Origin of the sequence: Rhodococcus sp. 4CII (genome assembly GCF_014256275.1) — a bacterium.
Classification (GTDB): domain Bacteria; phylum Actinomycetota; class Actinomycetes; order Mycobacteriales; family Mycobacteriaceae; genus Rhodococcus_F; species Rhodococcus_F wratislaviensis_A.
In genome coordinates this window covers 6,150,001-6,207,671 of sequence record NZ_JACCFE010000002.1, presented here as the reverse complement: position 1 = coordinate 6,207,671, position 57,671 = coordinate 6,150,001, and the positions used below count along the sequence as shown (strand labels likewise).

The following is a 57,671-nucleotide window of genomic DNA, read 5'->3' as shown; positions in this document are numbered from 1 at the left end:
GGTACGTTCGTACCGTTTTGGCCAGCGCCTTCTGATCGTCCGGCGTGAATGCTCTCAGCGCGTGCTGGATTCGGGCGCCGAGTTGCGACAGCACCGCGTTCGGGACGTCCGTCGGCAACTGCGTGCAGAAGAAGACACCGACCCCCTTCGACCGAATCAGTTTGACCGTCTGCTCGACCTGCTGCAGAAACGCCTTGGACGCGTCCGCGAACAACAGGTGGGCCTCGTCGAAGATGAAGACGAGTTTGGGTTTGTCGAGATCACCTTCCTCCGGCAAGGTCTGGAACAGGTCTGCCAGCACCCACATCAGAAAGGTGGAGAACAGCGCCGGGCGTGCCGCCTGAGCGCCCAACTCGAACAACGTGATCACCCCCGCGCCGTCGATCACCCGGAGCAGGTCCTCGGTCTCGAGTTCGGGCTCCCCGAAGAACGTGTCGCCGCCGTCCGCTTCGAGATTGACCAGGGCCCTGAGGATCACCCCCGCGGTGGCCGGGGACACACCGCCGATACCCTTCAGATCAGCCTTGCCCGCGTCGCTGGTGAGATGGGCGATGACCGATCTCAGATCTTTCAGATCGAGCAGGGCAAGGCCCTGGGTGTCGGCCCAGTGGAAGATCAGCCCCAGGGTGGATTCCTGAGTCTCGTTGAGCCCGAGAATCTTCGCGAGCAGGATGGGCCCGAACGCGGTGATGGTCGCGCGGACGGGGATGCCGAGGCCGTCCGTCCCGAGTGACAGAAACTGGACCGGGGATCCCGCCGGTCGCCACTCGCCGTCGCCCGTCTCCGACGCTCGTGCCGCGATCTTCTCGCCGGTCTCGCCGGGCCGCGACAGTCCCGACAGATCGCCCTTCACATCCGCCATGACGACGGGAACCCCTGCCGCCGACAACTGCTCGGCGATCACCTGCAGCGTCTTGGTCTTTCCGGTCCCGGTGGCACCGGCCACCAGACCATGCCGGTTGAGCGTCGCAAGCGGAATGCGCACCCGGGCCGACAGATTCACCACACCGCCGAGAACCACGGTGCCCAACTCCAGCGCCGCGCCGTCCGACGAGTATCCGGCCGCGATACCCGCTGCGGCACCGGACGGGACGGCAGCACCTGTGGGAGCGTGGTTCTCCGCAGCCTCCGCCTCCCGGGCCTCCCGCTCCGCCGCCTCAGCCGCGGCCGCTGCCTCCGCCGCGATCCGGGCCGCGTCGGCCGCCGCCGCTCTCGCTGCAGCCGCCCTCTCCGCCGGGGTCGAGGTCGCGCCGCCGTCCTGCGATTGCTGGGTCATCCAAGCCCTCCTCGGATCACACACATCGGGAGAAAGTGTCCACCGCAGACCTTATCCCGTCGGCCACGTGACTACTGTGTTCCTGGTGCAGGACAAACTTGTGTGGATCGACTGTGAAATGACCGGCCTTCGGCTCGGTACCGACAAGCTGATCGAGATCGCGGCTCTGGTCACGGACAGCGAGCTCAACGTGCTCGGCGAGGGTGTCGACATCGTCATTCACGCCGACGACGAGGCTCTCGCGGCGATGCCCGACGTGGTGACCAAGATGCATGAGAACTCGGGGCTGACCGACGAGGTCCGGAAATCCACGGTCACCCTCGCCGAGGCCGAGCAGCAGGTACTCGCGTACATCCGTGAACACGTGCCGGTCGCCGGGACGGCGCCGCTCGCCGGGAACTCGATCGCCACCGACCGCGGTTTCATCGCCCGCGACATGCCCGACCTCGACACCTACCTGCATTACCGGATGATCGACGTCAGCTCCATCAAGGAACTGTGCAGGCGCTGGTACCCGCGGATCTACTTCGGTCAGCCCGAAAAAGGTCTCGCCCACCGCGCCCTCGCCGACATCAAGGAGTCGATCCGCGAACTCCGGTATTACCGGAAGACGGCGTTCGTGGCCGAACCCGGTCCCTCTACCAGCGACATCGCCGCAGTTGTCGAGGAACTCGGGCCCGCCTGAGATACCGATTGGCTTCTCGGGCACCGGACGCGCTAGTATCTTCCTCGCCGAAGTAACCGCCTCCGGACGGTGCCTGAAGCACATGGTGAGTGTAGTTCAGTTGGTAGAGCACCAGGTTGTGATCCTGGCTGTCGCGGGTTCGAGTCCCGTCACTCACCCCATACGGAAAGCCCCCGGCCTCGGCCGGGGGCTTTCTTCTTTGCGATTGGCCTGACGCCCGCCGGTCAGGCGTTCGAGTTGCCGGCCTTCCAGACATCCCACGGGATGTTCCAGTCGCCGAGACCGTCCGTGCCCGACAGCGTGCCGCCCACCGTGTTCTTCACGATCACGATGTCGCCGCGCTTGGTGTTGTCGTACACCCACTTCGCGTTGGACGGGCTGAGGTTCAGGCAGCCGTGACTCGCGTTCGAGTAGCCCTGCTGGCCCACCGACCACGGCGCCGAATGGAAGAAGATGCCGCTGTACGACATTCGGGTGGCCCAGTCGACGGGAGTCTTGTATCCCTGCGGGGAGTTGACCGGAACGCCGTACGTGGACGAGTCCATGACGAGGTTCGCGAACCGGTCGCCGATGATGTACACACCGTTGTCGGTGGGGGTGTCGTCCTTGCCCATCGACGTGGGCATCGTCATGATCACTTCGCCGTTGCGCTCGAATGTCACCTGCTTGGTGTTGTCGTCCGCGGTCGCGACGAGGGCGTCGCCGATGGTGAAGGCGGTGTGGACGTCCTCCTGGCCGTACAGGCCGTCACCGAGATCGCGTCCGTACACGGCAACCTTGACGTCGACGGCGGTGCCGGGCGCCCAGTAGTTCTGCGGACGCCACCGCACCTCGCGGTTGTTGACCCAGTAGAACGCACCCTCGACGGGCGGATTCGTCGTCACCGTGACGGCGGCCTCGGCGGCCTTGCGGTCCGGAATGTTCTCGTCGAACTGGACCGCGATCGGCTGACCGATGCCCACCACGTCACCCTCGGACGGCATCACGTACGGCTTGGTGACGTTGCCGGGCGCGCTGGTGGTGAACGCGGACGTCGAGGTGGTGCCGCCGCCGAGGCCGTTCGCCTTCACCTCGAGCCGGTATTTCTTGTCGTAACCCAGCGGCTCGGTGTTGACCCAGGACAATCCGTCGGGAGCGATTGCACCGTCGACCGGCACGCCCTCGGGGTTGAACATGGTGACCGCGGCCAGGGTGCCGTCGGCCACCGTCACCGTCACCGGCTGTCCCGGTGAGAATCCCACCGCACCGTCGACGGCCGACGCCGTCAGCTTCGGCTTGATGAGCTCGGTGACCGGATTGGAATCGATCGGCGCCTCGCCTTCCGACGTGACGTCGGCACCGGAGACCGTGCACCCCGCGATCGACACTGCGAATACGAGTGATGCCGCCACGATCGTCGCCGTCCTCGAGACGGATCTCACCGATCGCGCACGCATGCGCCCGCCACGCCCCACACCCATGGATAACCCCACTTCACGTCCTCGCTCCGAATTCACGTTCAAGCCGGCACGTCCCTCGCCTTCGCAAGACGAATCGGCACGTCGAGACCGTGTGGTTTCCAATGATGCCAGCCACTGGAGACCGGTTCCAACCAAGCGCCGGGCCGCTCAATAACGTTCGAATATCAATCGTGACCAGGGGCGCTCTTGTTACGCGCCACCCCCGGGAGTGGGTCGCGACGGGGAGTCGCCACCAGGCGATTTGCATTCCCGAGAAGCGACCCGCTAATGTTCTGTCTCGCAAGAGCGAGCGCCTATAGCTCAGTTGGTAGAGCAAGTGACTCTTAATCACTGGGTCCGGGGTTCGAGTCCCTGTGGGCGCACTTGCACGAAGGCCCCCATCCTCTCACCAGGATGGGGGCCTTTCTCGTGTCACCACATCCCACCGTGAGCGCGGGGCGGCCGGATGACGAACGGGCCGCCGGAACGTGAAGTCACTGCGAACTTCACATCCGACGGCCCGTTCGATCGTGAGGGTCGTTCAGCGCAACGCTTTGCGGAGCACCAGGAGCCCTGCCACCGCACCCACGGCGATCAGTCCGTACTTGACCGCCGGCTCGTTCAGCTTGGCGATCAGCGTCCGCTTCGTGTTCTCCACGAGACGCTTCGGGTTGGTGCGGACCGTCAATTCGTCGAGAGTGCTCGCGAGCTGATTACGCGCGTTCTCGATCTCACGCTCGATGCTCTCGGTGTCCCTGGGCACGTGTCCTCCAACTTGTTCGACTTGTTCGATCAGCGAGAGCGACGCTACCGCGGCGATCCCACACTTGCGTCAACCGTAGACGAGAACACGCGACCTGCGACTCCGTCTCCCCCGATCGCGCTTCGGCCCCCATCGCGCTTCGGCTCACGGTCGCCCCTGCCCGGTAGCCTGACTTCTCGTGACCGACAACAACAGACTCGCCCCCGGAGACACCGCCCCCACCTTCACGCTGCCCGACGCAGACGGCAACGACGTGTCGCTCGCCGACTACCGCGGCCGCAAGGTCGTCGTGTACTTCTACCCGGCGGCGAGCACGCCGGGCTGCACCAAACAGGCCTGCGATTTCCGCGACAGTCTCGCCGACCTGAACGGCGCCGGCCTGGACGTGGTCGGCATCTCCCCCGACAAGCCGGCGAAGCTCGCCAAGTTCCGCGACGCCGAGGAACTGACCTTCCCGCTCCTCTCCGATCCCGAGAAGACCACGCTCGAGGCGTGGGGCGCGTTCGGCGAGAAGAAGATGTACGGCAAGACGGTGCAGGGCGTCATCCGCTCCACGTTCCTCGTCGACGAGGACGGCAAGATCGAGGTGGCCCAGTACAACGTCCGCGCCACCGGCCACGTCGCGAAGCTGCGGCGGGACCTGTCCGTCTGACCGGCGCACGGGCGGCTGCGACTCGTCAGCCGTCCGTGAGCCGCCACTGTGGCGGGTCGGAATCGCCCGCACCGCCCGTTGTGGGCCGTCACCATGTTCCCCCGGAGAACGGTGCGACGAGTCGCCACCTCCCGGTGAAACCTGACGCGTCACCGGGAGGGATCTTCGGAATCCGGACGAAAGACGGATAGCCTGGGGCGGTGGAGTCTTCAGTCAGCAAGCAAGCGCCGCGCCGTGTGGACCCGGCGTTGGAGCTGCAGTCGGACCCGCAGGAGCTGTTGCCCCGCAGACGTCCGACCCAGGAACGTAGTCGCCGCAAGTTCGACGCGCTGCTCACCGCGTCGCGGGAGTTGCTGGTGGACGTGGGATTCGAATCGTTCACCTGCGAGGAGGTCGCCGCACGCGCCGACGTCCCGATCGGCACGCTCTACCAGTTCTTCGCGAACAAGTACGTGATCGTCTGCGAGCTCAACCGGCAGGACCTCGTCGGGGTGCAGCACGAGATCGCCCAGTTCAACGGCGAGGTCCCGTCCCTCGACTGGCTGCGGTTCCTCAATTCCTTCGTCGATCACATGGCGGGGTTGTGGACGTCCGATCCGTCCCGGCGGGAGGTGTGGCTGGCGATGCAGTCGACCCCGTCGACGCGCGCCACCGGCGCCATCCACGAGAAGGCGTTCGCGGAACAGGTCTCGCGAATGCTCGCGCCGCTGACCCCGCAGACGTCGCGGGAGCGGCGCACGATGATGGCCGAGGTGCTCGTCCACGTCGTGTATTCGATGCTCAACTTCTCGGTGCAGGACAACCAGAGCCACGCGGACGCCGTCGCCGAACTCAAACGGCTGATGGTGGCGTACCTGCTGGTCGCCGAAAAGGAATCGCGCACCACCTAGGCGCTACGCGCTCGTGCGCCCTTCTGGTTGCCGGAGCTACCAGAAGGGCGCACGAGCGCCGGAGGCGCCTACAGGGACTCGATGACGGCGAACGCGCCGGCCATGTCCCCGTCGTGGGTGAGGGAGATGTGAATCCTCACATCCGTCAGATGCGCGGCGACGTCTCCGCGTAAGCGGATACTCGGTCGTCCCCACGCATCGGTCACCACCTCGATGAGGTGGTGGATCATCTCGGGCAGCACCGGCGGGCTGGCGAAGAGAGACGTCGACCAAGCCTTGATCACTGCCTCCTTCGCAGCCCACCGGGCGGCGAAATGTCTAGCCGGATCGGAGCTCCGGGTCACGGCGTCCCGACGCTCGCCCGGTGTGAAGTTGTCGAGCATTGCCGTCCCTGGCCGGTCCAGCTGCTCGGCGAACTCCGACACCGTCACGAGATCGAAGCCGATCCCCAGAACTCCCATCCGTCGTTCCTACTTGCAGCCGGGCAGACCGGAGCTGTACACGTCGTCCGCTCCCAGGCGCGCGGCCTCGGTGAGCAGGACGTCCGCCTCCAGCTGACGGGACGCTGCGGCCGGGACACTGTCGCCACCGAAGCGGCGATCCGCGGGACGCTCGTACAGGCTGCCGCCACCGACCATGGCCTTGGCCAGGCGACGCTGACCCTCGACGGTGCGCTTGCGTGCCTGCTCGAGGTACGCCTCACGCCTGTCGGCCGGGACGGCCTCGACGAACGCCTGCGGGTGCACGACCGCGACCATGCCCGACACGTGCCCGAAGCCGAGGCTGGTCAGCAGACCGGCCTTCAGCGGGAACTGCTCGCCGAAGCGGAGCGGCTCCCGGGCCCACACGAGGTGTTCGAACTCGGCCATCTTCTCGTCGACGCAGTCCAGGCTGCGGTTCGGAGGCACGATGCCCTGGTCCAGCACCTGGCAGAGACCGATCAGCTGGAACGCTGCGGCACCACCCTTGGCGTGTCCGGTGAGGCTCTTCTGCGAGACGACGAACAGCGGTGCACCGTCGCTGCGGCCGAGTGCCCCGGCGAGGCGCTCGTGCAGCTCCGCCTCGTTGGGATCGTTGGCCGCGGTGGAGGTGTCGTGCTTGGAGATCACCGAGATGTCGTCGGCACTCACACCGAGCTTGCCGAGGGACTGGGCGAGCTGCGAATCCGCTCCCCCACGACCCGCGCCGAGCGCACCGATTCCGGGAGCCGGGATCGAGGTGTGGACACCGTCCGCGAACGAGCCGGCGTAGGCAACCACACCGAGAACGGGCAGTCCCATCTCGAGTGCCAGGTCACCGCGAGCCAGCAGGATGGTGCCACCACCCTGCGACTCGACGAACCCGCCGCGACGACGGTCGTTGGCCCGCGAGAATCGACGGTCGTCGATGCCCTTGGCCCGCATGTCGTCGGTCTTGGCCGTGGCGGACATGTCACCGAATCCGATGATGCCCTCCGCGCTGAGGTCGTCGAACCCGCCGGCGACCACGAGCTGGGCCTTGCCGAGCTTGATCTTGTCGACGCCCTCTTCGACGGACACCGCGGCCGTGGCGCACGCCGCAACCGGGTGGACCATGGCGCCGTAACCGCCGACGTAGGACTGGACCACGTGTGCCGCAATCACATTCGGCAGGGCTTCCTGCAGGATGTCGTTCGGCCGGTTCTCGCCGAGCAGCGTGTCGATGTACAGCGACCTCATGGAGGTCATGCCACCCATGCCGGTGCCCTGGGTGTTGGCGACCAGCGAGGGGTGCACCCACCGCAGCAGTTCGCTGGGCGTGAACCCACCGGTGAGGAACGCGTCCACCGTGGCGACGATGTTCCACAGGCCCACGCGGTCGACGGAGTCGGCCATGTCGGCGGGGATGCCCCACTTGGTGACGTCGAATCCGGTCGGGATCTGACCACCCACGCTGCGCGTGAGCTTCATCTTGCGGGGCACGCGGATCTCGGTGCCGGCGCGGCGCGTGACCTGCCAGTCACCGCTGTCCGGAACCGGCGTCGCGACTGTGTTCTCCGGGTCCGACTCGACGAAGGTCAGTGCCTCCGCCTCGGTGCTGACGACGAAGCTCAGGTCCTTGTCGAGGAAGACCGACGTGAGCAGCGGTGCCGTGTTCTCGATCATTGAGCCGTCGTCCGCGTAGCGGCGGATGCCGCAGTTCTCGACGACCCGATCGTGGTACCGGTCCGCGATCTCGGCCTCCGGAACCAGTTCCCCGGTCTCGGCGTCGTACCAGCCCGCGGACGGCGTGGTCTCCCACACGACGAGTCCGGTGTTCCAGGCGAGTTCGAGAACGCCTGCCGCCGAGAGCTCTTCGTCGACCTCCATCTCGAAGCGGGTGCGCGAGGAACCGAACGGTCCGAGTTCACCGGCACCGACGATGACGACGAGGTCCTCGGGAGCCGCAGTGACGCCGGACCAGGCCGGTGCCACCGACGCGGAGGCCCGCGGCGGGGCCGGCAGTGCGGCGATCGTGTCGAGCGCGTCCGCGTCCTCGTCCGCCTCGGCGGCGGCAGCGGCAGCTTCCTGAGCCTGCTTCGCCAGGGCGGGCAGGTCCAGGTTCGCCTGGGCGAGCCCACCGGTCAGGTCGGCCGCGAGCGGCTCGGTGGAGGCGAGGCGACGGGCCTCGGGCTCGCACCACTGCAGCAGTTCGGTCGCCATTTCCTGGGTGGACCAGGTACGGACACCGGCGCCTTCGACGGCCTCGACCAGCGGGTCGTTGCCACCCATGAGTCCGGTTCCGCGGACCCAGCCGATGAGAGCGTGCACCAGGGTGACGCGCTCGGCCCAGTTGCGCTCGGCCTTCCAGCGGCCGACCACTGCGTCCAGCGCGGCCTTGGCCTCGCCGTACGCACCGTCGCCACCGAACAGACCACGGTTCGGGGAACCGGGCAGGACCACGTGCAGGTGGGTGTCGACGTCACGGTCGTAACCGATCTTCGACAGCCCGCCGATGAGGCGCTCCACCGACCACAGGAGAACACGCATCTCCATTTCGGCGCGGGCGCCGGCGTCGGCGAGGTCGCCTGCCACGCGAGGCGCGGCGAACGGGAACAGCAGCGTCGGGGTGACCGCTTCCTTGACGAGCTTCTTCGATCCACCGGCCGTCTCGTACTGGGCTTCACCGATCCACTCGATGAGCGAGTCGATGTCCGTGTAGGACGCCATGTTCGCGGGAACCACCCACAGGGCGGCGCCGGCGCGAGCCGTGCGGCGGTAGAGGTCGCGGTAGAAGCCGAGACGCTTGTCGTCGAGACGCGAGGTGGTCACGAAGACCGTCGCGCCGCCGGCGAGGAGCTTGCCCGCGACCGAGGCCGCGATGGAGCCCTTGCTGGCACCGGTGACGACGGCGACCTGGTCTGCCCATTCCGGGGTCTCGTCGGTGACGACGACTGCCGCCTCCGCGATGCGCCCGTACTTCTCCGCCAGGGCCGTACGACCCTCGTCGGTTGCGCGGGCCTGCCACCAAGCGGCCTGCGCCGCAACGGACTTGCCTGCACCGGCGAAGCCTTCGATCTCGAGAGACTCGGAGCCGGCCGCGTCGACCCACAGACGAGCCAGGTCTTCGCGGGCGCTGGCCCAGCGGTCGTCGAGCAGCACCGCACGCTTGGCGTCGAACGCCGGAGCGACGAGTCGCGGCCAGTCGGAACCGAGTTCCGCCGACACGAGGTCGACGAGTTCGGTGTCGGACGGCTGCGCTGCCGCCGCCGTGTCGCCGGCGAACCCGAGCTGCTCGAGCACGAGGCGGGCGGCCGAGGCCAGCACGCCGTCGCGACCGGTGATGTGCTCGGTGAACTCACCCAGCGCTGCCGCGTCGACGGTGCCACCGGCGCCGCCACCCGAGGACGGGAGGGAGACGCTGATCCCGCGGCGCGAGGCCACTGCGGCCACCGCGCTGTCGATGACGGCGTCCACTGCGGCACCGTCGGCGAGTCCGCCGCCGGCCAGGCCACCGAGGTCACCGCCACGGATGCTGGAGCCGTCGCGGGTTCCGAGGGCCACCTCGGCGGTGACGTGGTACGCCCAGCCGTCGCCGAGGTCCCAGACCTTCTTCACGCGGTCCGCGATCGCCGCCGGACGACGACCCGAGGGGCCGAAGACCTTGCGGAGGTGATCGTTGATCGAGTCGGACAGCACCGGGCCGAACGGCTTGTACGTGCGGGCCAGCGAGTCGACCGTGCCGGCGAGCGAGCCCATGTCGGCGTCGGCGGCACCGTCGATCGCGCCGAGCGAGAGCTCGGAGCCGAGGTCGACGAGCAGCTGGTTACGCCGCGAGGACACGCCGTCGCACAGCGCCTCGATCGTGTCGACGGGGCCGACCTGATCGGGACGGAGCTTGGTCCACAGGCTGATCAGGACCTTGGTCGCGTCAGCGGCCTTGAATGCGATGTCGTCGGGACGCGGTCCACCGGACGGTGCGGCCGCCGGAGCGGGCGCAGCCGCGGGAGCAGCAGCGGCAGCGGCGGGAGCCGCAGCAGCGGGAGCTTCCGGCTCGTCGTCCTCGACCGGCGCCGGATCGACGTCGGTGGAGTAGACGATGGCGGCTTCACGCTCGATGTTGAGGACCTCGACCGGGTAGCCGAAGCGGCCCGGCAGCTTCAGGGTCTGCGATGCGAGGTTCGCGACGGTCGGGACGGAGCCCAGGCCGATCTCCACGAACCGCTCGACACCCAGTCCACCCTCGGACTCGTCGGCGAACAGCAGATCCTGCGTCTCGATCCACCGCACCGGGCTGGCGAACTGCCAGGCCAGGAGCTCGGTGAGGACCACGCGGGTGAGCTCGACCGGCTTCTTCGCCCAGGAGTCGAAGTCCTTCAGCACCTTGTCGAGGGGCTTCGACGGGACCAGGTCGGCGATCTCCTGCACGAACTCCTTCTTCAGGGAGAACGGCTTGGGAACCAGGTTCGGGATGTACCGCCCGATCAGGATGGCCGGGTCGATGTCCTTGGGGAGCAGTTCCTCGAGACGGCCGCGGAAGTCGTCGACACCGCCACGCAGCACCGTGGAGTGGAACGGAACGTCGATGCCCGGAACCATGATGTAGGCGCGCTTGCCACCGAAAGCCTCACGGCGGATGTCGATTTCGACCTCCAGCGCGTTGAGTCCGGCGACCGTACCGGCGATAGCGTACTGCGAGCCACGCAGGTTCAGGTTCACGATCTGCAGGAACTCACCGGTCGCCTCGGCGACACCGGCGACGAAGGCCTCGACGTCGTCGTCGGCCAGACCGATCTGCGACGGGCGGATGGCGGCCATCCGGTAGTCGGAACGGCCCGCCTCGTCGCGGGGAACGAGTGCGTGCATCGCGGAACCACGCTGGAACACGACCTCGAGAACCGCTTCGAGCGGCAGCACACCGGCGACCGCGGCGAGAGCGTTGTACTCACCGACCGAGTGGCCTGCGAGCAGCGCACCCTCGACGAAGGCACCGGACTCACGGAGCTCGGCGACCTGCGCCACACCGAGGGTCGCCATCGCGACCTGGGTGAACTGGGTCAGGTGCAGGACACCGTCCGGGTGCTTGTGCTCGACACCGCGGGCCTTGACGACCGTCGGGTTGTCGCGGACCACGGCGAGGATCGAGAAGCCGAGGGCCTTACGGGTGTGCTTGTCGGCGCGGTCCCAGATCTCGCGGGCGGCCTTGGAGCGGGCGCGGGCGTCGAGGCCCATGCCGGGACGCTGGATGCCCTGTCCGGGGAACGCGTAGACGGTCTTCGGAGCCGCGGTGCGACCCGTCGCGACCATCACCAGTTCACCGTCGATGCGGCATCCGACCTCGACGATCTCGGCGCCACGGTCCACGGCGACGCGGTCGACACGGACGTCGATCTCGGCGCCCGGACGAACCATGCCCAGGAAGCGTGCGGTCCAGGCGGTGAGACGACGCGGCGGCGTCTTGGTCTCGGCCGGGTCCACGGCAGTGACGACCTGCTGGGCGGCGGCGGAGAGCCACATCCCGTGCACGATCGGGCTGCCGAGTCCGGCGAGCAGTGCCGCGTTGTCGGAGGTGTGGATCGGGTTGTGGTCGCCCGACACCTGGGCGAAGGAGCCCATGTTGCGGGGAGCGACGATCGTGGTGTCGCGGCGACGGCGACGCGGGGTGTCGACGGCCTCGTCACTGAGCGAGCCACCGGCGCGGGCCGGGTCGGACAGTTCGCCCTTGCCGGTGCGGCCACGGATCGCGAAGCGCTCCGACAGGGTCACGACGGCAGGCGCGTCCAGGCCCTCTCCGAGCATGGCGCCGACCTCGACCTTGACCTCGACCACGCGGCCCAGGTCGGTGTCGAGAACCGAGGCGACCTCGGCCTTGACCACGAGAATGCTGGTCTCCGACGGCAGTCCGCCGACGAAGTCGACGCTGTGGTCGAGGTGGACCAGGTCCAGCATGCCTTCGATGACGGAGAGCGAGTCCTCGGTCTTCGCGGCACCGAGCACGGCGAACACGGCGGGCCAGCAGGCACCGACGACGACGTCCGGGACAGCCTTGCCGCTGACGCTCAGCGTGGTGGGCAGACCCGAGCCGGTGACACCGGCGTGGTCGGCGATCAGGTCGGGCGTCCACGCCAGGTTGAGCCGCGCGACACCGTTCTTGACGGCGGGCAGTTCCTGACCGGCGGCGACCGCGAGGAGCGCCGTCATCGACTTCTCCGCGTCGGCCTCGGTGACCACGGGGGCGCCACCGTCGGCGACGGATGCGGGAACGGTGATGGTGATCTCGACGGACTTGCCGGCCACCAGCGGAACGGTGAGGAGCACCTGACGGTCCTCGATCACGGACAGCTCGGCACCGGTGGTCTCGTGGACCGCGCGGGTGTCGGACTCGACCGACCACTTGTCGAGGTCACCGAGCCGGCGAACCGGGTTCAGGGTCAGGCGCGAGGCCCACTGGATGTCGGGAGCCGACAGGACGGTGTCCAGGAGACCGCGGGCGATGTCCGCATGACGGCGCGCGAGCAGCGACTGCGGCGCGGCACCGGCGGTGACCAGCTCGTCGTAGGTGGCCTTCTCGAAGCGGTCCAGCAGTTCTCCGACGGGCTCGTCGGCGCGGGTGATGCCCGCGACGGCGACGGTGCCGGGGATGATGCAGACCTGGTCGGCCGTGTAGCGGGGATCGTGCGCCTGCCACAGCGAGTCGGAACGCCACCAGCGGCGGACGTCACCGTCGACGACGGGCACGAAGTTGACCGGCTTGCCGGGGGTCTTGCAGAGCGAGACGAAGAACGAGACGTCCGCGGGGTGCAGAACCGTGGTCGCGTAGTCGGGGAACTGTGCCTGCAGGGCGCAAATGGCGGCCTCGGGACGCTCGAGGATCGCGTCGTCGGCGAACAGGGTGGGGATGGGACCCCGGTCGACCGGGTGCAGACGCGACTCGGTGCGCTGCAGCATCTCCCCGAAACGCGCACGCCAGGTGATGTCGATCCACGGGCTCTCGGAGGCCTCGGTGATGGCGTCCTGGAGGTCGGAGCCGCAGTCGAATGCCTTCGCCGCGTCGATTCCGACGGCCAGCTCGAGGTAGCGGCGCAGCCACTGCTCGTACGTCATCGTCGCGACGTCGCCGAAGTACGGCTTGGCCGTGACGTTCAGTGCCTCGATGATCTCGTCGCGGCGCTCGGCCACGGCGTCGGAATCACCGGCGACCTCGTCGAGCAGGCGACCCGTGCGGGACGCGGCGTTGTCGATCTCGTGGATGTCGGCGCCGAGCTGGCTACGGCCGGAGGCCATGCCGCCCTCGGCGGTGCCCGCACCGACCCAGTCCGGGGTACCGGGGGTGTCGACGAGGAGCTGCTTCACCTCGGGAGAGGTGGTCGCCTCGAGGGTGGCCATGGCGGCCGTGCCGACCAGGATGCCGTCCAACGGCATGGCCGGGAAACCGTGCGCGACGGACCAGCGACCGGTCAGGTAGTCGGCAGCCTGCGCGGGCGTGCCGATGCCGCCACCGACGCAGAGGACCAGGTTCGGCCGGGTACGCAGCTCGGCGTAGGTGTCGAGGAGAAGGTCGTCCAGGTCTTCCCACGAGTGGTGGCCACCGGCGCGGCCGCCCTCGATGTGGGCGATGACGGGGAACGAGGGAACCTCGTTGGCGATGCGGATGACCGAGCGGATCTGCGCGACCGTGCCCGGCTTGAACGCGACGTAGCTGAAGCCGGCCTCGGTGAGGTCCGCGATGATCGAGACGGCGTCCTCGAGCTCGGGGATGCCGGCGGTGACGACGACGCCGTCGAACGGTGCACCCGCGGCGCGGGCCTTCGGGACGAGGCGCTTGCCACCGACGTGGAGCTTCCACAGGTAGGGGTCGAGGAACATCGAGTTGAACTGCACGGCGCGGCCCGGCTCGAGCAGCCCGGTGAGCTTCTCGACGTTGTCGGCGAAGATCTGCTCGGTGACCTGGCCACCGCCGGCGAGCTCGGCCCAGTGGCCTGCGTTGGCGGCTGCGGCGACGATCTTCGGGTCGACCGTGGTCGGGGTCATGCCGGCGAGCAGGATCGGCGAACGACCGGTCAGCTTCGTGAAGGCGGTCTCGACTCCGATGCGACCGCCCGGCAGCGACACCGGCTTCGGGAGGAATTCGGTCCATGCGGCGGGAACCTCGGGGGTTGCGCCCGGGGTGAGGAGGTTGCGGTTGCCGCCACGGGTCGCGGCGGCGACGATGCCGACGCCCTGGCCGCGGACGCCGGCCGAGGTCATGCGGGTGAGGAGGTCACCGGGTCCGAGGTCGAGGATCCACGCGGCACCGGCTTCGATGGTGCCGTCGACGGCGTCGACCCAGTCGACGGGATCGACGAGGCAGGCGCTCGTGAGGGCGCGGGCCTTCTCCTCGTCGAGACCGCAGCGCACGGCCCACTGGCCGACGATGTCGATCGTCTCCGCGAGCGCGGGGTGGTGGAAGCCGATCTCGACGGTGAGGGGCTCGAAGACGGGCGCGAAGATGGAGCCGCCACGCTTCTTGGCGTCGCGCTCACGGGCCTCGTCGGCCTCGATCTGCTCGCAACGCTGCTGGACGCGTGCCAGCTGTGCCGGCGGGCCGGACAGCACGACGCGACGACGGGCGTTCCGGATGCCGAGGACGGCAGCGCGCTCGGGCTCGAGACCTTCCGCGAGCTCCGCGACGATCTGACGGAGCCGTTCCGGGTCGACGTTGGAGACAGCCAGCATCGGGGTGGAGTCGGCGGCCGCGATCACTCCGCGACGACGGCCGACCAGACCGGCGGCTGCACCGATCAGCTGAGCGAGAGCGAGGAGTTCGCCGTCCTTCTGACCGGAGGCGGCAACGGCCTCGGCGGCGAGGAGCCCCTGGGAGTGGCCGATCACCGACACGGGAGCCGTCACCGCGGGATCGAGACCCTGAGCTGCCAGCGCACGCAGCGCTGCGATCTGGGTGAGGAAGACGCCGGGGAGAGACACCGCCGCCGAGGTGAGTGCGGCCGCCGAGGGTCCGGCCGCCTGAGCGCCGTCCTCTTCGTCGGCAAGTTCCTGCTCGAGGATCCATGCGATGGGGTCGAAACCGACCGGGCGCACGACGAGGAGTTCCTGCGCCACGGGGGCGAGGTAGTCAGCCGCGTCGTTGACGATCGTGGTAAGTGCCGGCTCGAGTCCGTTGTCGCGGCTCAGTTCCTCGAGCGAGCTCAGCCAAGGCGCACCCTGACCGCCGAAGGCGAGCGCGTAGGGCTCACCTCCGAGCAGACGATCCACGAGGGTGCCCTTGCTCGACGACCGAGTGTCGTCCCGGTCTACGCCGATGCGCCGCGAACCCTTCGAGTTGCTTCCGTTTCCTGCGGGTGTCGTGTCGTCAATCGTCACGCGTATGTCCTCTCCTGGTCCCCTCTGGGGGGAGGTGGGGATAGTGTCTGCCGCCCTCGGCGTCGTGTGCCTGCTGTATCGGCTCTGATCAGCTGTTCCGGGCTGCTCAAGGTTGACACAGAATCATGAGGATTTCCTCACGTTCAAAAGCCGCAGGGGTGTCACGGCCACGCATCGGAGAAATATCGCGTGATGTCGCTCACAGACCTTCCGCGAAGTGACCGACGGGTAGATCGCGTCGTCGCTGGACGTGGCGGTGCAAGGACGTCCAAGAACCTGAGGAAAGCCTCACGTTAATCGTTATCAATTCGTTACCGCCTTGACGAAGTGCCTGGTTCATGCACGTCTGCGCCCCAGGAGGCGGGCCCCGACGGCAGCAAATGCGAACATGTCGGAACCTCGCACTAGTGTTCGAACAACGTTCGACCGACAGCCATTCTCCGGGGGAAGAAATGAGCACTGCACACGTCCGCGCCCTACTCGACCACATCGACGCCGAGCTGCCGAGGGACTCGTGGCCGCACTGGACGGAGGGATGGCCGCAGGAGATCGAAGCCGGTCTCCTCGATGCGGCGTTCACGGCCCGCGCCACGTACGGCACGCCCACCTCGGGCGTCCGCGCCGTCATCACCCGCTGGCGCGATCACCGCACCGTGCCTCTCGACGACCTGACCGCACTCGCCGCGCACGCCGACGACCCCGAGGGCCTTCTCGAGATCCTGGGCAACAGACAGCGAGTCTCCGGGAACTACACCACCAAGGCGGAGGCCGTCGCGACGGCAGCACGCGCGCTCACCGAGCTGGGTTGCATCACCTCGGCCGACCTCCGCGACGACGACGCACAGCGGAACGCGCTCGTCGGGGTGCCCGGGTTCGGCATCGCCACCTGGGAGTGCTTCGCCATGCAACTCGGCATACACACACCCGAATCTCGAGAATTGTTGTGCGACTTCGTCAATGAGGCACTCGAACTCGAGTCCCCCGCCTCCGCGACACAGGCCGAAGACCTCGTCGCCGCCGCAGCAGCACGGCTGGAGATCACCTCTGCCGCCTTCGCCCACGCCGTCTGGCGATACCAGCGCGCGCAGCGGCGAGTGGCGGGTGCGCGATGAAGTACACGCGAGAGGCGCTCGAGAACGCGGTTGCAGAATCGACGAGTTTCGCCGGCGTCATGCGACACGTCGCACTTCACGGGTCAGGCGCACACCAGGGGGTTACCTGTCCGAAACCGAATGACGTGGCAGGAGATACTGATCCGCCGCCCAGCGAACAGCCGTCGCGCTGCAGCTCACCTGCTGCGACGGGCCCCAACTGCCACAGCCAGACCGGCAACGTGGGCGGGGCGCAAGAGCGGCGACGGCGACGAGCGCGCCGGTTGACTGTGCGTGCGGGGGTGCCTCGGTCATGGCGTAGTCTGTGCTTCGCGCGCGAGTGGCGTAATTTGGCAGCCGCGTCAGGTTTAGGTCCTGGTGTCCGAAAGGACGTGGGGGTTCGAGTCCCCCCTCGCGCACTTTGTCGGTCTTTGCCGAGTCAGTGACCGTGTTCCGACCAGGTTCGGGGCGGCCCGCAATACATCCCCTGCGATCCGCCTTTCCGCACGCCTTCTCGTCAAAGGAGTATTTCCGCCATGTCGTCGAAGTCCGTGACAATCGCGCTTCTCCCCAGCGAGCCTTCCCAGGCACGCGCCGAGGTCTCGTGGGGTGGTAAGAAGCTCGAGGTCGAAACCTCGGCCAACATCTCGCTTGCGCACGGCATCGAACCGTGGGTGTATCCCGCAGCACTGGTGGGGATGAAGCGGGGCATGCCGGTGTCGACCGACGAGCCGGTTGACTCCGCAGTCCTGACGGGCGTCGAGAAGGCCCAGTCGCTACTCGACTCCTGGTACGGCGACATGCGGGCGGTCGAAGTCCACGCCGAGCTGTCGACGGTTGCCGAGTGCCCGGACGGGCGCGGAGTCGGCTGCTTCTTCAGCGGCGGACTCGACTCGTTCTACTCGGCGATCAAGCACAGCGACACGATCACGCACGTCATCTTCGTGCACGGGTTCGACATCATGCTCGATAACGAGAAGCTGTTCCTCGAGACGGTGACCGCTATGCGTCGTGCGGCCGCCGACCTCGGCAAACCGCTGATCGAGGTGCGCACGAACCTCCGTCATCTCCACTTCCTGAACGGTGTGGACTGGGGCAGGGCATCGCACGGCGCGGTCCTCGCGCATGTCGGACTGCTGCTGTCCGAGCACCTTCACACCGTGATCGTTCCGTCGAGCTACGCCGAGTCCAACCAGGAGCCGTGGGGCAGCCACCCCGACCTGGATCACCTGTGGGCCAGCAGTGCGGTGCGCTTCGAGCACGACGGAGTCGAGGCCACCCGGCCGCAGAAGGCTGCCGGGATCGCGCAGTCACCGGCCGCCCTCGACAATCTGCACGTCTGCTGGACGAATTACGGAACCGACTACAACTGTGGAAAGTGCGAGAAGTGCGTGCGCACGATGATCAACCTGCGTGTCGCCGGCGCGCTGGACCGCTGCCCATCCTTGCCGGACGAGATCCCGCTCGACGTCATCGGTCGCACCCGTCTCGATCACGGCGCGAAGCAGTTCGCGCAGGAGAACCTGGACGCCCTGCGGGCATCGGACATCGATGATCCCGCGCTCGAAGAGGCACTGGAGAAGGCGATGAACCCGAGCGCCGTGAAGCAGGTCGAACTGTCGATTCATACCGCGCTCCGCAACGCGGAGCTTGTCGCGACGGCACTGGTGGCGAAAAGTTCACGCAAGGTCCGGCAACTCGTCGGGCGCGGGTGACGAATGTGACCGCCGCCATAGCGGCAACCTCTCCTAGCAGCGCATTCGGCGATTCAGGTACCGTCGTTACGTGTCCGGAAACCGTAGGCAACGCCGCCCCGCGCTGATTCTGTTCGTGGCCGTCGGGGCTGCGGGGTGCCTTGCACTCGGCTGGTGGCAGTGGACACGTTTCGAGGCGGTGGGCGGCACCGGTCAGAATCTCGGCTACGCATTCCAGTGGCCCCTGTTCGCGGCGTTTCTCGTCTACGCCTACCGCCGGTTCGTCCAACTCGAAGATGCCGAACCGGCCGACAGGGCCGACGTCCCGGATGCTCCCGCCGAGCTGCGGGAGATCCCGGCAGACATCCTGCCCGCTCGCCCCTCGATCGCCGAGGACGAGGATCCGGACGACCTCGAGAGCCTGCAGATTTCGCAGTACAACCAGTACCTCGCCGAGCTGTCCGCTCGCGAGACCGATAGGAGCACCACGTGAGCACGGGCCAAGACGAGACGATTGCCGGTTCGGTCGCAGACACCGCGAAGCAGAAGAAGATCGCTGCCGCACTCCTGCGCTACCGCGTCCTCGCCTACGCCACCGGCGTGTGGCTGCTGGTCCTGACCGCAGAGGTGGTCGCCAAGTACATCTTCAAAGTCGACAACCTGCCCACCTGGATCGCCGTGGTCCACGGCTGGGTGTACTTCGTCTATCTGCTGGTGACGCTCGACCTGGCAGTCAAGGTGCGCTGGCCCGCGGGCCGAACGGTCGGGACGCTCCTCGCCGGCACCATTCCGTTCCTGTCGTTCTACGTCGAGCACCAGCGGACCAAACAGGTCCGCCACGACTTCGGTCTCTGACTGCGCTCAGCGTCCGCTGAGCGCGGCCAGGGCGGGGACCAGCTGAATCAGGGCGCGTCCTCGGTGCGAGGACGCGTCCTTCTCCTCGGGTGACAGCTGCGCGGCCGACCGGGTGTCTCCCTCGGGCACGAACACGGGGTCGTACCCGAATCCGCCGTCGCCGACGGGTTCACGGGCGATGCTCCCCCGCCATTCGCCCCGGACGACCGATTCTTCGCCGCCGGGCACCACGAGCGCGCACGCCGAGACGAATGCCGCTCCCCTGCGCTCGTCGGGCACATCGCCGAGCTGCGCCAGGACGAGCGCCGTGTTCGCGGGATCGTTTCCGTGCGTACCCGACCACCGCGCGGACAGGATGCCCGGCATGCCGTTGAGGGCATCCACCTCGATCCCGGAATCGTCTGCTACACAGGGCAATCCGGTTGCCGACGCGCCGTCCCGCGCTTTCGCGAGGGCATTCTCCTCGAACGTCGCACCGGTTTCGGGGGCCTCGGGGTACTCGGGCACGGCGTCGAGCCCGACCAGTTCGATTCCGTCGACACCCGCCGCCGCGAGCACGCGATGCAGTTCCCGGAGTTTCTTCGCGTTGCGGCTGGCGACCAACACCCGTGTGGTTTCCGGCACCGGTCTAACTCCCGAACTTCTTCTTCGACGTCTCCGGGACCTTCGGCTCCGGCAGCACACCGGGGTAGGGCAGTTCGAGCGCGGCCTTCTGGATCTCGAAGAGTTGCTCGCACCCGGCCAACGCCGAGTCCAGGAGTTTGTCGAGCGTGCTTCGCGGGAAGGTCGCGCCTTCACCGGTGCCCTGGATCTCGACGAGGGTGCCGGTGTCGGTGGCCACCACGTTCATGTCGACCTCGGCGCGCGAATCCTCCTCGTACGGCAGGTCGAGGCGCACCCGGCCGTCGACGACACCGACGCTCACCGCGGCGATACCGCACGAGATCGGCTGAGGGTCGGCGAGGCGGCCGGCGGCGCGGAGGTAAGTCACCGCGTCGACGAGAGCGACGTAGGCGCCGGTGATTGCGGCGGTGCGGGTTCCACCGTCGGCCTGCAGGACGTCGCAGTCGAGGGCGATGGTGTTCTCACCGATGGCGGCGAGGTCGATGCAGGCGCGGAGAGAGCGGCCGACCAACCGGCTGATCTCCTGGGTCCGCCCACCGACCTTGCCCTTGACGGACTCTCGGCCGCTGCGGGTGTGGGTGGCGGCAGGCAGCATGGCGTACTCGGCCGTCAGCCAGCCGAGTCCGGAGCCCTGACGCCAGCGGGGAACACCGTCCTCCACACTGGCCGTGCACATCACCCTGGTGTTGCCGAATTCCACCAGCACCGATCCCGCGGGATGAGTGGTGAACCCCCGGGTGATCTTGACCTCGCGGAGTTCGTCGTCCGCCCTACCGTCTTCTCGTGTGGTCACAGCGCAGAGCCTAGTCGCCCCGCTGTGGGGCGCGGGCACACGGCTTCAGACGGTGTACACGCCGCCTGCGGACACGGCGTGGACGGGGCCGGAGAATTCGGCCTTGGCCTCGGCGATGACGTCTTCACGGGACGTCCACGGCGGGATGTGGGTGAGCAGGAGTTCGGCGACACCGGCGCGGTGCGCGACCTGACCGGCCTCGGTGCCCGACAGATGGATGCCCTCGGGGCGGTCCGGGCTGTGCGTCCACGACGCCTCGGCCAGCAGCACGTCGGCATCGCGGGCCAGTTCGATCACTTCGTCGCACATCCCGGTGTCACCGCTGTAGACGAGGGTGCGTCCGGCACCGTTGGTGAGGCGGAACCCGTAGGCCTCGGGCGGGTGGTTGACTCGGCGCGCGGTGATGGTCAGGTCACCGAACGCTACCGGCTCGCCGTCCACCCAGTGATGCAGGTCGATCGTGTCGGAGATGTCGTCGATGTCGCCGCCGCACTCCGCGGATGCGACGCCGATCCGGCGCGCGGTGTCGGACGGACCGAAGACGAGTGCGCGACCCTGGGGCGGGCGCGGATGGTAGCGCCGCCAGACGAGCAGTCCCGGGAGATCCAGGCAGTGGTCTGCGTGCAGATGGCTGAGGAGGACGGAGACCTCGCCGGGATCGGCGAACCGCTGGAGCGCACCGAGGACACCGGGTCCGAAGTCGAGTACCAGCGGCGGTGTGTCCGGCGCGGTCAACAGATAACCCGATGCAGGTGAGTCAGGTCCGGAGACGCTCCCTGAACACCCCAGGACGGTAATGCGCATACCCGCCATGCTGCCACGACGACCCGTCGTGGAAAAAGCTTCCGACCGAATTGGCGCGTCGACCTCACAACCGATGGGGAACTGTGACCTGACCACGGCGATCTACCGAACTTCCGGCGCCGTTACCGTTCCCATGCCTCTTCCAGTACCCGGACTTGCGCGTCGTAGGTACCGGTGGACAGGTACTTCCATCCGCCGTCGGCGACCACGAACGCGATGTCGGCGCGCTCCCCCGCCTCGAGGGCGCACCGGGCCGCGTCGAGTGCCGCATGGAGATTCGCGCCGGTGGAGGTGCCTGCGAAGATTCCCTCGACGGCGATCAGCTCGCGGGTGCGCTGGATCGCCTCGGCGTGGCGAACCCGGAATCGCCGGGTGAGGACCGATTCGTCGTACAACTCCGGCACGAAACCCTCCTCGATGTTGCGAAGACCGCACACCAGCTCCCCGAAGCGCGGTTCCGCGGCAACGATCTCGATGTCCGCGACGTGCTCGCGGAGGAACCGGCCCGTCCCCATCAGGGTTCCCGTGGTGCCGAGGCCCGCCACGAAGTGGGTGATCTCGGGCAGATCGCACAGGATCTCCGGCCCGGTGGTCTCGTAATGCGCCATCGCGTTGGCGGGGTTGCCGTATTGGTAGAGCAGGACCCAGTCCGGATTCTCGTCCGACAGCCGCATCGCGACGGCCACGGCCTCGTTGGAACCGCCCGCGGCCGGCGAGTCGATGATCCGGGCGCCGAACATCGTGAGCAGTTGGCGGCGCTCCGCCGAGGTGTTCTCGGGCATCACGCAGATCAGCTCGTAGCCCTTCAATTTTGCGGCCATCGCCAGCGAGATACCGGTGTTGCCGCTGGTGGATTCGAGAATCGTCGCACCGGGGGTGAGCCGGCCGTCCCGCTCGGCCTGCTCGATCATACGCAGCGCCGGGCGATCCTTGATCGAGCCGGTGGGATTGTGGTCCTCGAGCTTGGCCCACAAACGCACCGGGCGGCTGCCGTTCCAGGAGGGCGACAGCCGGGGCAGGCCGACGAGAGGGGTGTTTCCGAGCGTGTCGATGTACGAGTCGAACCGTGCCACGGCAGCGATCAGCCTTCTGCGACTACGCAGCGAACGGACGGACAGTCGCCGTCGACGTCGACGGTCGGAATGGTGACAGCCATGATCTGCTCCTGTGGGTGCGGATGGGTGCGGCGACGGAGATCCGCCGCTGGCAACGCAGTCGGCGACACGGTGCGTGCGGACCCGCGAGTTCGAACCACACCAACCGGCCCCCGTGATGCCACTGTCGGCAGCTCCGAGCTACGCGGTTCCTACGGTGCCCGGATCTCGCGAGGAGCCTACCAGCAGGCCGTTCGGCCAGCCGTCCGTTGCGGAGTACACGCCGGTAGACCGCATATTCGTCGCCTGGAGACGATCAGCCGAACGACTGCGGCCCCACCGCTTTCTGCGTGCGCTGCTTCCTCGCATCCGAGGAGAGCAGCCAAGCTGCGACGACCCCGCCCATGGCTCCGAACAGATGCCCCTGCCAGGACACGCCCGGCGCGCTCGGCAGCACTCCCCACAGCAAGCTGCCGTAGACGACGAACACGACCAGACCGACGAGGATCTGGCCGATGCTGCGGGCGAATATTCCCCGGACCAGCAGGTACGCGAGCCAGCCGAAGATCAGGACCGAGGCGCCGATGTGGTTGGAGTAGGACCCGCCGGTCAGCCACGTGCCGAGACCTCCGACGACCCAGACGATCCCGGTGGCCGCGAGACCGCGGGCGATGCCCGACAGCAGCACGAGGAACCCGAGGACGAGCAGCGGGACGGTGTTCGCGAACAAGTGCGCCCAATCGTCGTGTAGCACCGGGGCGAACAGGATCCCCCACAATCCGTCGATCGACCGCGGTTCCACACCGTTCCGCTCGAGCCGCTCGCCGGACAGGACGTCGACGATCTCGATGACGTACAGCAGCATGGTGAAGCCGCCGACGAGGATCGCCGACTGCAGCCACAGCGGCCTCGACTTCGGCGACGGCGTCGTGCCGCCCCGCGGTACCGGCGACCCGAAACGTGAGGAGTCGAACGAAGAAGTCATGATCTGCGCACCGCCGTCGTCATGCCCACAACTGTCCTTCCAGTGCTTCTTCCGCTTCCTCGACCGTACCGCCGTACGCGCCGGTCGACAGATACTTCCATCCGCCGTCCGCGACGATGAACGCGATGTTCGCCGTGCGTTCGGCCTTGACCGCTTTGCGCGCCACTCCCAGCGCGGCGTGGAGGATCGCGCCGGTCGAGATGCCGGCGAAGATGCCTTCGTTGTCGATCAGCTGCCGGGTCCGGCGGACCGCGTCGGCGGGGCCCACCGAGAACCGCGAGGTGAGGACGGACTCGTCGTACAACTCGGGAACGAAGCCTTCGTCGATGTTGCGGAGGCCGTAGACGAGTTCCCCGTATCGCGGTTCGGCGGCCACTATCTCGATCCCGTGGACGTGTTCGCGCAGATACCGGCCGACGCCCATCAGGGTTCCGGTGGTGCCGAGACCGGCCACGAAGTGGGTGATCTCGGGGAGGTCGCGCAGGATCTCGGGGCCGGTGGTCTCGTAGTGTGCCAGCGCGTTCGCGGGATTGCCGTACTGGTAGAGCATCACCCAGTCGGGATGCTCCGCGGACAATCCCTTGGCCACCGCGACAGCCTGATTCGAGCCGCCACGAGCCGGTGAGTCGATGATCTCCGCTCCGAACATCGTCAGCAGTTGCCGGCGTTCCACGGACGTGTTCTCGGGCATGACGCAGATCAGCCGGTAGCCCTTGAGTTTCGCGGCCATCGCCAGCGAGATCCCGGTGTTCCCGCTGGTCGGTTCCAGGATCGTCGCGCCCGGTGTCAAGGTGCCGTCGTTCTCGGCCTGTTCGATCATGCGAAGCGCGGGCCGGTCCTTCACCGAACCGGTGGGGTTGCGGTCCTCGAGCTTCGCCCACAACCGGACCGGTGACGTGCCGTTCCAGTCCGGCGACAATCGGGGCAGCCCGACGAGGGGGGTGTCACCGAGGGTGTCGATCAGCGAATCGAACCGCGCCACGCCGCGATCAGCCTCCCGCGACGGCGGGCAGGATCGTCACCGAATCTCCGTCCGCCACTTCGGTGTCGAGTCCACCCGAGAACCGGACGTCCTCGTCGTTGACGTAGACGTTGACGAAGCGGTGCAGGCGACCGTCGTTGATCAGGCGGTCCTTGATCCCGCCGTAGTGGCCGTCGAGGTCGTCGATGACGGCGGAGAGTGTGGGACCTGTTGCCTCCACTCGCTTTTCGCCGCCGGTGTGGGTACGCAGGATGGTGGGGATCGAAACTGTGACAGCCATGGCCGGCTCCTCGGGGTGTGGGGTGTCTTCCTGCCGCGGGCCCGTCGCGTGGGACGGCACCGTCACTTGTCGGGAACGTCGGCCACGGAGGTGTGGGCGAATTTGTAGCTCTGGACCACGTCGACGGGTTCCTCGGTGACGACGCCGTCGACGATGCGGTAGCTGCGCAGTTCGTGGGTGTCGGGGTCGCGGGTGGAGATCAGCACGTAGTGGGCCTCCGGTTCGGACGCGAACGAGATGTCGGTCCGACTGGGGTATGCCTCGGTGGCGGTGTGCGAGTGGTAGATCACGACGGGCACCTCGTCCGCGTCGTCCATCGCCCGCCAGACCTTCAGTTGCTCACCCGAGTCGAATCGGTAGAACGTCGGTGAGCGCTCGGCGTTGATCATCGGGATGTGCCGTTCGGGACGGTCGGAGCCCTCGGGACCGGCGATGACCCCACACGCCTCGTCCGGATGGTCGGCGCGCGCGTGCGCCACCATCGCTTCGACGAAGTCCGATCGAATCACCAGCACGTCATCCACCTCCGTGAGCGCCATCCTAGGTGCGGACCGTCGAGTCGGCCACCGGCCGTCAGGAACGGCAGCATGTCAGGACCGCAGTGCGGAGGGGAACAGTTCACGGTAGGTGGGAATTCCCGCGACGGAGGTGGCGCTGAGGACGGCGTCGACGACGGCTTTCTCCACCACTTCGGCGGCCGCTGTGCAGACGGCGTCGACGACGGGCAGATCGGGCGGGAAACTGTCGGGCACTCCGGCCGGGTGGTGAACCGGGTGGATGCCGGTGGAGAGCGCGAAGATGGTGTCACCGTCGAGCGGCGAATGCGCCGGACGGACGGCGCGGGCGAGCCCGTCGTGTCCCGCGACCGCGACGCGGCGCATCGCGGCCTTGCCGAGGGCCGCGTCGGTCGCGACGACTCCGATCGTGGTGTTGAGCACCGTGCTCTTGTCGACCAGGGCGCACGCCGCCGACAACTCGGCGGCGACCGGGGGCCGGAGTCCGAAAGCGGCTGCGCCGACGGTGGCGACGCCCCACGGCAACCCCGTCGCGGGGTCGAACACGGTGCCGACGGGATTGGCCACCATCAGCGCGGACACCGTGATGCCCTTCGCCGGTCCGTCCGTGACGACGACGCTCGCCGTCCCGACTCCGCCTTTGAGCGCGCCGGCGCGGGCCCCCACCCCGGCACCCACCGAGCCAGAGGCGACGGCGTGCGACGCAGAATCCGCTGCCCGATAACCGAATTCGGCGGTGGGACGGATGCGCCAGTCGCCGACCGGGAGGTCGAAGATCACGGCGCCGGGGACGATGGGAACCACCTGTCCGGGCTCCCCCATCGCGATTCCGTGACCGTGCTCCTCGAGCCAGCGCATGACGCCGTCGGCCGCGGCGAGTCCGTACGCGCTGCCGCCGGTCAGGACAATCGCATGCACTTTCTGGACGCTGTGGCTGGGGTCGAGGAGGTCGGTTTCCCGGGTTCCCGGCCCGCCGCCGCGGACGTCGACGGCAGCGGTCGCACCGTGCGGTGCGAGGACCACCGTGCATCCGGTGGCGGCGCCGCTGCCGAGGGTCGCGCCCGTGTCGAGTTCGTGGTGGTGCCCGACGCTCAGTCCCACCACGTCGACAAGTGAATCGGTGCGGCCCGGCGTCGTGGCGGTCACGGCGCGAGCGCCTGAACCAGCGAGTCCTGCATCCAGGTCAGCCAGTGGTAGATGTCGAGGTGCGGTGCACGGGGATCGGCGGGGTCGAGTTCGTCGGGGGTGTCGGCGTCGATGCCGAGATTGGTCCCGAGCGCCAGCCGGATGTCGTTGAGTCCGCTGAGCCAGGCGTCGGCCTGCTCCGGGGTGAGCAGCACCTTGCCGCCGTTCTGCGGCACGGTGTGGAGGATGACGGAGCCGGCCGCCAGTTTGGCGTCGATGATCTCCGGTTCGTGGAGTCCGCGGAGCGCGCCGTTGATATCGGCTTTCGATTCGGCCCGGATCTCCTCGTCGTCGGGTGCGTCCAGGTCGGGCCGGTGGAAGTCGGGCAGCAACCGGGCGAGGACTTCCTCGTCGGGTGCGGTCGTGTTGCCGGTGCGCATCCCGGTGAGTGCGGCGAGTTCGTCCTCCGGCGCGGACGCGGCCCGCTCTTCGAGGAGCCCGAGGACGGAGGCGACCAGTGATCGCAGGACCGTGGCCTCGTGCGCGTCCATCTCCGACCGCAGCTTCACGCCGCCGAGCGAGTTCTTCCTGCTCCACATCCGCACGTCGTGTACCGAGTTCCTTACTGTCCGAACGGAAAGTTAGCTGCCGTCGCGCTGCATCGTGGCCCACAGACCCGCCGCGTGCAGCTTGCGTACATCGTTTTCGACCTTGTCCCGGGAGCCGCTCGACACGACGGCCTTCCCTTCGGAATGCACCTGCATCATCAGTTCCGTGGCCTTGGCTTTGCTGTAGCCGAAGAGCTTCTGGAATATGTAGGTGACGTAGTGCATCAAATTCACCGGATCGTCCCACACGACGGTGACCCAGGGCCGATCATTGGCCTCGTCGACCTCGACGACCTCCGCCTCCGCAGGGGTGACCTGCGGCGATGCCGGCATGGCATCCACAAGTGAAGCTGTCGTCGAGCGATGGGCCATGCCACCAGGGTACGACGCTCCTCCATCGGACGACACCGCGGCTTACAGTGGCCGGGTGTCCAGAGACAGCACCGCCTTGTTCACCGACCAGTACGAGTTGACGATGCTGTCGGCGGCCCTCGCCGACGGTTCCGCGCACCGGCGCTGCAGTTTCGAGGTGTTCGCCCGGCGCCTCCCCGACGGCCGCCGCTACGGAGTGGTCGCCGGCACCGCCCGTCTGGTGTCCGCGCTGTCGGAATTCCGGTTCGGCGAGCCGGAGCTCGAGATCGTCTCCCGCTTCCTCGACGACCGGACCGTCGAGTGGCTTCGCGACTACCGCTTCGGCGGTGATATCGACGGATACCGCGAGGGCGACTTCTATTTCCCCGGTTCCCCGATCCTGTCGGTCCGCGGAACGTTCGCCGAATGCGTCCTGCTGGAGACGCTGAGCCTGTCGATCCTCAACCACGACAGCGCGATCGCGTCCGCCGTCGCGCGCATGGTCAGCGCCGCCGACGGGCGGCCCATGATCGAGATGGGCTCGCGGCGCACCCACGAGGAATCCGCGGTGGCGGCGTCCCGCGCCGCCTACCTGGCGGGTTTCACGGCCACGTCGAATCTGGAGGCGGTCCGCAGGCACGGGGTCCCCGGGGCCGGCACCAGCGCACACGCGTTCACGTTGCTGCACTCCACTCCGGACGGGCCGGACGAGGCCGCGGCGTTCCGCGCGCAGGTCGAGGCGCTGGGAGTGGGCACCACTCTGCTCGTCGACACTTACGACATCACCGAGGGTGTCAGGACCGCCGTGGAAGTCGCGGGCACCGGACTCGGCGGTGTGCGGATCGACTCCGGCGATCTGGGTGTTCTGGCCCGGCAGGTCCGCAGGCAACTCGACGACCTCGGTGCGACCGGGACGAAGATCGTCGTCTCGGGGGATCTCGACGAATACGCCATCGCCGCACTGCGCGCCGAGCCGGTCGACGTGTACGGGGTCGGCACGTCCGTCGTCGTCGGGTCCGGTGCGCCCACCGCCGGTATGGTCTACAAACTCGTCGAGGTCGACGGCATCCCGGTCGAGAAGCGCAGCAGCAACAAGGCGTCGCGGGGCGGCACGAAGCGCGCGGTGCGGTTCGCCCGCGACACGGGCACTCTGGTGGAGGAGGTCGTGTACTCGGCGCATGCGGACGCACCCGGCGCCGCCGGGCTCGAGGCGCGGGAACTGCTGGTCCCGTTGGTGCGAGCCGGTGAGACGGTCTGCAACGCGACTACCCTGGAGGACAGCAGGTCCCTCCTCGCCGCGGGTCTCGTCAGCCTGCCGTGGGAGGGGCTGAAGCTCTCCCGCGGCGAACCGGCGGTTCCGGTGCGGTTCGCCGAACCCGAGCCAAGGAGGGCGTGATGACCGCCATCCGTACCCGGCGGGCTCTGCTCGTCGTCGACGTTCAGAACGATTTCTGCGAGGGCGGCTCGCTCGCCGTGAACGGCGGTTCCGCGGTCGCGGCCGCGATCAGCCGCTTCCTGGCCTCCAATCCGTACGACGCCGTCGCCGCGACCATCGACCACCACATCGATCCGGGCAGGCACTTCTCGGCCGAACCGGACTATGTGGACACGTGGCCGGTGCACTGCAAATCGGGAACGCCCGGCGCCGACTTCCACCCGGACCTCGACCTGAGCGGCATCGAAGCGGTCTTCTCCAAGGGCGAGTTCTCGGCGGCCTACTCGGGCTTCGAGGGTACGGATCCCGACGGCCGGAGCCTGGAGAAATGGCTGCGCGCGGGCGGGGTCACCGACGTCGACATCGTCGGGATCGCCACCGACCACTGCGTGGTGGCGACAGCACTCGACGCCGTGGCGGCGGGGTTCCCGACCCGGGTACTGCTGCCCCTCACCGCGGGCGTGTCCCCCGCGACCGTCGAGGCCGCGCTCGACCGGATGCGGGCCGCCGGGGTGTGCCTCGTCGGCCGCGACCCGGACGCCCCCTCGGACCGCGTGGCGATTTCTGACGTAGGTCCCGAGTAACCTGCTCGGGTGCCTGAAAACCTCCCCAACGTCCCCGAGCTGTTGCGCACGGCGGTGCGGTCGCTGGGCGGCGCCGAACGGTCGAACCAGCTCACCATGGCCTCCGCCGTCGCCCATTCGATCGACACCGGGGAGCATCTGGCCGTCCAGGCCGGAACGGGCACCGGCAAGTCGCTCGCCTACCTGGTGCCGAGCGTCCGGCACGCGGTGCAGAGCGGCAAGACGGTCATCGTCTCGACGGCCACCATCGCGCTGCAGCGTCAGCTGATCGACCGGGACATGCCGCGACTCGCGGACGCGCTCGAGGGTTCCCTCGGCCGCAGACCGCACTTCGCGATCCTCAAGGGCCGCAACAACTATCTGTGCATGAACAAGATCCACACCGGGTCGGCGGAAGAACCTCCGGCCGACGAGTTGTTCGACCCGTTCGCCGTGTCGCGACTGGGCCGGGAGGTCCAGCGCCTCACCGAGTGGTCGTCGGACACCGAGACCGGTGACCGCGACGACCTGGTCCCCGGGGTCAGCGACAAGGCGTGGCGCCAGGTCAGCGTCACCGCCCGCGAGTGCCTCGGCAAGTCCCGCTGCCCGGTCGGCGAGGACTGCTTCGCGGAGCGCGCCCGCTCGGAGGCCTCCCAGGTCGACGTCGTGGTCACCAACCATGCTCTCCTCGCGATCGACGCCATCACCGGAATCGCGATCCTTCCGGAGCACGACGTCGTGGTCATCGACGAGGCGCACGAACTGGTCGACCGCGTCACCAACGTCGCGACCGCGGAGTTGGCGGCGTCGACGATCAGTGCGGCGGCGCGGCGCTGCGCGAAACTCGTCGAGGAGCAGGACGCCGACCGGCTCGAGGCGGCGGGCGAGGGCTGGGCCGCGCTGCTCGAGGAGTTGCGGCCGGAACGGTGGGAGGCGCTGCCGCCCGGCGCGGCCCCGGCGCTCGCCGCTGTCCGCGATGCCGCCTGGTCGCTGCGCACCGCCATCGGCCCGTCCCGCCCCGGCATGGCGGCCAGCGACCCGGAGGCCGCCGCGGCACGCAACACCGCACTCGCGTCGGTCGAGGAGGTGCACGACAGCGCCGTCCGCGTGCTCAGCGCGTTCGACGAACCGGATCCGGCCAAACGCCACGACGTGGTGTGGCTGGCCGCCGACGACAACCGCGGTTCGATCCGCCGAGTGGTGCGGATGGCGCCGCTGTCGGTGGGCGGGCTGCTGCGGTCCCGGCTGTTCGCCGAATCGACGGTGGTCCTGACGTCCGCCACGCTGACCGTCGGCGGCTCCTTCGACGGCCTGGCCGTCAACTGGGGGCTTCCCGCCGAGTCGTCGGTCGTGATCGATCCGGCGATGGCCACCGGATCCGAGGCGCCGTCCGACGCAGGCACGATCAAGTGGAACGCCCTCGATGTGGGATCGCCGTTCGACCACAGCCGCGCCGGCATCATCTACATCGCGAAGCATCTTCCGCCGCCGGGACGGGACGGCCTCTCCCCCACGTATCTCGACGAGATCGCCGAACTCGTCGAGGCGGCGGGCGGCCGCACCCTGGGATTGTTCTCGTCGATGCGGGCCGCCAAGGCCGCGTCCGAAGCCATGCGCGACCGGCTCGACAGCCCGATCCTGTGCCAGGGCGACGATTCGACGGGTGCCCTCGTCCGGGCGTTCGCCGGCGACGAGCCGACGTCGCTGTTCGGCACGCTGTCGCTGTGGCAGGGGGTCGACGTGCCGGGCCCGTCGCTGAGCCTGGTGATCCTCGACCGCATCCCGTTCCCGCGCCCCGACGACCCCCTGCTGGTCGCCCGGCAGAAGGCCGTCGAGTCGCGCGGCGGCAACGGATTCCTTTCGGTCGCAGCCAATCACGCGGCACTGCTGCTGGCGCAGGGTGTCGGACGACTGCTCCGCAGCGTCGACGACAAGGGGGTGGTGGCCGTCCTCGATCCGCGGCTCGCCACCGCCCGTTACGCCGGGTACCTGCGGGCGTCTCTGCCCCCGTTCTGGGAGACGTCCGATCCGGAAGTCGTGCGTAAGGCACTCGGCCGGATCCGCGACTCGCGTCCCTGAACCCCGGTCGCGCCGGCCTGAACCACTGTCGTGCACTGAGTCGGACACCGGGATGGTCCGCACCTATGCTCGACCGATGGACCTTGCGATCTCAGTCCGCGGACTCACCAAGAAGTTCGGCGAAGTCGTCGCCCTCGACGGCCTCGATCTGGAGGTGAAGCCGGGTGAGGTGCACGGATTCCTCGGCCCCAACGGCTCGGGTAAGTCCACGACCATCCGGGTTCTTCTCGGTCTCCTGCGCGCCGACGGCGGTTCCGCGTCCGTTCTCGGTTCCGATCCCTGGCGGAATTCCGTTCCCCTGCATCGGCGACTCGCCTACGTTCCGGGAGAAGTGAATCTGTGGCCGACACTGTCCGGTGGGGAGGCGATCGACCTTCTCGGGCGCCTGCGCGGCGGACTCGATCCGGCGCGGCGCGCCGCGCTGATCGAACGGTTCGAACTCGATCCCACCCGCAAGGGCCGCACGTATTCGAAGGACAACCGGCAGAAGGTCGCCCTGGTGGCGGCGCTGGCCGCCGACACCGAACTCCTCATCCTCGACGAACCGACATCGGGCCTGGACCCGTTGATGGAGGCCGTGTTTCAGGAGTGCATCACCGAATTCGCGCGCGGCGGACGCACCGTCCTGTTGTCCAGCCATATCCTCTCCGAGGTCGACACGCTGTGCCACGCCGTCACGATCATTCGCGCGGGTAGGACGGTGCAGGCGGGAACGCTGTCCGAACTGCGTCATTTCACCCGCACCACGGTGACGGCCACCACCCGAATCCGCCCCAACCCCATCGCGAACGTCCCCGGCGTGCACAACCTGCAGAAGGGTGACGACGCGAACACCGTGACGTTCGACGTCGACTCCGACCAGATCGACCCGGTCATGACCACACTGACCGGGCTGGGCATCGTCTCGATCACCGCCAATCCGCCGACGCTCGAAGACCTGTTCCTCCGCGAGTACCGCGACGAGGTCGAGGCGCTCGGGATCGGACGGTCGCAGTGAGTCAATTGAGCGGAACGGGTGTGCTCGCCGAACTGGCGGTGCGCACCGACCGGGTCCGGATCCCCGTGTGGACGGTCGCGGTCGCGGGACTGACCGTGCTGCTCGCGTCGAGTTACACCACGATCTACCCGACTGCCCAATCCCGTCAGGCCCGTGCCGAACTCATCTCGTCGCCGGCCGCCACCGCGCTCGCCGGTCCGGGGTACGGCCTCGACGACTACACGCTGGGCGCGATGGTGGCCAACGAGATAGCCGGCATGACGATGGTGGCGGTGGCGGTCATGTCGGTGCTGCTGGTGACGCGGCACCTGCGGACGGAGGAGGAGACCGGGCGCACGGAGTTGGTGCGCGCCGGCGTCGTCGGTCGGTACGCGGGCATCACGGCGGGACTGATCTCCGCGGCGCTCGCCAACGTGTTCGTCGCGCTTCTGCTCGTCATCGGGTTGCTCGCCGTGGGTCTGCCTCCGGCGGGTTCGCTGAACATGTCCGTCGGTGTGCTGGTGGTGGGTCTGGTGTTCACGGCGCTGTCGGCGTTGGCGTCCCAGTTCACCGAACACGCTCGCACCGCGAGCGGGGCCGGGATCTGCGCGGTCACCGTCGCGTACCTGCTGCGCGCCGTGGGCGACGTGCAGCAGGGTCACAGCGGGAGCCTGCTGACGTGGGTGTCGCCGATCGGCTGGTCGCAGGCCACCCGCGCGTACGTCGACGAACGCTGGTGGCCGTTGCTGATCGGCCTCGTCGCGGCGGCCCTGACCGTGCTGGGCGCGTATGCCGCCACCGATCGCCGGGACGTCGGGGCGGGGCTCCTCCCGCCTCGGGGTGGGCGCGCCGAGGCGACCGCGCGCCTGAACGGTGTCGCCGCGCTGGCGACGCGTCAGCAACGCGGACAGATTCTGGCCTGGGGTGTCGGCGTGTTCGCGCTGTCGCTGCCCATCGGTTCCCTCGGCCGGCAGATCGGCGATTTCATCGACCAGGATCCCGATCTCGCGCAGCTGTTACCGGGCGGCGCCGCCGCGGCGGCCGACGGCGCGTTCGCCCTGTACCTGGTGTTCCTGGTGGTGATGGCCGCGATGTACGCCGTCGGGGCCGTCACCTCCATCCGCTCGGAGGAGTCGTCCGGTCGCGCCGAGGAGGCGCTGGCCACTCCCGTGTCGCGGGCGCGGTGGCTGGGCGGCCAGCTGGCGGTGACCGCCGCGGCGGCCGTGGCCATCGCGGCGGCGGCGGGGATCGGCATGGGGATCACCGCCGCGTTCACACTCTCCGACGCGGGCGCTGTCGGTCGGCTGCTCGGTGCGGCACTGAACACCGTGCCTGCGCTTCTCCTGATCGTCGGATTGTGTGCGGCCGTGTACGGCATCGTCCCCCGCATGCTGCCGGTGCTGTGGGCCTACCTGGGCTATGTGCTCGTCGCCGGGATGTTCGGGGAAGTGCTCCCGGTCTGGTTCGGGATGCTGTCCCCGTTCCACTACACGCCCGCCCTGCCGGCCGAGAGTTTCTCGGCGCCTCCCCTCGTCGTTGTGCTGATTCTCGCGGCGGTTCTGTTTCTCGCCGGAATCACGGGATTCCGCCGACGGGACGTGGGCCGCTGAGCTGTCGGCGGGTCTGCCGATTCGCGTGAGAAGCGGACCTTGCGGTTTCTACCGTGGCGAGACACCGCAGGGCGGCGCAGAGTCGTGCGGCCGGGGCGATCGGATCGCTGAACGACGGAGTCGAGGTCGAGATGCACGGGGTCGCGACGCGTCTGATCGCCTGGCCCGGAACGGGTTTCCAGACGCAAAGCGTGCACGTGCTCACCCTGGAACCGGGCCGGGAGATGGACATGCACGCGTACGGTCTCGCCGAGAGCCGATCCTCGCGCTCCAGGGTGAGGGTGAGGTGTTCGTCCGGAATCACTGGGCGCGATTCCGACCGGGCGACATGGGGTTCTTCCCGCCGCCGGTCGAGCACGCGGTCAGCGCGGCACCGGAATCACTGCCGGGTCCGTCGCAGCTCGCCTTCCACGACTGCGATCCCGCCGTCCGCGTGTTCTGCGGCGCGAAGATCGACGTGATCGACGCCCCACCCATCCCGCGTCGGACGAATGCGTGGTCCTGTGGGACGGCGCCGCCCGCGCCTGGTAGCAGGGCAGGCTGGCACGACGTGGAGCTGTTCGACGTCGTCTTCGCACCCTGCGGGGTGGAACACGGAACCAGCTCGGTGACCGGTGAGGCGCTGTGGGGAGGGTTCGCCGCCCCACCCCAACTCGACCTCTACACGCGCACCCCGTACTACAACCCGCCCGGCACGTTCGCCGAGGTCCCCCTTCGGCCGACTCGACGCGTAGCACCGGTCAGGGGTGCGGCACAGCCACCAGACCCAGCTCCGACGGATCGACGAGCAACCGGTGGTGCGGGAGGACCCGCACCGTGTATCCGACCGACCCGGACAGCGGCAGCGCCAGGTCCGCGGCGAACAACTCCCCCGACTCGTCGGACGACAGGTGCGTCATCGGGAGGGTGATGATGTCGGTGAGTTCCTCGTCCGGACCGGCCTTTCCGATGACGGCTTGCACGGTGACGTCCTCGACGGAGAGCTCACCGAGGCGGATGCGGGCGCGGAGTGCCAGATTCGCTCCGATCTCGGGGGTGTCGGGCAATCCCGCGCCGTCGACCTGCAGGACCGCCACCGCCGGCCAGGCTGCCTCGACCCGGCGACGGAACCGGGCCAGCTCGCGGGCGCCGGCGAAGTTGTCGGCTGCCACCGTCCGGGCCGATTCGGCGGCGGGCGCGTAGTACTGGACGGCGTAGTCGCGCACCATCCGCGACGCGAGCACCTTGGGACCGAGATTCTGCAGGGTGTGACGGACCATCTCCACCCAGCGCACCGGCAGGCCGTCCGCGCGGTCGTAGAACCGGGGCAGGACGGCCCGCTCGAGCAGTTCGTACAGCGCGCTGGCCTCGAGGTCGTCCCGCCGTGTCTCGTCGACGACGCCGTCCGCGGTGGGGATGGCCCAGCCGTTCTCGCCGTCGAACATCTCGTCCCACCACCCGTCCCGGATCGACAGGTTCAGTCCGCCGTTGAGGGCCGATTTCATCCCGGACGTTCCGCAGGCCTCGAGCGGTCGCAGCGGGTTGTTGAGCCACACGTCGCAGCCCCAGTACAGGTAGCGGGCCATCGACATGTCGTAGTCGGGAAGGAACGTGATCCGGTGCCGGACGTCGGCGGCGTCGGCGAACCGCACCACCTGCTGGATGAGGGCCTTTCCGCCGTCGTCCGCAGGATGACTCTTCCCCGCGACCACCAGCTGCACCGGACGCTCCTCGTCGAGGAGGAGTGCCTTCAGCCGAGCGGGGTCGCGCAGCATCAGCGTCAGTCTCTTGTAGGTGGGCACCCGGCGGGCGAAGCCGACGGTGAGAACGTTCGGGTCGAACACCTCGTCCGTCCAGCCGAGCTCGGCCGACGTGGCGCCGCGTTCGATCCAGGACGCGCGCACCCGTCGGCGCACCTCCTCCACCAGCTTCCCGCGCAGGGCGTTGCGGGTGGACCACAGTTCCTCGGCGGACAGATCCTGCAGCCGCTCCCAGCCGCGGGCCTCCTCCACCAGTTCGGGGCCCAGAATGCGGGTCGCCAGATCGATCCACTCCGGTGCGGCCCAAGTGGGCGCGTGGACGCCGTTGGTCACCGAGCCGATCGGCACCTCGTCGGCGTCGAATCCCGGCCACAGCGACTGGAACATCTCGCGGCTGACGATGCCGTGCAACTTGGACACACCGTTGGCGCGCTGCCCGAGTCGCAGGCCCATGTGGGCCATGTTGAACACCGCCGGATCCTGCTCGCGCCCGAGCCCGAGGATCCGGTCGATCGTCAGACCCGGCAGCAGCGAGGATTCGTTCACGGCGTTGTCGCCGCCGAAGTAGTGCCGGACGAGGTCGGCAGGGAACCTGTCGATTCCGGCGGGCACCGGGGTGTGGGTCGTGAACACAGTGCCGGCGCGGACCGTGGCCAGCGCCTCGTCGAAGTCGAGGCCGCCCGCGGTGACCAGTTCCCGTATCCGCTCGATGCCGAGGAACCCGGCGTGTCCCTCGTTCATGTGGAAGACGACGGGGTCGGGCAGGCCGTAGGCATGGGTGTAGGCGCGCACGGCCCGCACGCCACCGATGCCGGCGAGGATCTCCTGCTTGATGCGATGGTCCTGGTCGCCGCCGTACAGGCGATCGGTGACGCCCCGCATCTCGGCGTCGTTCTCGGCGATGTCGGAGTCGAGCAGCAGCAGCGGGACCCGCCCCACCTGTGCGATCCAGACCCGGGCGCGCAGAACGCGGCCGCCGGGGACCGCGACGTGGACGAGCACGGGCGCACCGTCGGACGAGGACGGCCCGGACTCGGTGAGCAGCCGCAGCGGCAGACCCTGCGGGTCGTGGGGCGGGTAGTGCTCGGCCTGCCAGCCGTCCGCGGTCAGCGACTGCCGGAAGTATCCCGAGCGGTACAACAGCCCGACGCCGATCAGCGGCAGGCCCAGATCGGAGGCAGCCTTCAGGTGGTCGCCTGCGAGGATTCCGAGACCGCCGGAGTAGTTGGGTAGCACTTCGCTGACACCGAACTCCATTGAGAAATAGGCGATCCCACCGTCCAGCGTGACTCCCTTGGCCTGCTGGTTCTGGTACCAGCGGGGCCTCGACAGGTAGTCGTCGAGATCGGCCGCCGCAGCATCGAGCCGCGCAAGGAACGAGACGTCCTCGGCCAGTTCGTCCAGGCGGGCGGGATCGACCTCCCCGAGCATCCGGACCGGGTCGAACTGCACCTGCCGCCACAGGTCCTCGTCGAGCAATCCGAACAACTCCTGCGTGGCCGGATGCCACGACCAGCGGAGATTGGTGGACAGCGGACCGAGGGCAGCGAGCCGCTCCGGAAGGTGGGCTCGGACAGTGAACCGACGCAAGGCTTTCACCTCGCGAACGATAACGCACCACGAGCACCCCTGCCTGCGTGTCGGGGCGGGTCGGCGCCATATCTCCAATACGGACAGGAACCGGCCTACTCCATTACGGTTGAACCGGCGGCCCAGCCCACGAGCCGCCGGCAACTTTCGGCTATGGAACGGAGCCCAGCGTGACAGGTCGACTCGGTATCGACGACGTGGAACCGAACATCGGGTGCGGTCGGTATCCCGCCAAGGCCGTTGTGGGTGAGGTGTTTCCCGTCCGGGCAACCGTGTGGCGCGAAGGTCACGACGCCGTGGCCGCCACGCTCGCGGTACGGGGTCCGCGCAGCGCCGCATCCGGTGGCTCCGCGACGTTCCGTATCCCCATGACCGGCGGTCCGATGCCCGATACCGTCGACGGCTCCTTCACACCTACCGGCGAAGGCCTCTGGACGTTCCGGATCGAGGCGTGGAGCGATCCGGTCACCACGTGGAAACACGCGGTCGAGGCCAAGCTGTCGGTAGGTCAGGGTGCGGCGGAACTGGCCAACGACCTCGAGATCGGTGCGCGGCTGTTCGAGCGTGCCGCGAAGGGCGTCCCGCGCGCCGACCGCTCCCGGCTGACCGGAGTCGCGGCGTCGCTGCGTTCCGACCGCCACCTGTCCGAACGGGTGGCGCCGGCATTCGGGTCGGACGTCACCGAACTGCTGCGTGCGCATCCGCTGCGCGACCTCGTCACGAAGAGCGAACCGCACACGGTGCTCGTCGACCGCACCCGCGCGCTGTTCGGCTCGTGGTACGAGTTCTTCCCGCGCTCCACCGGCGGCTGGGACGAGAACGGACGGCCCCGCCACGGCACGTTCGCCACCGCCGCGGCCGCGCTCCCCCGGATCGCGTCGATGGGATTCGACGTCGTCTACCTCCCGCCCATCCATCCGGTGGGCAAGATCAACCGGAAGGGCCCCAACAACACGCTGACCCCGGCGCCCGAGGACGTCGGTTCGCCGTGGGCCATCGGCTCGGACGAGGGCGGCCACGACGCCATCCATCCGCAGCTCGGGACGATGCGCGATTTCAAGGCCTTTGTCGCCGCCGCCGGGAAGTTGCACATGGAGGTGGCCATCGACCTGGCGCTGCAGGCCGCACCGGACCATCCGTGGGCGAAAAAGCACCCCGAATGGTTCACCGTGCTTCCCGACGGCACCATCGCCTACGCCGAGAATCCGCCGAAGAAGTACCAGGACATCTATCCGGTCAACTTCGACGACGACCGGGACGGCATCTACGCGGAGGTGCTGCGGGTGGTGCGGCACTGGGTGGCGGCGGGCGTCAAGATCTTCCGGGTCGACAACCCGCACACCAAGCCGCCGGACTTCTGGGAGTGGCTGATCGCGGAGGTCAAGAAGTCGGATCCGGACGTCCTGTTCCTGTCCGAGGCCTTCACCCGTCCCGCGCGGTTGTACGGTCTCGCCCGGCGCGGGTTCACGCAGTCGTACACGTATTTCACGTGGCGCACAGCCAAGTGGGAGCTGATTGAGTTCGGCAAGGAGATCGCGGCGAAGGCCGACGAGGCGCGCCCCAACCTCTTCGTCAACACCCCGGACATCCTGCACGAGAGCCTGCAGAACGGCGGTCCGGGCATGTTCGCGCTGCGCGCCGCGCTGGCGGCGACGCTGTCTCCCACGTGGGGGGTGTATTCGGGGTACGAACTGTACGAACATGTTCCGGTGCGACCGGGAAGTGAGGAGTACCTCGACTCGGAGAAGTATCAGTTACGTCCCCGCGATTTCGAAGGGGCGGCCGCACGCGGCGAGTCCCTCGAACCGTGGATCACCGCGCTCAACCGGATCCGCAGGCAGCATCCGGCGTTGCAGCAGCTGCGCAACATCCATTTCCATCACGTCGACAACGACGCCCTGATCGCCTATTCCAAATTCGACCCCACCACCGGGGATGCGGTGCTGACGGTGATCAACCTCAACCCGTACGGCGCCGAGCAGGGCAACGTGTGGCTCGACATGCCTGCGCTCGGGCGCGACTGGCACGATCACCTGACCGTGCTCGACGAGGTCACCGGCGAGCAGTACCACTGGGGCCAGGCCAACTTCGTGCGCCTCGAACCGTGGCGCTCCGTGGCCCATATCCTGGCATTACCGTCGATCCCCTATCCGGCCAGAACGAAGCTGGCCTACCGCGGAGGTACAGAGTGACCGTCGAACCGCCTGCCGCCATCGCACCCGACGCCGCCGACCTCGACCTGCTGGCCCGCGGGGAGCACCACGACCCCCACTCGATCCTCGGGGCGCACCCGCACCCCGAGGGCACGGTCATCCGCGCACTGCGGCCGTACGCCGAGGCCGTCGACGCCGTCATCGGGGGAACGAGCTTCTCGCTGGAACATCTCGCGCACGGGGTGTGGGGAACCCTCGTCCCGTACCGGGACCTGATGGACTACCGGCTGTCGACGACGTGGCCGGGTGGTCACAACGACGTCTCCGCCGACGGGTACCGGTTCCTGCCCACCCTCGGCGAGCTCGACCTGCACCTGTTCGGCGAGGGCAGGCACGAGCGACTGTGGGAGATCCTCGGCGCACACCGCCGTCGCTACGACACCCCCGACGGCACCGTCATCGGCACGTCGTTCGCCGTGTGGGCTCCCAATGCCCGCGGGGTGAGTGTGATCGGCGATTTCGACGGGTGGAGTGGCCGCAACTTCCCGATGCGCGTGCTCGGATCGACCGGGGTGTGGGAACTGTTCATCCCCGGCATCGAGGTCGGCGAGTTGTACAAGTTCCGGGTTCACGGGCCCGACGGCAGTGTGCGCGACAAGGCCGATCCGATGGCCTTCGCGACCGAGGTGCCGCCCGCGACGGCGTCGCGGGTGTCGGTCAGCACGTACGAATGGAACGACGCCGAGTGGCTGGAGCAGCGCGCAGCGACCGAACCCGCGCAGTCCCCGATGAGCGTGTACGAGGTGCATCTCGGTTCGTGGCGTCCCGGGCTGAACTACCGCGAGATGGCCGAACAACTCGCCGCCCACGTCACGGAGACGGGTTTCACGCACGTCGAGTTGCTTCCGGTCGCCGAGCACCCGTTCGGCGGGTCGTGGGGTTACCAGGTCACGTCGTACTACGCGCCCACCGCGCGGTTCGGCTCCCCCGACGACTTCCGGTGGTTCGTCGACCACCTGCACGCAGCCGGGATCGGGGTGATCGTCGACTGGGTCCCTGCCCACTTCCCCAAGGACGAATGGGCCCTGGCCCGTTTCGACGGCACACCGCTCTACGAACACAGCGACCCTCAGCGCGGCGAGCAACTCGACTGGGGAACGTACGTGTTCGATTTCGGGCGGCGGGAGGTCCGCAACTTCCTGGTGGCCAACGCGCTGTACTGGCTGGACGAGTTCCATGTGGACGGCCTGCGCGTCGACGCGGTCGCCTCGATGCTGTATCTCGACTATTCACGGCCCGAAGGCGGGTGGACGCCGAACATCCACGGCGGCCGGGAGAACCTCGAGGCCGTCGCATTCCTGCAGGAGACCAATGCCACGGTCCACAAGAAGCACCGCGGCGTGGTCACCGTCGCCGAGGAGTCGACGGCGTGGCCGGGGGTCACGCGCGCGACCAACGTCGGCGGTCTCGGTTTCAACATGAAATGGAACATGGGGTGGATGCACGACACCCTCGGATTCCTGGCACACGACCCCGTCCACCGCAGCTATCACCATCACGAGATCACGTTCTCCCTGATGTACGCGTGGAGCGAGAACTATGTGCTGCCCATCAGCCACGACGAGGTGGTGCACGGCAAGGGCACACTGTGGACGCGGATGCCGGGAAACGACCACGCGAAGGCCGCCGGGGTCCGGGCCCTGCTGGCGTACATGTGGTCCCACCCGGGCAAGCAACTGCTGTTCATGGGTCAGGAGTTCGGACAGACCGCGGAATGGTCCGAGGAGCGGGGACTCGACTGGCACCAAATCGACGACCCGTACACCGGCGGCTTCCATCGCGGTCTGCTCCGTCTCGTCCACGACCTCAACGCCACCTACCGCGAGCACCCGTCGTTGTGGACTCTCGACACCTCGCCGGGCGGGTTCTCCTGGATCGACGCCAACGACACCGCCAACAACGTTCTGAGCTTCCTGCGCTACGGCACCGACGGGTCGATCCTGGCCTGCCTGTTCAATTTCTCGGGTTCCCCGCACGCGAATTATCGTGTGGGCTTGCCAGAACTGGGCGAATGGCGTGAAATTCTCAACACCGACGCCGAGGCCTATGCGGGATCGGGTTGGGGAAATCTCGGTGCGGTGACGGCGACTTCGCAGCCGTGGCACGGCCGTCCCGCCTCGGCAGAGGTGGCACTGCCCGCCAACGGGGCGATCTGGATGAGTCTGGAGCGTTGATGAAGGCACGGCCTTGCTGACCCGACGCCGGCAGTGGGCTGCGAGTATGGGCGTGCTGGCCGTGACCGCGGTCGTCCTGTCGGGATGCGCCCGTTCCGTCGACGGCGAAGCGGCGTCCATCTACGACGACCCCTTCAAGGTCGCGGGACTGGATGCGACGTCGGGGCCGAGCGGTGCCCGCAAGGGCGTGCCCGACGCCGATCTCCCGGTCACCGGCACCGACGGCGGCGAGATCGACACGATGGTCGCCAACGCGGTCAGCGACATCGAGGATTACTGGAGCACGGAATTTCCGGTTCTGTTCCAGCGCAATTTCGAACCGGTCGAGGAACTGATCTCCTGGGATCCCCGCGACACCGCCGGCCCGCGGTTCTGCGGAGACAGCACCAAGGAACTCCTCAACGCCGGCTATTGCACCACCGACCACACGATCGGCTGGGACCGGGCGCTGCTGCTGCCGGAGGTCGTGGAGAAGTTCGGCGTCGTCGCCGCCGTGTTCGTCCTGGCCCACGAGTACGGCCACGCCGTCCAGACGAAGGCGGGAATCGCCGAGGAGGACGTGGGCGGTGGCATCGTGCGGGAACAGCAGGCCGACTGCCTCGCGGGGGCGTTCATGCGGCACATCGCGGAGGACAAGGCACCCCATTTCACGCTCAATACGTCGGACGGGCTGAACAAGGTGCTCGCGTCGGCGGTGGCCATCGGCGACACCGACCCGAACGACCCCGACAACGTGCACGGTTCGGCGTTCGAGCGAGTCACCGCAACACAGATCGGGTTCACGGACGGTCCGGCGCCGTGCACGCGGATCGACGAGAAGGAGATCGACTCGCGGCGCGCGGATCTGCCGCAGCGATTCGCCGACGAATCCGACGACGGCGAACTGCCCGTCACCGAGGAGTCACTCGAGTCGTTCTTCACGTCGTTCCAGCAGATCTTCGATCTCGACGATCCCCCGACGCTGCAACTCGACGGAGCCGACCTCGACTGCCCGGACGCCGACGCCACCGAACCGGTGTCGTACTGCCCGGCCACCAACACGATCGGTGTCAGCGTCGACGCCCTCGCCGAACGCGGCACACCGGGCCACCTGGGCAGGCGTGAACTCTTCCCGACCAACCTCACCGGCGACTACAACGCGTACGTCCTGCTCGCCTCCCGGTACACCCTGGCATTGCAACGGGACCGGGGCGACGATCTGCATTCACCGCAGACCGCGCTCCGCGCCGCCTGCCTGTCCGGCGTCATCACCACCGCGCTGAGTCCGGACAATCCCGCCACCCTGGAGGCGGGCAGCGTGTGGCTGTCCCCCGGCGACCTCGACGAGGCCGTGTCGGGACTGCTGACGGACGGACTTGCCGCCAGTGATGTCAACGGGGAGACGGTGCCGAGCGGATTCTCCCGGGTCGACGCGTTCCGCACCGGGGTGCTCGGTGGCGAACAGGCCTGCGAGGGCCGGTACCGCTGACCCTCGCAGGGTGTCCGTTCTCAGATCTCCCGGTAGCCGAGTGCCGCGGAGATCCGTCCGGCGGCCCGGCACACCACCGGCACCAGGCTCCGCAGCGCCACCTGATACGCCGGCCGCCGGCCGCGGCCCTGCGCACGGGCCAACGAGGCGGAGATCGAGCTGATCCGCGACGGCGGCGGACTCATCGACCTCGTGGAGAAGCAGCAACCCGGACGTCCGGCCGTGACCCGCCCCGATGTAGCCACTGTCTGGGCCGACGCAAGCTGTGGGGGATCTATCTGGGCCAGTTCTGCCTCACGTCGACGCTCTGGTTCTTCCTCACCGGGTTCCCGACCTACCTCGTCGGGTACCGGGGCTTGGATTACATCAAGTCCGGTTTTCTCGCTTCGCTGCCGTTCGTCGCGGCGCTCGTCGGTGTGCTGTTCTCCGGGGTGTTCTCGGACTTCCTGCTCGAGAAGGGGGTGTCGCTCGGAATAGCCCGGAAGGGCCCGATCATCGTGGGTCTGCTCCTGACCGTCGCGATGATCGGCGCCAACTTCACCGACTCGACCGCGATGGTCATCGTGTTCCTGTCCATCGCGTTCTTCGGCAACGGTCTCGCGTCGATCACCTGGTCGCTCGTGTCGGCTCTCGCACCGGAACGCCTGCTCGGGCTCACCGGGGGAATGTTCAACTTCATCGGCAACCTGTCGTCGATCGCGACGCCGATCGTCATCGGGCTGCTCGTCACCGACGACAGTTTCGCGCCCGGATTCGTCTACATGACCGTGGTGACCGCGGTCGGGATCGCGTCCTACGTCTTCCTGGTCGGACGGGTGGAGCGGGTCCGGAGCTGACGTTCCGGTCCGGAACCGGGGTGAGTGCCGTCGGCGCTCACCCCGGTGTTCTCCTCAGTACAGGGCGGCGGCAAGCTTCCGGCGCGCCGTCATGACGACGGGCTCGGCCGGGTCGAACAGCTCGAACAGTTCCAGCAGGCGGGTGCGGACCCGCGTCTTGTCGTCGCCGGCGCTGCGGGCCACCAGACCGATGAGCCGGGCGAACGCGGCGTCGGGGGCCTGGGAGTAGAGCTCGACGTCGGCGGCCTGGAACTGGGCGTCGATATCGTTCGGGGCGGCGTCCGCCGCGGCGACGGCGCCGGGATCGACGGACTGCACGCGGGCGAGGAAACGCACCTGCCGGATCGCGCCCTGCGCCTCGGCGTTGGCCGGCTCCTCGTCGAGGATCTTCTGGAACTCGGCCTCGGCGGCCGGCAGGTCGCCCTCGTCGAGGGCGGCCTCGGCGGCGGCGAAGCGTGGATCCTCGGGCTCGGGCTCGTCCGGGTCGCCGTCGCCGGCCGGCGGTCCGGACAGCTTTCCGGCGACCGCCTGCTGGACGGCGGCGAGCCACTGACGCAGTTGCGGTTCCGGCTGCGCGCCCTGGAAGTCGGCGAGCGGTTGCCCGCCGGCGATGGCGACCACGGTCGGGACGGACTGCACACCGAACGCCTGCGCGATGCGCGGGTTGGCGTCGACGTCGACCTTGGCCAGCACCCAGGTGCCACCGGCCTCCCGCGCCAGTTTCTCGAGCAGCGGGGAGAGTTGTTTGCAGGGCTCGCACCAGGTGGCCCACAGGTCTACGACGACCGGAACCTGCTGGGACCGGACGAGCACCTCGGCCTCGAACGTCGCCTCGGTGACGTCGATGACGGGTGCGAGCCCGGTGCTGCCGGGGCCGGCCGGGGCGGCACCGTCACCGGAGGGTGCGGGCGCCGGCGGGGGCGGAGCGGCCGCCCGCTCCTTGAGTGCGGAGAGATCGACTGCTCCACTCATGGCGGCGGCCACTGCTGAGGAACGCGCTGACGGACGAGAACCTGGTCGAGTCACGCCCACCAGTTTGTCACGATTTGCGGGCGCACCGGAATGCGGGCCGTGCCTACGGCGGTGTCGGTCAGACGAGTGAGGGTTCGGCCTTCACCGTGGTCGACCGGGACAGTTCCGCCATGCGGCCGGTGCGCGCCGCCCAGACCTCGAAGATGACGGTGCCGAACGGCGGGACGCTGGCGACGAGGGCCCAGAACGTGGTGACCAGGTTCCAGCTCAGCTTGCGAGCAGTCCACAGCGAGACGAGCAGGTACAGGACGAAGACGCCACCGTGGATGGGGCCGAAGATCTTCACGCCGATCTCGTTGCCGTCGGCAGGCAGGTACTTGAAGGCCATGCCGATGAGGAGGCCGAGCCACGTGAAGGCCTCCAGAATTGCGACAAATCGGAAGCGCTTGGCCGTGGTGCTGAGATCGAAGACGTTCGCCATGCCGACCATTGTGCCCGACCATCTACGACAGTCCGTAGTGGTGTGAGATACACCACCGCGGACTGTCGTCGGATCAGGCCCGGGGGACGCGGACGATGAGGGCGTCACCCTGACCGCCGCCACCACACAGCGCCGCCGCACCCACGCCCCCACCGCGTCGGCGCAATTCCAACGCCAGGTGCAGCGCGATCCGCGCCCCCGACATCCCCAGCGGATGCCCCATCGCGATCGCCCCGCCGTTGACGTTCACGATCTCCGGATCCAACCCCAGCTCCCGCGTCGACGCGATCCCCACCGCCGCGAACGCCTCGTTGATCTCCACCAGATCCAAGTCCTTCGGGTCGATCCCCTCCTTGGCGCACGCCTTCGCGATCGCCCGCGCGGGCTGCGACTGCAACGTCGAATCCGGACCCGCCACCACCCCGTGCGCCCCGATCTCGGCGATCCACGACAGCCCGAGTTCCTCGGCCTTCGCCTTGCTCATCACCACGACGGCGGCGGCTCCGTCCGAGATCTGCGACGCCGACCCGGCGGTGACGGTGCCGTCCTTGCTGAACGCCGGCCGCAGCTTGGCGAGGGATTCCGCCGTCGTGTCCCCGCGCACGCCCTCGTCGGAGCCGACCAGCACGGGTTCACCCCTGCGCTGCGGTACGGGCACCGGTACCACCTCGTCGTCGAAGACCCCGTCCTTCCAGGCCCGCGCCGCCCGCTGATGCGACGCCGCCGCGAACGCGTCCTGCTCCTCGCGGCTGATCCGCTGCCCGTCCTCGGCGTTCTTCGCCTCCGTCAGACTCCCCATCGCCTGATCGGTGAAGATGTCGTACAACCCGTCGAAGGCCATGTGGTCGCGCATCGTGACGTCGCCGTACTTGAATCCCTCCCGCGACTTCTCCAGCAGGTGCGGGGCGCGGGACATCGACTCCTGCCCCCCGGCGACCACGACCTCGAATTCGCCGGCCCGGATGAGCTGATCCGCCAGAGCGATCGCGTCGATCCCGGACAAGCACACCTTGTTGATCGTCAGCGCGGGCACGTCCATGCCGATGCCGGCGGCCACCGCCGCCTGCCGGGCCGGGATCTGACCCGCACCGGCCGTGAGCACCTGGCCCATGATCACGTACTCGACCTGCTCGGGAGCGACGCCCGCCTTCTCCAGCGCGCCACGAATCGCGACCCCGCCGAGATCCGAACCCGACACCTCCTTCAACGAACCCAGCAATCGGCCCATCGGGGTCCGGGCTCCGGCGACGATCACAGAACTGGTCACGATTTCCTCCGCGTGCGAACGAATGGACAGGTGCCGGGCGACCGAAGTCACATCCCGACGAGAACTACCGAAACGGTAGCGCTAACGTCGGGACCATGACACAGTCCTCCCCCACTCAGACCACGTCCCCACTGTCCTCGGACCTGGTGACCGCCATCGACCACGTCGGCATCGCCGTTCCCGACCTCGACGCCGCCATCGCGTGGTACTCCGAACACCTCGGCATGGTGTCGACGCACGAAGAGGTGAACGAAGAGCAGGGCGTGCGCGAAGCGATGCTGAGCGTCGTCGGCTCTCCCGCCGGCAGCACCGCGCTGCAACTGCTCGCACCGTTGAACGAGAACTCGACGATCGCCAAGTTCATCGACCGCAGCGGTCCCGGCCTGCAGCAGCTCGCGTACCGCGTCACGGACATCGACGCCATTTCGGCTCAGCTGCGCGAGCGCGGCGTCCGGCTGCTCTACGACGCTCCCCGCCGGGGAACCGCAGATTCGCGCATCAACTTCGTGCACCCGAAGGACGCGGGCGGCGTTCTCGTCGAACTGGTGGAGCCCGCGGCGAGCCACTAGCGCCGGGCACCAGGCGCAGAGACAAGTTCTACTTTGCCCAGGTAGATTGGCGGCCATGGTAAACGAGCAGGACCGTGGTTCGATCCCCCTTCCCTTTTCCACCGTGCGTAAGGGATTCGACCGGGACGAGGTACGCAACTACTTCGAGCGATTCGACGCCGAGCTCCGCGTCACTGCCGCCGACCGCGACGCCGCGGCGGCGCAGGCGCGGGACCTCGCCAAGCAGCTCGACGACGCGCGCGACGAGATCGACGATCTCCGCAAGGACGTCGACCGCCTGTCCGTCCCTCCCACCACCGCGGAGGGGATGAGCGACCGCATCTCGCGCATGCTCCGTCTCGCGTCGGACGAAGCGTCCGAGGTGCGGGCCAAGGCCGAGGCCGACGCCGCCGAGATGATCTCCGTCGCCGAGCAGGAAGGCGCGCAGCTCCGCGGCCAGTACGAGTCGCTGGTCGCGGAACTCGAAGACCGCCGCAGCGCTCTCGAGATCCAGCACGAGCAGACCATGGCCAAGGCCCGCACGGAGGCGGCGAAGATCGTCGAGGCCGCCCAGGCCGAGCGCGACCGGCTCGCTGCCGAAGCCGAACTGCGCCGCTCGCAGGTGCAGGAAGACTTCGACCTCGCGATGTCCGAGCGTCGCCAGAAGACGATCACCGCGGTCAACGAGCTCGAGGCCACCAGCAAGGCGGAGGCGCATCGTCGGCTCGCCGACGCCACCCACGAGGCGGAGCGCAGACTGCAGGCGGCCACCGACCAGTCGGAGCGCAAGATCGCGCACGCCAAGGAACTGGCGGAGGAACTGCGAGTGCTCCGCGGCCGGATCCTGGCGCAGCTCTTGGGAATTCGGGGACAGCTCGATTCCGTTCCCGCGATGCTGGCGTCGGTCAACCGCGAGAGCGAACTCCTCGACGCGCAGCCCGACGCAGCGTCGTCGAACTCCGAGCAGCGCTCGAACGAGAACAAGAACGCGAACACGAAGCCGGGCGCCGCCGCAGACCGGAAGAACGCGCCGAACGAGTCCGAGAAGAAGTCCGAGGGCGAGTCGGACAACTCCGACGAGGACACGGCGGTACTGACAACTGTCGAGAAGAATCCGGCCCCTCGCCCGGCAGATCAGCGAACCGTGAAGACGGGAAGCTAGGACCACCTGCGCGTCAGGCCCCGGGTGCTGCGTCCCGACCAGCACCCGGTGTGCCAGTGCCGCCGATCCTCGGCTCCGCCGTATTCGGCTGGCCATGTGACGAGGTGGGCGACGCCCGGCCGGATGTCGTGATCGCAGCCGGGGCACCGGTAGGACTTGGTCGCCCGGGCCCCGGGGACGGTGCGCACGATGTAGCTCTCGTCCGCATCGCCTGCCGGGCCGGATTCCTGACGCATCAGCGCGCTTCCGAACAGCGACCCCTCGGAGTTGTCCGTGGGCGCACTGCGGCGCGTGTTCTTCCGCTGCGGTTTACGACGGGGCACGGATTCAGCCTAGGCCTCAGAAGAGCCGGAACTCGGTGCTCTCGGTGCCGCGCAGCGCCTCGTAGTCGAGCACCAGGCACCGGATTCCACGGTCGGTGGCAAGCGTTTTGGCCTGCGGCTTGATCTGCTGGGCGGCGAAGACGCCGCTCACCGGGGCCAGCAGCGGATCCCGGTTGAGCAGTTCCAGGTACCGCGTGAGTTGTTCGACACCGTCGATGTCGCCCCGGCGTTTGATCTCCACAGCGACGGACGCGCCGTCGGCATTCCGGCACAGCAGATCCACGGGACCGATCGCGGTCATGTATTCGCGCCGGACGAGCGTGTAACCGCTGCCGAGGGTTTCGACGTGCTCGGCGAGCAGTTCCTGCAGGTGTGCCTCGACACCGTCCTTGACAAGCCCGGGATCGACGCCGAGCTCGTGGCTGGAGTCGTGCTCGATCTCCTCGATGGTGATCCGCAGTTCCTCGCCGGCCTTGTTGGTCACCACCCACAGGGCTTCCGCATCCTCGGCGGAGTCCTCGACGAGCCAGCACGGCGGCGACATCCAGTTGAGCGGCTTGTAGGCACGGTCGTCGGCGTGGATGCTCACCGAGCCGTCGGACTTGATCAGCAACAGACGACGGGCGGTGGGCAGATGTGCCGTCAAGCGGCCCACGTAGTCGACTCTGCATCGGGCAATCACTAGGCGCACCCGCCCACCCTAAGGGATCGCCCCGACTAGTCTCGAATGACTATGCGCAGCCCTCGCCGATCCGTCGCCCCGCTGGGATCGTGGTTGCTCGGATCGCCCGACGAGAGTCCGCGCCGGCGCCGCATCCGTGTCCAATTGCTGCTGACCGCCCCGCTGGTGTTCACCAATCTCGTCGGCGCGCTGATCACTTCCCTGCTCGTCAGCATCGTCGTCCCGGGCCCGAGCGTGTGGACGAGCGAGTTCACGATCGCGAACTTCGTCGCGGTGCCGGTGTTCGTGCTGTGCGCGGTGTTGATCGGAGTGACCTGGGGCACCAAGCGGTTGGTGTCGGATCTGCGGTGGGCGACGGAGGACGGCGAGCCCACCGACCGCGACCGGGCGGCCGCGTTTCGCGCACCGTGGCGCCTGACCCGGGTCCAGGCGGCGCTGTGGGGCATCGGATTGATCTTCTTCACCACGCTGTACGGCATCATCGATCCCCAGACCATCCCGAAGGTCGCGTTCACGATCGCCCTGGCGGGGATCACGGTCTGCGCATTCTGTTACCTGTTGACGGAATTCGCGCTCCGCCCCATCGCCGCGCGGGCACTCGGATCCGACGGACCGCGCCCCCGCCGCACACTCGGCATCACCGGTCGCACGGCACTGGCGTGGATACTCGGAACCGGCGTTCCTGTGCTGGGGCTGATGCTCATCGCGATCTTCAGTTTCATCCGCCCCGCGAGCCCGACCAGCCTCGCGGTGTCGATCCTCGCGCTCGGCGGGGTGATCCTGCTCTTCGGACTCCTGCTGGTCGTGATCAGCGTGCGGGCCACCGAGGCGCCGATCCGCTCGGTGTCGCAGGGCATGGCGAAGGTGGCGGAGGGCGACCTCGACGCCGAGGTCGTCGTGTACGACGGGACCGAACTCGGCGCATTGCAGACCGGGTTCAACCGGATGGCGGAGGGACTGCGCGAACGCGAGCGGATCCGCGACCTGTTCGGTCGCCACGTCGGGCAGGAGGTGGCCTCCCAGGCGCTCCGCCACCATCCCGAACTCGGCGGGGAGGAACGGGATGTGGCGGTGCTGTTCGTCGACATCATCGGATCCACCACGATCGCAGCCACCCGGTCACCGGCGGAGGTCGTGGACCTGCTCAATCGCTTCTTCGACGTGGTCGTCGACGAGGTCGACCGGCGGGGCGGGTTCGTCAACAAGTTCGAGGGCGACGCGGCGCTCGCCATCTTCGGGGCGCCCGTCGCTCTCGACGATCATGCCGGCGCCGCCCTCTCCGCGGCTAGGGCACTGCGCGAACGCCTCTCGGCCGAGGTGCCGGAGTGCGACGCGGGGATCGGCGTGGCCGCGGGCCGGGCCGTGGCCGGGAACGTCGGCGCACACGAACGTTTCGAATACACGGTGATCGGCGATCCCGTCAACGAGGCGGCGAGACTGTCCGAGCTCGCCAAGAACGTCGCCGGGCACGTCGTCGCGTCGCAGCGCGCGATCGATTCCGCCGCCGAGAACGAACGCAAGCAGTGGAAACTCACGGACACCGTCACCCTGCGCGGGCGTAACGAGCCGACCACGCTGGCGATTCCCGCCGAACTAATGGGCGCCGGTTCCGCCGTCGACGATGAGGGCGCCGACTCCGTCGAGTAGCCGGGCGAGCCCGAATTCGAATGCGTGTGCCGGAGTGAACGCGGCGTTGTGGTACTCGCCCGCCGAGGTTCCCACCCGAGCGGCCAGCGGAAACCTGTCGGGATCGAAGACCTTCTCGAAATGCGGAGCGATGTTCCGCCACCATTCACTGTCCACCTCGCCCTGGGCGGCGAGCGCTGCCGCGTCCACCGCGGCCCGCGCCGCCCCAACGACGAAACTATCCAGCAGCGTGACGACGGAGTCCATGTCGATGTCCGAAAGTCCCAGGCCCTCGACCGCGCGCAGTTCCCGTTCGTACTTGGCCATCCCACCCGGTCCGAGAACCGGCCGGCTCAGTGCGACGACGCCGAGCATCCACGGGTGCGCACACAACAGCTGGAAGTAGTCGCGGGCGGCATCCGTGAGTCGCTCCCGCCACACTCTATCGGTGTGCTCCGCCGGATCGAGTGTTGCGAGGGCGCGATCGAGCATCACCTCGACGAGCTCCGACTTTCCCGGCACGTGTGTGTACAGCGACATCGCGCCGGTGCCGAGTTCGGCCGCCAGCCGTCGCATCGAGACGGCGTCCAGCCCTTCCGCGTCCGCGACGGCAACGGCGGCGTCGACGATACGGTCCAGTGTCAGGCCGGTTTTCCCCTCGCGGGGGCGCGAGATCGGTGCACTGCCGCCACCCCACAACAGCTCCATGGTGCGGGCTGGATCGCCCTGCGGCGTCGCGCTTTTACCCATGCCGAGATCTTCCCACGGCACCCGGGAACAACTCCGCCCGCGACGGGGCGGCGTCGCGTCGCTGCTGCGGCGATCGTTACTGCGATCGCGCGATACGGAGACCGTGCCTGACGTCCTCCGACGGTCCGGGGACCAGGCTCGGCGCGACCACTCGGGCCCCGGTCGCCGGGTACGGCGTGCAGATCTGGACGTCGTGCACGAAGCACCAGCGCCAGTTGTCCCCCGCGTGGAGCGACTGGACGATCGGGTGACCGCTGCGCTCGGCGTGGTGTCTCGCGTGTCTCATCGGTGACGCATCGCTGCATCCGACATAGCCGCACGTCAGGCACAACATCAGGTGCTCCCAGCGGGTACCGAGTGCGAGACAGCCCTCGCACCCGTCCGACGTATGTGCGACGACATCGCGAATCATGTTCAGGTCGGGATCGTGCCAGTTACTGGATCGGGTCATATTTGCCACCCCTCAGTTACCAAGGTTGGCGGTTGACGCGCGTCGCCACATGGTCACCACGGAACGAAAGAATCCCCCGGAATCCGGCCTCTCCGGACAGCGTCCCGGTTTCGACAGCGCAAAACGGGGTAGTTCCATGCCATGGATGTGGATGCAGCCCCAGACCCGAGGGTGGATCACACACCGCGGGCGGCGAACCTGTGCGCGGTGCTGTCCGTCACCGCGCACATGCACGACTGCGGAAACCGGGACGAGATCCTCGCCCTGATGGTGGACGCACTCCCCGAACTCGGCCCCTTCACGGTGGAGCCCGCATCGGCGGTGACGGGCGACCTCCACGACGACGGCGACGTCTGGCGGCATCGCGTCCTGCTCGACGATTCGTGGTCCAGGCCGGTGTCGCTGACTCTGCGGGCCGACTACCCGCCGACCCCGTTGCAGGCCACACTGCTCGAGTTACTGATTCAGCACACGGGCTCAGCCCTGCGCGCCACATCGATGCGAGGGCGGGCCGCCACCCAGGAGCGGCAACTGCTCGAGGCTGCGGAGGACATCGCCACGATCACGGCCCGGGCGCAGCGGCTGGAGCAGGAAGCGAAGATCCATCGGTCGTTCGGCGGCCTCGTCGCCGCCGGCGGCGACGAGTCCGCCATCGCCGAGACCCTCCGCCAGCTGACCGGACTCGCGGTCGGGATCGAGGACGCCTTCGGCAATCTTCGAGTCTGGGCCGGCACTGACAGACCCCCCAAGTACCGCAAGGTCGGCGGCCGGAACCGCGTCGACCTCATTCGCCGCGCCACGACGGAGGGACGTCCTCTGCGCGACGACAACCGGATCGTGCAGATGGTCCGGCCCGGCAAGACGCTCCTCGGAATCCTGTACCTGTCCGACCCGGACCATCGGGCCACCGACTTGCACACCTTCGCCCTCGAGTACGCCGCGACCGTCCTCGCCGTGGACATGTCGCACCGCAGGTCCCTCGCCGAAACGGAGGCGCGGCTCAGCCGCGACCTGGGAGCCGACCTGCTCGCGGGGACCGACGACGACAGCGCGTACTCACGGGCCGACGCGCTCGGGTACGACCTGCACACACCGCAGCGCGTCGTGGTGGTCCAGTGGAGCCCGGACACACCCGTCGAATCCGTGGCCGACGCGTTCCGACGTCACCTCGCGTCGAGCGATTCCGCAGCCCTGCTCGTCCACGGCAACGACACCCGACCCAAGGTTCTTACCGCCGTCGTAGACGCGAGGACCGACGTGAACACCCTCTTCGGAGCGTTGGAGAAGGCACTCGGGCCCGCCGTCGGGGTGGTCGGTGTCGGCTCCGAATGCAGCTCACCCAGCAGTCTGCCCAGTTCGCACACCCACGCGACGCGTGCGCTCGAAATCCGGAAACAGTCGCTGTCACCCCGCGGAGTGGCACTGTTCGACGACCTCGGCGTCTACCGCATCCTCGATTCGCACAGCAGCACCGGCGACGTCGAGGCGTTCGTCCAGGAATGGCTCGGACCGCTCCTCGACTACGACCGGGAGCACCGGAGCACCATGACTGCCACGCTGGCCCAATATCTCGAATGCGGCGGCAAGTACGACGAAACCGCACAGGCCCTCCGGATCCACCGCAGCACCTTGCGGTACCGGATGTCCCGCATCCACGAACTGACCGGACGCGACCTCCGGAGCGTCGACACGCGCCTGAATCTTCACCTGGCGGCCCGAGCACTTCAGGTCCTTGCCGGCGGCGATCGCCGGTGAAACCTGTTGTGGTGCGCACGATTCGATGCCCCGGAATGCCGAAAGCCCCCCAACGGTGTTGGGGGGCTTTCGGTAACGGATGTTCGGCGGTGTCCTACTCTCCCACACCCTGTCGGGTGCAGTACCATCGGCGCTGGAGGGCTTAGCTTCCGGGTTCGGAATGGGACCGGGCGTTTCCCCTCCGCTATGGCCGCCGTAACTCTATGAAACTGTCACACGGAACATCGGCGAAGATCCCACCACCCATGGGTGGTGTTCTTCGTGGTCTGCTCCGAAACGTGTGTTGTTTCAGATACCGCACAGTGGACGCGTAGCTTCTTTGTGGTAAGTCCTCGGCCTATTAGTACCAGTCACCTGCATCCGTTACCGGACTTCCAGTTCTGGCCTATCAACCCGGTGGTCTGCCGGGGGCCTTACCCCCTCGAGGGGGTGAGAAACCTCATCTTGGAACAGGCTTCCCGCTTAGATGCTTTCAGCGGTTATCCCTTCCGAACGTAGCTAACCAGCGGTGCTCCTGGTGGAACAACTGGCACACCAGAGGTTCGTCCGTCCCGGTCCTCTCGTACTAGGGACAGCCTTCCTCAAGTTTCTAACGCGCGCGGCGGATAGAGACCGAACTGTCTCACGACGTTCTAAACCCAGCTCGCGTGCCGCTTTAATGGGCGAACAGCCCAACCCTTGGGACCTACTCCAGCCCCAGGATGCGACGAGCCGACATCGAGGTGCCAAACCATCCCGTCGATATGGACTCTTGGGGAAGATCAGCCTGTTATCCCCGGGGTACCTTTTATCCGTTGAGCGACACCGCTTCCACTTGCCGGTGCCGGATCACTAGTCCCGACTTTCGTCCCTGCTCGACCTGTCAGTCTCACAGTCAAGCTCCCTTGTGCACTTGCACTCGACACCTGATTGCCAACCAGGCTGAGGGAACCTTTGGGCGCCTCCGTTACATTTTGGGAGGCAACCGCCCCAGTTAAACTACCCACCAGGCACTGTCCCTGAACCAGATCATGGTCCGAGGTTAGAGGTCCAATACGATCAGAGTGGTATTTCAACAACGACTCCACACTCACTGGCGTGAGCGCTTCACAGTCTCCCACCTATCCTACACAAACCGAACCGAACACCAATACCAAGCTGTAGTGAAGGTCCCGGGGTCTTTTCGTCCTGCCGCGCGTAACGAGCATCTTTACTCGTAATGCAATTTCGCCGAGTCTATGGTTGAGACAGCTGAGAAGTCGTTACGCCATTCGTGCAGGTCGGAACTTACCCGACAAGGAATTTCGCTACCTTAGGATGGTTATAGTTACCACCGCCGTTTACTGGGGCTTAAATTCTCAGCTTCGCTCCGAGGAGCTAACCGGTCCTCTTAACCTTCCAGCACCGGGCAGGCGTCAGTCCGTATACATCGTCTTACGACTTCGCACGGACCTGTGTTTTTAGTAAACAGTCGCTTCTCACTGGTCTCTGCGGCCCCACCCAGCTCACACTGCAAGAGTGATCACCGGACGAGGCCCCCCTTCTCCCGAAGTTACGGGGGCATTTTGCCGAGTTCCTTAACCATAGTTATCTCGATCGCCTTAGTATTCTCTACCTGACCACCTGTGTCGGTTTGGGGTACGGGCCGTGTGAAAGCTCGCTAGAGGCTTTTCTCGGCAGCATAGGATCACTGAATTCGCCTCATTCGGCTATGCGTCACCTCTCAGGCTGTGTGAATGGCGGATTTGCCTACCATTCGCCCTACAGGCTTACACCAGTATTACCACTGACTGGCTCAGCTACCTTCCTGCGTCACCCCATCGCTTGGCTACTACCAGATCAGGTCCCATGCATCCACGTCCAGGGCCCCCGAAGGGACGTAAGGACGCTTCAGGATGGTTAGTATCACTGATTCACCAGGGGCGCGTTCACACGGGTACGGGAATATCAACCCGTTGTCCATCGGCTACGCCTGTCGGCCTCGTCTTAGGTCCCGACTCACCCTGGGCGGATTAACCTGGCCCAGGAACCCTTGGTCATTCGGCGGACGAGTTTCTCACTCGTCTTTCGCTACTCATGCCTGCATTCTCACTCGTGTGGCCTCCACGGCTGGGTCACCCCGCCGCTTCCATGGCCACACGACGCTCCCCTACCCATCCACACCACTGCCCACGACTCCGCAGAATCGCAGGGGTGCATTGTGTGAATGCCGCAGCTTCGGTGGTGTACTTGAGCCCCGCTACATTGTCGGCGCAGGATCACTTGACCAGTGAGCTATTACGCACTCTTTCAAGGGTGGCTGCTTCTAAGCCAACCTCCTGGTTGTCTTCGCGACCCCACATCCTTTTCCACTTAGTACACGCTTAGGGACCTTAGCTGGCGATCTGGGCTGTTTCCCTCTCGACTACGAACCTTATCGCCCGCAGTCTCACTGCCGCGCTCTCACTCACCGGCATTCGGAGTTTGGCTGATTTCGGTAAGCTTGTGGGCCCCCTAGACCATCCAGTAGCTCTACCTCCGGTGAGAAACACGCGACGCTGCACCTAAATGCATTTCGGGGAGAACCAGCTATCACGGAGTTTGATTGGCCTTTCACCCCTACCCACAGCTCATCCCCTCAGTTTTCAACCTAAGTGGGTTCGGTCCTCCACGACGTCTTACCGTCGCTTCAACCTGGCCATGGGTAGATCACTCCGCTTCGGGTCTAGAACATGCCACTACGGACGCCCTATTCGGACTCGCTTTCGCTACGGCTACCCCACACGGGTTAACCTCGCGACATGCCACTAACTCGCAGGCTCATTCTTCAAAAGGCACGCCATCACCCCCCACACCGAAGTGTGCAAAGGCTCTGACGGATTGTAAGCGCACGGTTTCAGGTACTATTTCACTCCCCTCCCGGGGTACTTTTCACCTTTCCCTCACGGTACTAGTCCGCTATCGGTCACCAGGGAGTATTCAGGCTTATCGGGTGGTCCCGACAGATTCACACCAGATTTCACGGGCCCGGTGCTACTTGGGTTTCCATCACAACAGTCGTCACATTTTCGTGTACGGGATTCTCACCCTCTACGACGGGCCGTTCCAGACCACTTCCACTAACACAACGATTTCTTACTGTCGGCCAACACGGCAGCATTGACAAGATGAACCCCACAACCCCACGAATGCAACACCTGCCGGCTATCACACATCCATGGTTTAGCCTCTTCCGCTTTCGCTCGCCACTACTCACGGAATCACTATTGTTTTCTCTTCCTGTGGGTACTGAGATGTTTCACTTCCCCACGTTCCCTCCACACACCCTATATATTCAGGTGCGGGTAACACGACATCACTCGTGCTGGGTTTCCCCATTCGGACATCCTCGGATCTCAGCTCGGTTGACAGCTCCCCGAGGCTTATCGCAGCCTCCTACGTCCTTCATCGGCTCCTGGTGCCAAGGCATCCACCGTACGCTCTTCATTACTTACAACAAAGATGCTCGCGTCCACTGTGCAGTTCTCAAACAACACACCCCGCTCGAACTCCCGCCAGCACCATGCCCACCACCGAAATGATGCGGTCTGCCTGACATTCGAACCGGATCGTCACTTTCCTGAAAGAAAAAACACTCGCGTGTTCTCTCAGGACCCAACAGTATGTCGATATAACCCTTCTCCCACCGGCACTCGGGCCGGCAGCACATG

Annotated in this window: 45 protein-coding genes, 3 tRNA genes and 2 rRNA genes (1 of these 50 running past the window's edge); 23 read left to right on the top strand and 27 right to left on the bottom strand. The window is 67.5% G+C overall.

What is annotated here, in order from left to right; translation table 11 throughout:
* Positions 1-1,276: the 5' portion of a helicase HerA-like domain-containing protein gene (locus H0B43_RS29505; protein ID WP_185724701.1), read on the bottom strand. Its footprint begins 458 nt before the window's first position; only the first 1,276 of its 1,734 coding nucleotides appear in the window; its start codon is at positions 1,274-1,276; its stop codon lies off the left edge, out of view.
* Positions 1,277-1,361: 85 nt separating this feature from the next.
* Here H0B43_RS29505 and orn point away from each other — a divergent pair, with 85 nt between their 5' ends.
* Together orn and H0B43_RS29495 are read left to right on the top strand one after the other, a co-directional pair.
* Positions 1,362-1,961, top strand: a complete 600-nt coding sequence (gene orn, locus H0B43_RS29500) for an oligoribonuclease (protein ID WP_185729751.1) — start codon at positions 1,362-1,364, stop codon at positions 1,959-1,961.
* 85 nt (positions 1,962-2,046) lie between these two features.
* Positions 2,047-2,122 (top strand) — tRNA-His (locus H0B43_RS29495).
* 63 nt (positions 2,123-2,185) lie between these two features.
* Here the strand turns inward: H0B43_RS29495 and H0B43_RS29490 are convergent.
* Positions 2,186-3,421: an Ig-like domain-containing protein gene (locus H0B43_RS29490; protein ID WP_185724702.1), complete on the bottom strand. Its 1,236-nt coding sequence runs from the start codon at positions 3,419-3,421 to the stop codon at positions 2,186-2,188.
* Positions 3,422-3,710: 289 nt separating this feature from the next.
* Between H0B43_RS29490 and H0B43_RS29485 the strand changes: the two genes are divergently transcribed.
* A tRNA-Lys gene (locus H0B43_RS29485) sits at positions 3,711-3,783 on the top strand.
* Positions 3,784-3,941: 158 nt separating this feature from the next.
* On the opposite strand, the gene H0B43_RS29480 is transcribed toward H0B43_RS29485, so the two are convergent.
* The gene (locus H0B43_RS29480; protein WP_037236402.1) at positions 3,942-4,163 is read right to left on the bottom strand and encodes a DUF3618 domain-containing protein; all 222 of its coding nucleotides are present in this window, start codon (positions 4,161-4,163) and stop codon (positions 3,942-3,944) included.
* A 178-nt stretch (positions 4,164-4,341) separates the two neighbouring features.
* Between H0B43_RS29480 and bcp the strand changes: the two genes are divergently transcribed.
* Both bcp and H0B43_RS29470 read left to right on the top strand, forming a co-directional pair.
* Positions 4,342-4,815: a thioredoxin-dependent thiol peroxidase gene (gene bcp / locus H0B43_RS29475; protein WP_185724703.1), complete on the top strand. Its 474-nt coding sequence runs from the start codon at positions 4,342-4,344 to the stop codon at positions 4,813-4,815.
* A gap of 200 nt (positions 4,816-5,015) precedes the next feature.
* The gene (locus H0B43_RS29470; protein ID WP_072947030.1) at positions 5,016-5,705 is read left to right on the top strand and encodes a TetR family transcriptional regulator; all 690 of its coding nucleotides are present in this window, start codon (positions 5,016-5,018) and stop codon (positions 5,703-5,705) included.
* Positions 5,706-5,773: 68 nt separating this feature from the next.
* Here H0B43_RS29470 and H0B43_RS29465 read toward each other — a convergent pair whose 3' ends face one another.
* Both H0B43_RS29465 and H0B43_RS29460 read right to left on the bottom strand, forming a co-directional pair.
* A complete protein-coding gene (locus tag H0B43_RS29465; RefSeq protein ID WP_185724704.1) occupies positions 5,774-6,166 on the bottom strand; it encodes a holo-ACP synthase in 393 nt (130 codons plus the stop codon).
* Between the two features lie 9 nt (positions 6,167-6,175).
* A complete protein-coding gene (locus H0B43_RS29460) occupies positions 6,176-15,502 on the bottom strand; it encodes a type I polyketide synthase (protein WP_185724705.1) in 9,327 nt (3,108 codons plus the stop codon).
* A gap of 452 nt (positions 15,503-15,954) precedes the next feature.
* Between H0B43_RS29460 and H0B43_RS29455 the strand changes: the two genes are divergently transcribed.
* From H0B43_RS29455 to H0B43_RS29435, 5 genes are all read left to right on the top strand, one after another.
* Positions 15,955-16,614 carry a hypothetical protein gene (locus H0B43_RS29455; protein WP_185724706.1) on the top strand — a complete coding sequence of 220 codons (660 nt, stop codon included), beginning with the start codon at positions 15,955-15,957 and terminating at the stop codon, positions 16,612-16,614.
* Between the two features lie 313 nt (positions 16,615-16,927).
* Positions 16,928-17,012, top strand: a tRNA-Leu gene (locus H0B43_RS29450).
* A gap of 117 nt (positions 17,013-17,129) precedes the next feature.
* Positions 17,130-18,308: a hypothetical protein gene (locus H0B43_RS29445; protein ID WP_185724707.1), complete on the top strand. Its 1,179-nt coding sequence runs from the start codon at positions 17,130-17,132 to the stop codon at positions 18,306-18,308.
* A gap of 70 nt (positions 18,309-18,378) precedes the next feature.
* Entirely contained in the window at positions 18,379-18,780 is a 402-nt protein-coding gene (locus tag H0B43_RS29440; RefSeq protein ID WP_185724708.1) for a transcriptional regulator, read from the top strand.
* A complete protein-coding gene (locus H0B43_RS29435) occupies positions 18,777-19,142 on the top strand; it encodes a DUF3817 domain-containing protein (RefSeq protein WP_185724709.1) in 366 nt (121 codons plus the stop codon). Before H0B43_RS29440 ends, H0B43_RS29435 begins: the two co-directional genes overlap by 4 nt.
* Before the next feature lie 6 nt (positions 19,143-19,148).
* Here the strand turns inward: H0B43_RS29435 and rdgB are convergent, their stop codons facing one another.
* The 11 genes from rdgB to clpS form a co-directional block, all read right to left on the bottom strand.
* On the bottom strand, positions 19,149-19,766 hold the full coding sequence (rdgB, locus tag H0B43_RS29430) for an RdgB/HAM1 family non-canonical purine NTP pyrophosphatase (RefSeq protein WP_185724710.1): 618 nt from the start codon (positions 19,764-19,766) through the stop codon (positions 19,149-19,151).
* Positions 19,767-19,770: 4 nt separating this feature from the next.
* Positions 19,771-20,559 (bottom strand): ribonuclease PH, encoded by a 789-nt coding sequence (gene rph / locus H0B43_RS29425; RefSeq protein WP_005248301.1) that lies wholly within the window; start codon positions 20,557-20,559, stop codon positions 19,771-19,773.
* A 45-nt stretch (positions 20,560-20,604) separates the two neighbouring features.
* Entirely contained in the window at positions 20,605-21,363 is a 759-nt protein-coding gene (locus H0B43_RS29420; RefSeq protein WP_185724711.1) for a cyclic nucleotide-degrading phosphodiesterase, read from the bottom strand.
* Positions 21,364-21,485: 122 nt separating this feature from the next.
* Positions 21,486-22,436 (bottom strand): PLP-dependent cysteine synthase family protein, encoded by a 951-nt coding sequence (locus H0B43_RS29415; RefSeq protein WP_185724712.1) that lies wholly within the window; start codon positions 22,434-22,436, stop codon positions 21,486-21,488.
* A 337-nt stretch (positions 22,437-22,773) separates the two neighbouring features.
* Positions 22,774-23,442 carry a rhomboid family intramembrane serine protease gene (locus H0B43_RS29410; protein WP_185724713.1) on the bottom strand — a complete coding sequence of 223 codons (669 nt, stop codon included), beginning with the start codon at positions 23,440-23,442 and terminating at the stop codon, positions 22,774-22,776.
* A 19-nt stretch (positions 23,443-23,461) separates the two neighbouring features.
* Positions 23,462-24,424 (bottom strand): PLP-dependent cysteine synthase family protein, encoded by a 963-nt coding sequence (locus H0B43_RS29405; protein WP_185724714.1) that lies wholly within the window; start codon positions 24,422-24,424, stop codon positions 23,462-23,464.
* A 7-nt stretch (positions 24,425-24,431) separates the two neighbouring features.
* On the bottom strand, positions 24,432-24,704 hold the full coding sequence (locus tag H0B43_RS29400) for a MoaD/ThiS family protein (protein WP_073360260.1): 273 nt from the start codon (positions 24,702-24,704) through the stop codon (positions 24,432-24,434).
* Positions 24,705-24,766: 62 nt separating this feature from the next.
* Positions 24,767-25,243: a Mov34/MPN/PAD-1 family protein gene (locus H0B43_RS29395; RefSeq protein WP_185724715.1), complete on the bottom strand. Its 477-nt coding sequence runs from the start codon at positions 25,241-25,243 to the stop codon at positions 24,767-24,769.
* A gap of 51 nt (positions 25,244-25,294) precedes the next feature.
* Positions 25,295-26,365, bottom strand: a complete 1,071-nt coding sequence (locus H0B43_RS29390) for a P1 family peptidase (RefSeq protein ID WP_185724716.1) — start codon at positions 26,363-26,365, stop codon at positions 25,295-25,297.
* The gene (locus H0B43_RS29385; RefSeq protein ID WP_185724717.1) at positions 26,362-26,949 is read right to left on the bottom strand and encodes a DUF2017 domain-containing protein; all 588 of its coding nucleotides are present in this window, start codon (positions 26,947-26,949) and stop codon (positions 26,362-26,364) included. The genes H0B43_RS29390 and H0B43_RS29385 overlap by 4 nt, the downstream gene beginning before the upstream one ends.
* Positions 26,950-26,985: 36 nt before the next feature.
* Positions 26,986-27,324, bottom strand: coding sequence for an ATP-dependent Clp protease adapter ClpS (gene clpS / locus H0B43_RS29380; RefSeq protein WP_185724718.1), 339 nt, complete (start codon positions 27,322-27,324; stop codon positions 26,986-26,988).
* Here clpS and H0B43_RS29375 point away from each other — a divergent pair.
* The 5 genes from H0B43_RS29375 to H0B43_RS29355 all read left to right on the top strand — a co-directional run bounded on the left by H0B43_RS29375 (position 27,323) and on the right by H0B43_RS29355 (position 33,966).
* Complete coding sequence (locus tag H0B43_RS29375) at positions 27,323-28,699, top strand: nicotinate phosphoribosyltransferase (protein WP_185724719.1); 1,377 nt, start codon at positions 27,323-27,325, stop codon at positions 28,697-28,699. The genes clpS and H0B43_RS29375 overlap by 2 nt on opposite strands.
* The gene (locus H0B43_RS29370) at positions 28,699-29,322 is read left to right on the top strand and encodes an isochorismatase family protein (protein ID WP_185724720.1); all 624 of its coding nucleotides are present in this window, start codon (positions 28,699-28,701) and stop codon (positions 29,320-29,322) included. Before H0B43_RS29375 ends, H0B43_RS29370 begins: the two co-directional genes overlap by 1 nt.
* Positions 29,323-29,331: 9 nt before the next feature.
* Positions 29,332-31,380 carry an ATP-dependent DNA helicase gene (locus tag H0B43_RS29365; protein ID WP_185724721.1) on the top strand — a complete coding sequence of 683 codons (2,049 nt, stop codon included), beginning with the start codon at positions 29,332-29,334 and terminating at the stop codon, positions 31,378-31,380.
* A 76-nt stretch (positions 31,381-31,456) separates the two neighbouring features.
* Positions 31,457-32,377 (top strand): ABC transporter ATP-binding protein, encoded by a 921-nt coding sequence (locus H0B43_RS29360; protein WP_185724722.1) that lies wholly within the window; start codon positions 31,457-31,459, stop codon positions 32,375-32,377.
* A complete protein-coding gene (locus H0B43_RS29355; RefSeq protein ID WP_312033650.1) occupies positions 32,374-33,966 on the top strand; it encodes an anibiotic ABC transporter in 1,593 nt (530 codons plus the stop codon). Before H0B43_RS29360 ends, H0B43_RS29355 begins: the two co-directional genes overlap by 4 nt.
* Before the next feature lie 740 nt (positions 33,967-34,706).
* Here the strand turns inward: H0B43_RS29355 and glgP are convergent.
* Entirely contained in the window at positions 34,707-37,304 is a 2,598-nt protein-coding gene (gene glgP, locus H0B43_RS29350; protein ID WP_185724723.1) for an alpha-glucan family phosphorylase, read from the bottom strand.
* A 161-nt stretch (positions 37,305-37,465) separates the two neighbouring features.
* Between glgP and H0B43_RS29345 the strand changes: the two genes are divergently transcribed.
* The 3 genes from H0B43_RS29345 to H0B43_RS29335 are packed head-to-tail and all read left to right on the top strand — an operon-like array spanning position 37,466 to position 43,150.
* Positions 37,466-39,487 (top strand): maltotransferase domain-containing protein, encoded by a 2,022-nt coding sequence (locus tag H0B43_RS29345; RefSeq protein ID WP_185724724.1) that lies wholly within the window; start codon positions 37,466-37,468, stop codon positions 39,485-39,487.
* Entirely contained in the window at positions 39,484-41,682 is a 2,199-nt protein-coding gene (gene glgB, locus H0B43_RS29340) for a 1,4-alpha-glucan branching protein GlgB (protein WP_185724725.1), read from the top strand. Before H0B43_RS29345 ends, glgB begins: the two co-directional genes overlap by 4 nt.
* A 46-nt stretch (positions 41,683-41,728) precedes the next feature.
* Entirely contained in the window at positions 41,729-43,150 is a 1,422-nt protein-coding gene (locus H0B43_RS29335; RefSeq protein ID WP_185729753.1) for a neutral zinc metallopeptidase, read from the top strand.
* Positions 43,151-43,170: 20 nt separating this feature from the next.
* Here the strand turns inward: H0B43_RS29335 and H0B43_RS29330 are convergent, their stop codons facing one another.
* Positions 43,171-43,335, bottom strand: coding sequence for a hypothetical protein (locus H0B43_RS29330; protein ID WP_185730156.1), 165 nt, complete (start codon positions 43,333-43,335; stop codon positions 43,171-43,173).
* Here H0B43_RS29330 and H0B43_RS29325 point away from each other — a divergent pair.
* Entirely contained in the window at positions 43,279-43,986 is a 708-nt protein-coding gene (locus H0B43_RS29325; RefSeq protein WP_312037651.1) for an MFS transporter, read from the top strand. The genes H0B43_RS29330 and H0B43_RS29325 overlap by 57 nt on opposite strands.
* A 54-nt stretch (positions 43,987-44,040) precedes the next feature.
* Here H0B43_RS29325 and H0B43_RS29320 read toward each other — a convergent pair whose 3' ends face one another.
* The 3 genes from H0B43_RS29320 to H0B43_RS29310 form a co-directional block, all read right to left on the bottom strand.
* Positions 44,041-44,958 carry a tetratricopeptide repeat protein gene (locus H0B43_RS29320; protein ID WP_185724726.1) on the bottom strand — a complete coding sequence of 306 codons (918 nt, stop codon included), beginning with the start codon at positions 44,956-44,958 and terminating at the stop codon, positions 44,041-44,043.
* Between the two features lie 118 nt (positions 44,959-45,076).
* A complete protein-coding gene (locus tag H0B43_RS29315; protein WP_185724727.1) occupies positions 45,077-45,448 on the bottom strand; it encodes a DUF3817 domain-containing protein in 372 nt (123 codons plus the stop codon).
* A 64-nt stretch (positions 45,449-45,512) separates the two neighbouring features.
* Positions 45,513-46,706: an acetyl-CoA C-acetyltransferase gene (locus H0B43_RS29310; protein WP_185724728.1), complete on the bottom strand. Its 1,194-nt coding sequence runs from the start codon at positions 46,704-46,706 to the stop codon at positions 45,513-45,515.
* A gap of 95 nt (positions 46,707-46,801) precedes the next feature.
* On the opposite strand from H0B43_RS29310, the gene mce reads away from it, so the two are divergent.
* A complete protein-coding gene (gene mce / locus H0B43_RS29305) occupies positions 46,802-47,275 on the top strand; it encodes a methylmalonyl-CoA epimerase (protein ID WP_185724729.1) in 474 nt (157 codons plus the stop codon).
* A gap of 55 nt (positions 47,276-47,330) precedes the next feature.
* A complete protein-coding gene (locus H0B43_RS29300; RefSeq protein WP_185724730.1) occupies positions 47,331-48,416 on the top strand; it encodes a hypothetical protein in 1,086 nt (361 codons plus the stop codon).
* Here H0B43_RS29300 and H0B43_RS29295 read toward each other — a convergent pair.
* Both H0B43_RS29295 and nucS read right to left on the bottom strand, forming a co-directional pair.
* Positions 48,413-48,739 (bottom strand): ATP/GTP-binding protein, encoded by a 327-nt coding sequence (locus H0B43_RS29295; RefSeq protein ID WP_185724731.1) that lies wholly within the window; start codon positions 48,737-48,739, stop codon positions 48,413-48,415. The genes H0B43_RS29300 and H0B43_RS29295 overlap by 4 nt on opposite strands.
* 16 nt (positions 48,740-48,755) lie before the next feature.
* The gene (nucS, locus tag H0B43_RS29290) at positions 48,756-49,430 is read right to left on the bottom strand and encodes an endonuclease NucS (RefSeq protein ID WP_185724732.1); all 675 of its coding nucleotides are present in this window, start codon (positions 49,428-49,430) and stop codon (positions 48,756-48,758) included.
* A gap of 36 nt (positions 49,431-49,466) precedes the next feature.
* On the opposite strand from nucS, the gene H0B43_RS29285 reads away from it, so the two are divergent.
* Positions 49,467-51,068, top strand: a complete 1,602-nt coding sequence (locus H0B43_RS29285) for an adenylate/guanylate cyclase domain-containing protein (protein WP_185724733.1) — start codon at positions 49,467-49,469, stop codon at positions 51,066-51,068.
* Here H0B43_RS29285 and H0B43_RS29280 read toward each other — a convergent pair.
* Both H0B43_RS29280 and H0B43_RS29275 read right to left on the bottom strand, forming a co-directional pair.
* Complete coding sequence (locus H0B43_RS29280; protein ID WP_185724734.1) at positions 51,015-51,797, bottom strand: TetR/AcrR family transcriptional regulator; 783 nt, start codon at positions 51,795-51,797, stop codon at positions 51,015-51,017. The two genes, H0B43_RS29285 and H0B43_RS29280, sit on opposite strands and share 54 nt — an antisense overlap.
* 76 nt (positions 51,798-51,873) lie before the next feature.
* Positions 51,874-52,248, bottom strand: coding sequence for a UBP-type zinc finger domain-containing protein (locus H0B43_RS29275; RefSeq protein WP_185724735.1), 375 nt, complete (start codon positions 52,246-52,248; stop codon positions 51,874-51,876).
* A gap of 141 nt (positions 52,249-52,389) precedes the next feature.
* Here H0B43_RS29275 and H0B43_RS29270 point away from each other — a divergent pair, with 141 nt between their 5' ends.
* Positions 52,390-54,003: a CdaR family transcriptional regulator gene (locus tag H0B43_RS29270; protein ID WP_185724736.1), complete on the top strand. Its 1,614-nt coding sequence runs from the start codon at positions 52,390-52,392 to the stop codon at positions 54,001-54,003.
* A gap of 81 nt (positions 54,004-54,084) precedes the next feature.
* Here the strand turns inward: H0B43_RS29270 and rrf are convergent.
* Positions 54,085-54,201: ribosomal RNA gene (gene rrf / locus H0B43_RS29265) — 5S ribosomal RNA — on the bottom strand.
* Between the two features lie 122 nt (positions 54,202-54,323).
* Positions 54,324-57,457: ribosomal RNA gene (locus H0B43_RS29260) — 23S ribosomal RNA — on the bottom strand.
* Positions 57,458-57,671 lie beyond the last annotated feature (214 nt).

What these genes read in the sequence shown, in the direction of transcription:
- H0B43_RS29490 (WP_185724702.1), bottom strand. Translation starts at nt 3,421, where the DNA reads ATGGGTGTGGGGCGTGGCGGGCGCATGCGTGCGCGATCGGTGAGATCC.
- H0B43_RS29465 (WP_185724704.1), bottom strand. Translation starts at nt 6,166, where the DNA reads ATGGGAGTTCTGGGGATCGGCTTCGATCTCGTGACGGTGTCGGAGTTC.
- H0B43_RS29455 (WP_185724706.1), top strand. Translation starts at nt 15,955, where the DNA reads ATGAGCACTGCACACGTCCGCGCCCTACTCGACCACATCGACGCCGAG.
- H0B43_RS29445 (WP_185724707.1), top strand. Translation starts at nt 17,130, where the DNA reads ATGTCGTCGAAGTCCGTGACAATCGCGCTTCTCCCCAGCGAGCCTTCC.
- H0B43_RS29420 (WP_185724711.1), bottom strand. Translation starts at nt 21,363, where the DNA reads ATGCGCATTACCGTCCTGGGGTGTTCAGGGAGCGTCTCCGGACCTGAC.
- H0B43_RS29410 (WP_185724713.1), bottom strand. Translation starts at nt 23,442, where the DNA reads ATGACTTCTTCGTTCGACTCCTCACGTTTCGGGTCGCCGGTACCGCGG.
- H0B43_RS29400 (WP_073360260.1), bottom strand. Translation starts at nt 24,704, where the DNA reads ATGGCTGTCACAGTTTCGATCCCCACCATCCTGCGTACCCACACCGGC.
- H0B43_RS29395 (WP_185724715.1), bottom strand. Translation starts at nt 25,243, where the DNA reads ATGGCGCTCACGGAGGTGGATGACGTGCTGGTGATTCGATCGGACTTC.
- H0B43_RS29375 (WP_185724719.1), top strand. Translation starts at nt 27,323, where the DNA reads ATGCCACCAGGGTACGACGCTCCTCCATCGGACGACACCGCGGCTTAC.
- clpS (WP_185724718.1), bottom strand. Translation starts at nt 27,324, where the DNA reads ATGGCCCATCGCTCGACGACAGCTTCACTTGTGGATGCCATGCCGGCA.
- H0B43_RS29370 (WP_185724720.1), top strand. Translation starts at nt 28,699, where the DNA reads ATGACCGCCATCCGTACCCGGCGGGCTCTGCTCGTCGTCGACGTTCAG.
- H0B43_RS29360 (WP_185724722.1), top strand. Translation starts at nt 31,457, where the DNA reads ATGGACCTTGCGATCTCAGTCCGCGGACTCACCAAGAAGTTCGGCGAA.
- H0B43_RS29335 (WP_185729753.1), top strand. Translation starts at nt 41,729, where the DNA reads ATGGGCGTGCTGGCCGTGACCGCGGTCGTCCTGTCGGGATGCGCCCGT.
- H0B43_RS29330 (WP_185730156.1), bottom strand. Translation starts at nt 43,335, where the DNA reads ATGAGTCCGCCGCCGTCGCGGATCAGCTCGATCTCCGCCTCGTTGGCC.
- H0B43_RS29320 (WP_185724726.1), bottom strand. Translation starts at nt 44,958, where the DNA reads ATGAGTGGAGCAGTCGATCTCTCCGCACTCAAGGAGCGGGCGGCCGCT.
- H0B43_RS29315 (WP_185724727.1), bottom strand. Translation starts at nt 45,448, where the DNA reads ATGGTCGGCATGGCGAACGTCTTCGATCTCAGCACCACGGCCAAGCGC.
- mce (WP_185724729.1), top strand. Translation starts at nt 46,802, where the DNA reads ATGACACAGTCCTCCCCCACTCAGACCACGTCCCCACTGTCCTCGGAC.
- H0B43_RS29300 (WP_185724730.1), top strand. Translation starts at nt 47,331, where the DNA reads ATGGTAAACGAGCAGGACCGTGGTTCGATCCCCCTTCCCTTTTCCACC.
- H0B43_RS29285 (WP_185724733.1), top strand. Translation starts at nt 49,467, where the DNA reads ATGACTATGCGCAGCCCTCGCCGATCCGTCGCCCCGCTGGGATCGTGG.
- H0B43_RS29280 (WP_185724734.1), bottom strand. Translation starts at nt 51,797, where the DNA reads ATGGGTAAAAGCGCGACGCCGCAGGGCGATCCAGCCCGCACCATGGAG.
- H0B43_RS29275 (WP_185724735.1), bottom strand. Translation starts at nt 52,248, where the DNA reads ATGACCCGATCCAGTAACTGGCACGATCCCGACCTGAACATGATTCGC.
- H0B43_RS29270 (WP_185724736.1), top strand. Translation starts at nt 52,390, where the DNA reads ATGGATGTGGATGCAGCCCCAGACCCGAGGGTGGATCACACACCGCGG.